Origin of the sequence: Ectobacillus panaciterrae DSM 19096, assembly GCF_000430785.1 — a bacterium.
Lineage (GTDB): Bacteria > Bacillota > Bacilli > Bacillales > Bacillaceae_G > Ectobacillus > Ectobacillus panaciterrae.
Genome location: NZ_AUMR01000043.1, coordinates 1 through 57,671 on the forward strand (window position 1 = coordinate 1; position 57,671 = coordinate 57,671).

Consider the following 57,671-nt stretch of genomic DNA (forward strand, 5'->3'; position numbering starts at 1 on the left):
TTCGAACAACCGATTCAGTCTGTTTTGAATCGTATGTGACATGGACCGGTACATCATCCATGGAGGTTTTTGTGAAAATTATTGCCGAAGACTTAAGAAGCGGCAAGCGTACAATTGCAGCGACTGCACTATTAACATTTGTCGCGCTTGATGAACATAAACGTCCAGCACCTGTTCCACAAGTCATTCCGGAAACGGAAGAAGAGAAAAAATTGCATGAAACCGCGCCAGAGCGAGCAAGAATGCGTAAAGAAAGAAAACAAAAAAGCAAAGAGTTAGCCGCATTTTTAACGACAAAGTATCCCTGGGGTCCATATATAGCTCATGATTAGTAGTATGCTTTCGCTTTAGCTACCGTTTGAGATCTTACCATGATAACTAAGATTAAAAGGGTTATAGAGGTATGGAGATAATATGAAAAGTTATATTAAAGAACTAATTCTTATTATGATAGGTTCTCTCATGTTTGCTATAAGTATTAACGATTTTGCTATTCCGAATGAATTGGCTGAAGGTGGCGTAACCGGTGTTTCTATGATTTTATATTACCTTTTTAAATGGTCTCCTGGATTAACTAACTTTGTATTAAACGGGGTTCTTCTGGTGATCGGTTATAAATTATTAAATAAGCGAGTTACTTTGTATACCATTGTTGCTATATCATTCACGTCATTGTTCTTACATGTAACAGAAGGGACAGGAACATCTTTAAAAGACACTATACTAGGTACTGTCTTTGCTGGAGTCTTTGCTGGAATCGGACTGGGAATAGTATTACGTGCAGGTGGAACAACTGGGGGATCAGCTATTTTAGCTCGGCTTACTCATCAGTATTTAGGTTGGAGCATTAGTAGATCCATGCTGCTATTCGATTTATTAGTGGTATGCAGTGCTTATTTTGTAATAGGTGCTGAAAAGACAATGTATACGGTTATTTCAATTTTTATCAGTACAAAGGTAATTGATTATATCATTGAAGGATTAGATTCAAGAAAAGCCGTTACGATCATTTCTCAGCGTGCTGCTCTTATCGCAACACGAATAAACGAAGATATGGATAGAGGAGTAACTGTTTTTTCTGCTCATGGCAGTTATACAAGGGAATCAAAAGAAATTTTATATGTAGTGATTAATAAACAAGAGTTATTTGAGTTAAAGAAGATTATTTATAGTATAGACAAAAAAGCATTTGTAGTTATACATGATGTACGTGATGTGTTTGGGGAAGGATTTACCTTGCCAAAATCTCAGGGGACATCAAACGCAGTCTAAGGTACAGTACATGTAAGAACCATCAGAAGCTACCAAAGAATATGCAGAAAAAACAGGAGCAAAAGGAATTAAACTGCAAACAGTTACGGATAACCATACTGCGAAACGTTTATATGAAGAAAATCGATATAAACATGATAGCGACTTTTTATATTATGTCCTGAATATAGAAATAAGGCTATGTGCTAAATACAAATCAAAAAGCTGACTATGTATAGTCAGCTTTTCTAATTAATTACCGATAAGTGATGTGTTAAGTATAGCTGGCATAAGCCGGCTTTTTATTTTGCTTAGATATATATAAATGCAACTAAAAAAATCGACATAAAACTTTTCTTTTAGGGGGAGAGAGCATCAGGTTAAGATAAGTTTGAATTATTTTATATTTTTTTATTTTCAATTAATTTATAATGCAAGTATCATGTCCTATTTCGCAAAATATTTTTGCTGATCGAAAAATGTTTAAATGGAAACGAGCAAAATATTTTTGCTAATCACAGAAGGTTTAGATGGTAATATGCAAACATTATTTGCAATTCATGAGTTAGAACAATAAAATAGAAAAAAAGAAAAATATAAGATGAAAAGGAGGCTTTTTATAATGGATACGAAAGATTTAAATATAGAAAGTTTAATTGAAATGAACGAATTACTTTTAAGTATTCTTGATGAAATAGATGTTGGAATTCATGTTGTTAACGAAAAGGGAGAAACTATTATTTATAACAAGAGGATGATGGAAATTGAGTCAATGGATAGTAAGGATGTATTACACAAAGACCTTCTAGATGTGTTTTCATTTGAAAAAAACCAAAGTAGTACTTTATTAGAAGCATTAAGGGCGGGAAAAGTGAGAAAGAATATAAAACAAACTTACTTTAATAATAAAGGTAAGGAAATTACTACGATCAATAATACATTTCCAATTAAGAAAAATGGAACAATTAACGGGGCTGTTGAAATTGTAGAGGATATTACTCAATTAAAAAAACACATACAAACAAGGGTTCTCCAAAAACAAAACAGCAGATATAACTTTGACAATATTATAGGAGACTCTGAAGCAATGTTATCTATAATTGAGGAGTCTAAAAAAGCAACAAGAACACCTTCTTCCATACTTATCGTGGGGGAAACCGGAACAGGAAAAGAAGTATTTGCGCAAAGTATTCATAATGAAAGTGGCAGAGCAAATAAGCCGTTCATATCCCAAAACTGTGCTGCCATACCTGAAAGTTTAATGGAAAGTATTTTGTTCGGTACTAAAAAAGGGGCTTTTACAGGCGCTATGGATAAACCAGGCCTATTTGAAGAGGCTAACGGCGGTACATTATTACTTGATGAGCTCAATTCTCTAAGCCCGGCTCTTCAGGCTAAGCTACTACGAGTAATACAAGAGAAAAAAATACGGAGAATTGGTGATATACGGGAAATAGAGATTGATGTACGGATTATAGCTACAACCAATGAAGACCCTATTGAAGCAATTGCAAATAACCGTTTGAGGAAAGACTTATACTATAGACTTAGTGTTGTTACTTTATTTCTCCCAACATTGCGGGAAAGAAGAGAAGATATTTTACTGTTGGCTTATCATTTCATTGGGAAATATAATAGATTATTTGATATGAGAGTAACAGATATGGACAACAGTGTAAAAGAAGTCCTTCACAACCATGATTGGCCTGGTAACGTTAGAGAACTGGAACATGCTATTGAAGGTGCCATGAATTTGATGGAAGATGAGAGAATCATGAGAGTGGATCATCTACCTGCGCTTCTATACAGGAAAGTAAAGCATAAAGCGGAACAAGTGCCTACTGCTGTTCATATGGATGAAGATATAAATCAAGAAGATACATCACATACATTGAAGCAGTTAAAGTATAAAATTAAAGAAACAGAGGAGTACTATATTAAGCAAGCATTAGAAGAAAGCAAAGGTAATATCGCACAAGCGGCAAAAGCATTAGGAATGAGTAGACAAAGTTTGCAATATCGTTTAAGGAAATATCAAATTTAATAGCCATGCTTTTATATAAATGCAACTAAAAAAATCGACATAAAAACTTTTCTTTTAGGGGAGAGAGAGCATCCGACTAAGCGTATATACAAGTGAATAAAAAAACCGTCTTTTGATAGTGAGGAGAGATCATCTAGCGACGTGCAGAAGCGGTCAAACCTTTGTAGTAGTTCATGCAAGGTAAACCAGAGAGAAGAAGCATACCATACTTCCTTTTGGTTGCACACAGCACATGGAAATGTTGAAATTACAATTCATTTATATATAGAAGCGGTCAAACCCTTTTCGCGGCCCACGCAGGGGTAAATCATAGAGAGGGAGCGAGCACAGTTTCCCTTTTGTTCTACGTGGCAAACGATAGATATGTCGGAAGAACAAAGTGGACTTATATAGTAATAAATATAAAACGTATAATAGTACAATGCTCATTTCAAATCAAAGTAAATTACTGGTAGATGAATAGTTGTGCAAAGAAGAGGGGGCATCTCGCTGCCTCCTCTTCTTTCGCTAATAAATAATATTCTTCATATTATTTCGAATAATATGAAGAGATTTCGCCACCGTCAAATAATTCTTCTCCTCAATCTCCTTCTTCCGCGGAATCGGCTTGTACATATCATCCGGATCTTCCCATTTCATCGCAATTGGAACAACTGCTTTATCCTTCCACTCCTCAATCCAGTCAAGAGGCAGCATACCCGATACATCACGGATGTTGTTCATCTCCAGCCAAATGAGTGACCACGCTCGCGGAACGACGCGCCATATGTCATAACCGCCGCCGCCGACTGCGATCCAGCGGCCGTTGCAATACTGATGAGCAATTTCATGAGCGATTTTCGGAATTTCCTTATAAATTTTGATGGTAGAGTAAAGATGCGTAAGCGGATCATAATAATGAGCATCGGCACCGTTTTGCGTCAAAATAACATCTGGTTTAAAATATGCAGCTATTTCATGCATTACGTTGCGATAGGCATACAAAAACGACTCATCCTCTGTAAACGCATCTAATGGAACGTTGAACGAATAACCGTAGCCCGCACCTTGTCCTCGCTCGTTTACTGCTCCTGTGCCGGGAAACAGATACCGTCCTGTTTCATGGATGGAAACGGTGCAAACCGTAGGATCGTCGTAAAAGGACCATTGCACCCCATCCCCATGGTGTGCATCTGTGTCTATGTACATGACGCGAAGGCCGTATTTTTGTTGCATGTATTTAATGGCGATAGAACTGTCATTGTAAATGCAAAAGCCGGAAGCCTTGCCTTTGAAGCTGTGATGAAGGCCGCCTCCCAAGTTTAGTGCGTGTTCCGCTTTTCCTTCTAATACGTAATCTACAGCCGTTAAGGTTCCTCCGACGAGAAGCGCACTTGCTTCGTGCATGTTTGCAAATATCGGTGTATCTTCTGTGCCGATACCGTACTGCAATGCTGATTGCTTGTCGAGCTTTCCTTCTCCCGCTTGTTTAATCGCATTGATGTATTCTTGATCGTGAATGAGTGCAATCTCTTCGTCCGTGGCCGTGCGAGGCGGACGAATTTGCGATTCACGAATGAATCCCCCTTTGTTCAATAAATCGAATGCGAGCTTGACGCGCAGTTGGTTGAAAGGATGGTCAGGACTAAAGTGATAGTCCTGAAACTCATCGGAGTAAATAAATACATTTTCCATTATGAAATCCCCGTTACATTCGGCCACAGTACATCGTAGCCTTCCTCGCGCAGCGTTTCAATGATTTTTAGGGGATTCATCGTTTGAATGCGGAAAACTAATACTTTGTGATGTTCATCTTTGTCTGGATAGACAAGGATGCTAACGATGTTTACGTTTCGTTTCGCAAATACCTCAACAACTCTACTTAAAATGCCGGGTCCATTTTTCACCTTTATTTCCACTTGAGAGCCAGGCTGATGTGCGCCGGTTAATTCAACAAGCGTATGCAGGACGTTTTTTTCCGTAATAATACCGACTAGCTTTCCTTTCTTTGTGACAGGAAGACATCCGATTTTATTATCGTAGAAAATGGTTGCAATTTCTTCGACAAAATCAAGCGGATGACATGTGATGACGCTTTTTGTCATAATTCGCTCGACAGGTTGCTTCAGTGCGTCCATGGATACGCTTTGGTCGAGAATGGAAGGACAGGCGTCGCGTACGTCGCGGTCGGAAATGATGCCTACTATTTCATGTTCTTTGTTCACAATCGGAATGTGCCGGATGCTTTTTGCTGCCAGTGTACGGAGTGCTGTTTCAATCGTGTCTGCAGGGCTTAGCGTTGTAGCGTTTGGATTCATGATTTCTTCGACAATCATTGGTATCACCCCCTTCTTAGTACATAAAACGATTTTGAAAACGCAGCCGGTCAAACTGTTGAATAGAGCCTTGGCCGACGCGTTTTCCGATGCGAACCATAAGGCAATTGGCAGGATGTGAGCAAATTTCCGGGTCGTCTGTTGCCATCCACTCGAGGCCGCCGGCATTCATCATCTTTTCCATTACTTTTCGATATTCCCAAACGTTGAGTCCTGTTCTCTTTAGGTCCCAGTGCCAGTAATATTCAGTTGTGATGACGATATAGTCCTCCATATTGTCATCCATCATGGAGACATGAAGCATGGTTTTTCCGACAGAGAAGTCGCGGAATTCAGGAATGACTTCAATAGCGCCGAGTTCGATTAAATTGTCCATATTTCCCTCTGACCAGCGTTCTAGCGGATCAGGATGTAAATACGTTACATATCCGATAATCATATGTTCAAGGCGTGCCACAATGATTCGCGCCTCCGGAAGCTTGGAAATCTCTATAATCGCTTTATGCTGCTGCTCGGGCGTCCTGAAAGCGACAAGGTCTTTGTGAAATTCGTAGAGTTCTAGGCTGCGGGTCGGCACCGGGCCTTCTATGATGAGGATTCCTTTTGAAGTTTTTACTGTTTTGGCGTTGTATACTTTTGCATGGATCAATCATTTTCACCACCTTTAAAAGGCTTTGTGAAGCTATTCTCACATCAATAGTAGCGTATAATGAGCGCGATGTGAATCGAAATTTGTCAGTAAATAATTGTATAAAAATAATGAAAAATACTGAAAATTTTAAAAAATATTATTATAATAGATGATAGATTCGCTAAGAGGAGGGAAAACATTACAATGAAAGTGGAAGCGCTTCCTGTAATTAAAGGAGAAAATAATCTATTTAGCTATGAAGAAACGTATAACAGCTTTGACTGGACAGCGGCGGAGAAAAACTTTTCATGGTATGAAACTGGACGAGTAAATATGGCATATGAAGCAATTGATAAGCATGCCAAATCCCACCTGAAGAACAAGGTCGCTCTATATTATCAAGATGGAGCGCGCAAGGAAAAATATACATTTAAAGAAATGATGGAATTGTCGAATCAAGCCGGAAATGTGTTGAAAACGTATGGGGATGTCGAAAAAGGAGACCGTGTATTCATCTTTATGCCGCGCTCTCCGGAGTTATACTTTGCGCTGCTTGGCGCATTAAAGCTTGGTGCGATTGTAGGTCCTTTATTTGAAGCATTCATGGAAGGAGCGGTCCGCGACCGTTTGGAGGACAGTGAGGCGAAGGTGCTTGTTACTACGCCGGAACTTTTATCCCGCGTTCCGTTTAACGATCTTCCTGCGTTGAAAACAGTATTCCTGGTAGGAGAGAACGTAGAGGAAGGCGGTAAAACCGTCGCTTTCAATCCGCTGTTTGAAAATGCGCCCAAAAAGCTTGATATTGAATGGCTTGGGCGTGAAGACGGCTTGATTCTTCACTATACATCCGGCTCTACTGGTAAACCGAAGGGTATTCTGCACGTACAAAACGCTATGATTCAACATTATCAAACAGCAAAATGGGTGCTGGATTTAAAAGAAGATGACGTATACTGGTGTACAGCTGACCCAGGCTGGGTAACAGGAACATCTTACGGTATTTTTGCGCCTTGGCTAACAGGAGCATCCAACGTAATTCTAGGCGGACGATTCAGCCCGGATGCATGGTATGAAACACTGCAAAACTACGGCGTAACAGTGTGGTACAGCGCGCCAACTGCATTCCGTATGCTGATGGGTGCCGGAGATGAAGCGTTGAAAAAATATGATCTTTCTTCTCTTCGCCATATTATGAGCGTAGGAGAACCGTTAAATCCTGAGGTTGTGCGCTGGGGCATGAAGGTGTTCAATCTGCGCATTCACGACACATGGTGGATGACAGAAACAGGTGCACAAGTAATCTGCAACTATCCATGCATGGAAATCCGTCCAGGCTCCATGGGTAAGCCTATCCCTGGCATCAAGGCTACAATCGTAGACAATGAAGGAAATGAAGTTCCTCCATACACAATGGGCAACCTGGCTATCAAAAAAGGGTGGCCGTCTATGATGCGCGCAGTTTGGAACAACTCTGCAAAGTATGAATCTTATTTCATGCCTGGAGATTGGTACGTATCCGGCGACTCAGCTTATATGGATGAAGACGGCTACTTCTGGTTCCAAGGACGCATTGACGATGTCATCATGACCGCGGGCGAGCGCGTTGGTCCTTTTGAAGTAGAAAGCAAGCTTGTTGAGCATCCGGCAGTTGCAGAAGCCGGCGTAATCGGCATCCCGGATCCGGTACGCGGCGAAATCATTAAAGCGTTCATCGCTCTTCGTGCAGGCCATGAGCCATCCGAAGAGTTGATTGAAGATATCCGTCTGTTTGTAAAGAAAGGTTTAGCTGCTCATGCGGCGCCGCGTCAAATTGAGTTCAGGGACAAGCTTCCGAAAACACGAAGCGGTAAAATCATGCGCCGTGTGCTTAAGGCTTGGGAATTAAACTTGCCTACTGGTGATCTTTCTACTATGGAAGATTAAGAGGAAAATTTTATGCCTGCTAGGCAGCGGTTTGAACAAGATATATATGAATGATTTATGATTTCGACATTTCAATGTGCTGTGTACAGCAAAACGGCATCGGCGCTTTCTTCCTATCTATGGTTTACCCTTGCATGGACCACTACAAGGGTTTGACCGCTTCCGCACGTCGCCGAATGCTCTCGCTCCACTGTAAAAAGACGTTTTTTTTATTCAGTTGTATATAGCTCGAACGTTATGTTCGAGCTTTTTCTATCGTTTCTATTTATATTTGAATACATCAACTTTTCATTTTACATCTATTTCTATCATTTTTCACTGCGTCTTCTGATAAAATGAGAGAAAAGGAGGAGTATTAATGAGAAGTGATGACAAGGAATCCTTAGTGGAAACGATGGATAAATATGAAAAAATCATGAAGCGGATTGCAACGCATCGTGCGCAGCCTGCCAAACGAGTTGAGTTAAAAATAGAAGGTACGCTTTACACTCATATGGGGCAGGAAGAATTTTTAAGAGAGTTTACGGAATGGCTGGAAAGAGAACAGCAAGACTCTCGTTTCATTGGACAAGTGCAGGAAAAGAAGTGATGAAAAGCAGCAGAGAGGCTGCTTTTTTATCATAAATTAGGTGAGAATACCCCCACTTCAAGGAGCGGAAGCGAGTAAGTGGGGGAGGTTCATTTAATTAGTTTTCCAGCCGTCCCTCCAATTTCTCTCGCCACACATCCGCAAGCTCTTCCACTTCAAGAATCCTCCGTATTCCATCCGCATCTTTTGGGCGCTGAAAATAAACTTCATTGGCGAATAAAACAGAAACCTGCTTCGGATGGCGTGCAAGAAGAGTGATTGGGGAATCCTTTCTCACATATCCTTCCTTCAGCACACGGCATAAATAGCCGGTGTATCCCGTTTCTACAATTTTGCCGAGTATTTCAGGAATGCCGACTCTTCTGGAAATCGTATTGCATGGAATGCGGCCTTGCGTAACTTGAATAATGGCCTCTCCAACTTGATATGTATTTCCTATGCAGACATCTTTCTCGAGCATGTGAGTGACTGTCAAGTTTTCTCCTAAAGCAGCGTCCGGGAACTGTACGCCAAATTCGTTTTCCCATAGAGTGTAATGTTCATGAGAGTATATGCAAACAGCCCGGTCCGGTCCGCCGTGAAACTGCTTGTGAGCGACGTCATCACCGTGAAATCCAGCCTTTGAAAGAAATACCTCTTCTACAGCTTCCTTGCATATGCCAGTCGTCATTTCTTGACCGCTGCCGTATTTCATGACTTTTGGCTTGCCTACGCTTAAATATACAAGCTGAATTGTACTCATTTTGAAAACACCTTCTTTCTGTTTTTCTATTGCTATTATAGAGGAAAATACCGCTTTTCTGTTGTATTTCTCTGTACATTTAAAAAATCCTGTCTGCAGAAAGAATTATGAGGTATCGCATACTCCGCTTGCGTTTTGCAGAATCTGTTTTCGTCAGGACATTGACACGTGTATGGAAATAATGTTATAAAAGGTAGTATATATGAATACCCGCGCGTTGAAAGGACAAAGTAGTGATCATTTCCCTGTTATAGAGAGCTGGTGGATGGTGCAAATCAGTACATAGGTGATCATGAATTACACCCTGGAGCATCTTTTTTCAATAGAGCATAAGCTTTGGAGGAAAAAGACGGTGAAGAGCCGTTATAGAAACGAAGTGGTGATCTTGTGTCACAACTAGGGTGGTACCGCGATGATTCAATCGTCCCTTTTTGGAGGGGCGATTTTTTATTTTTCTAAAGGAGTGAAAACAATGGATATTTTACAGGATTTAGAGTTCCGCGGACTTATTAATCAGCAAACAGACGCAGAAGGCTTACGCGAGCTTCTTTCAAAGGAAACAGTAAAATTATATTGCGGATTTGACCCAACTGCAGACAGCCTGCATATCGGACATATGCTGCCAATTTTAATTTTGCGCCGCTTCCAGCAAGCTGGGCATCAGCCGATCGCGCTTGTCGGCGGGGGAACTGGTTTAATCGGTGATCCGAGCGGTAAAAAAGCAGAGCGTCAGCTTAATGAAAAAGAAACAGTTGCGATGTTCAGCCAGCGCATTAAGGAGCAGCTTTCCAGCTTCCTTGATTTCGAAAAAGAGGAAAATCCTGCCATTATCGCAAACAACTATGATTGGATCGGTTCTTTAGATGTTATCACATTCTTGCGTGATATTGGAAAGAACTTTGGTTTAAATTACATGTTGGCGAAGGATTCTGTTGCATCCCGTTTGGAGTCCGGTATTTCCTTCACAGAGTTCAGCTACATGATTTTGCAATCGTACGACTTCTTAAATCTATACCAAACTTACGGCTGCAAGCTTCAGGTTGGCGGAAGTGACCAGTGGGGCAACATTACAGCCGGTATGGAATTAATTCGTAAATCGGAAGAAGATGCGAAGGCATTTGGATTAACAGTGCCGCTTGTAACAAAAGCAGACGGTACGAAATTCGGTAAAACAGAAGGCGGTGCAATTTGGCTGGATCCAGAAAAAACGACGCCTTATGAATTCTACCAATTCTGGATTAACACAGATGACCGTGATGTTTTGAAATACTTAAAGTTCTTTACATTCCTGTCTCACGAAGAAATTACAGAGCTGGAAAAGCAGACGCTAGAAGCACCAGAGAAGCGTGCAGCTCAAAAAGCGTTAGCGGAAGAAATGACGAAGCTTGTGCACGGCGCAGAAGCGTTGGAGCAGGCAATTAAAATTTCCCAGGCATTATTCAGTGGCTCTGTAGCGGAATTAACAGCGGCTGAAATCAAGCAAGGTTTTAAGGACGTGCCATCTTACGAGCATCAGGGAGAAGATATTGCGCTAATCGATTTGCTTGTAAACAGCAAAATTTCCCCGTCCAAGCGTCAAGCACGTGAAGATATTGCAAATGGCGCTGTTTATGTAAACGGTGAGCGTACGCAGGAACTGGATCGTGTATTAACAGGAGAAGACCGTATCGAAGGACAATTTACAATTATTCGCCGCGGCAAGAAGAAATATTTCTTAATTAAGTATTAAAAACTAAAAGCGTAAGCAGCCCTTACGCTTTTTTCTATTTTACTGAAAGGAGATTTCATCATGAATGCTGCAGAATGGTTCAATAAATATGTGATTAGTCCCGAAAAGCTCGTAGCTTTAGGAGGAGTACTTTTAAAAATTATATTTATCTTCATCATTGCGAGAATTGTGATTCATTTTGTGAAAATTGCAATCGAAAAAATATTCAAGCTCCGATCCAAGACACCGATGATGCGGCCCAGCGAGAGACGCGAAGCTACGCTGACAAAGCTCTGCCAAAATATTTCGGTATATGTGATTTATTTCATCGCGGCTGTAACGGCTTTAGACGCGTTGGGTATAAAAATCACAGCTCTTCTTGCTGGCGTGAGCGTAGTGGGTCTCGCTATTAGCTTCGGGGCACAAAACTTAGTGAAGGATGTTGTGACCGGATTTTTCATCATTTTCGAAGATCAGCTTTCTGTAGGAGATTTGGTAAAAATCAATGATATAGAAGGGATAGTAGAAGAAGTCGGGCTCCGAGTAACGAAGATAAAGGGAGTAGACGGAGAATTTTATTTTTTCGCAAACAGCTCCATTACAAAGGTGGCAAACTATACGCTTGGCGGAAAAACGGAATTTCCAGCTAAAGAATCCCAATAAGAAAAGCGGAACCGGCTCGCTCAGCTCCGGATACTGAGGTTCTCCAACCAAAAAGGCGCTCCTTTATCCGGGGAAGGTTATTTTGCAGGCGGGAGCAGGCTGTAGGGGCTAGACATCCCCAAAAATTTTATAAATTCTCATGCAAAAAAGCTTGGACAACATGTTGTCCAAGCTTTTTTGCATGAGAAAAGGCCGGCACGGGCCAGCCTTTTCTTGCTCATTAACGAGAGTAGAATTCTACGATTAGAGCTTCGTTGATTTCTGCTGGTAATTCAGAACGCTCAGGAAGGCGAGTGAATGTAGCAGAAAGCTTGTCAGCGTCGAAGTTTAGGTACTCAGGTACGAAGTTAGTTACTTCTACTGATTCCTTAACAACAGAAAGGTTAAGAGACTTTTCGCGAACGCTGATTGTTTGACCTGGCTTCACGCGGTAAGATGGGATATCTAAGCGGCTGCCGTCAACTAGAACGTGACCATGGTTTACTAATTGGCGAGCTGCACGGCGAGTGCGAGCAAGACCCATACGGTAAACTAGGTTGTCAAGACGAGATTCAAGAAGAATCATGAAGTTTTCACCGTGCTTACCAGACATTTTGCCAGCAGCATCGAATGTGCGGCGGAATTGACGCTCATTTACGCCGTACATGTGGCGAAGCTTTTGCTTCTCTTGTAATTGTAATCCGTATTCGGATAATTTCTTACGTTGGCCAGGACCGTGTGGACCCGGAGCGTAAGGGCGTTTTTCTAATTCTTTACCTGTGCCGCTTAGAGAGATACCAAGACGACGAGAAAGTTTCCAAGATGGACCAGTATAACGGGACATGTTGATTCCTCCAAATGTTTTTATTTTCGTAAAATAAAAACAGACGTGAGAGATTTGCTTACGTGTATTTTGTTTTCATGCATCCTCGCTCCAGCAGCAGGGAGTTACTCGATACACCTCACATGAGGAACAAAATACAAACATAAACGCCTTCCCAAAGGCTGCATATTTTACACAAAGGCTATTATATCCTGATATACAAACAGAGTCAAGATAATTTCCTTATGCATATATAAAGGGAAGTTTTGGGAGAAAAAACAAGAAGGAATTATGTTAGTTTATGTGGAATGTGTCGATGAACCATAAAGAAAACGCTTACATAAGATAAAGCGAACGGAGGATGTTGTATATGGAAAGGAGATTCACCGTAATGAAAAAGCACCATATGGAGACGATGCTGATTCACAACGCGTACGATACAAGAAGCTACGCCGGCAGTTTGACGCCGCCGCTGTTTCAAACGTCTACGTATACGTTTGAAACAGCGCAGCATGGGGAAAAAAGCTTCAGCGGAGAGGAAGACGGCTATATTTATTCCCGTCTCGGCAATCCGACGGTGCATATTTTGGAAGAACGCATGGCGGCTCTGGAGGGAGGAGAAGCTGCGCTTGCGTTCGGTTCGGGTATGGCTGCTGTGTCCACAACGCTGTTTTCACTTTTGAAAGCGGGAGATCATGTTATTTGTTCTAAGGGATTATACGGATGCACATACGGGCTGCTTGAAATGCTGGAAGAACGGTTCGGTATTACGCATACGCTCTGCGATATGGAGACAGAAGAAGATATTGTATTCGCAGCATGTGCAAATACAAAAGTCATATTTGTGGAAACACCGATCAATCCGACTATGAAGCTTATCGATCTTGAACTGGTTGCAAATATAGCAAAACAACAAGGCTGGCTTGTTGTGGTAGATAATACATTTTGCTCTCCATATTTACAAACACCTCTTGGGCTCGGGTGTGATATTGTACTGCATAGCGCAACGAAATACATTGGCGGCCACGGCGATGTTGTAGCAGGTGTGGTAGTATGCAAAACGAAAGAACTAGCGGAGCAGATGAAGCCTGTCCGCAAAGATACAGGAGGCATCATGTCACCGTTTGACGCATGGCTGCTTTTACGGGGATTGAAAACGTTAGCTGTGCGAGTGGAGCGCCATTCTGAAAATGCATGGAAAATAGCGCAGTTTCTAAAGAATCATCCTTCCGTAGAGAAAGTATATTATCCGTTTGATGAAAAAAATCCAGATTATCATATTGCCAAAAAGCAAATGACAAAGGGCGGCGGCGTGCTTTCTTTTACAGTGCGAGGAGGAAAGCAAGAAGCGCAGGAGATTATGAATCGCCTCAGCCTTATTACTATTGCAGTTAGTCTTGGAGATACAGAAACACTTATTCAGCATCCAGCTACTATGACACATGCAGTTGTGCCGGAAAACGTGCGGGAGCAAATGGGTATCACGGATAACTTGCTGCGTCTGTCTGTCGGACTAGAAGCTTGGGAGGATATAGCGGAAGATTTAGCTGCAGCGTTGTGCTAACTAAAGAACGAAAGAGTCCGAGGACAGCTCGGACTCTTTGTTCGAAGATAATTTATAAAATTCTGCGTTCTTTTTATAAAATCATATATGCTTCAGCAAAGTTTCTATAAATTTTTCTAAATATTTTTGATCGATTTCGTCAAAGCGTCCTTTGCTGGGACTGTCAATATCGAGAACGCCGATTATATTTCCATCCTTTATCATCGGTACAACAATTTCAGAGTTAGAAGCTGCATCACAAGCGATATGACCCGGGAACTGATGTACATCCTCTATAAGCTGCGTTGTTTTTGTCTGTGCCGCAGTGCCGCAAACTCCTCTTCCGAATGGAATTCGTACGCATGCAGGAAGTCCTTGAAATGGTCCAAGCACAAGCTGCGTGCCTTCTGTCAAATAGAACCCTACCCAATTGATGTCTTCTAAAAATTGATTTAAAAGTGCAGAAGCATTAGATAAATTCGCGATCATATTGGATTCTCCGGTAAGCAATGCATCCAATTGTTTAATGACCAATTCATAGTTTTGTTCGCGTGTACCGCCGTAAGATTGTGTTGAAAACATGGAAATGCCCCCTTTATATGTAAAATTGTAGAAGAAAACCGTAGAATTCCTACGACTTTGTCGATAGAAAGTTAAAGGAATTTGTCTTAAAAGTCAAGAAATTAGAATGAAGAGGCGGGAGACGCTTGGCGAAAGGGTGAGTAAAAATGACATGCACCAAACAAAAAATCATTGATGCTGCTGTGTTTTTGTTTAATACGCAAGGATATAACGGTACGTCGGTGCGGGACATTGCCAAAAAAGCCAATGTAAATGCTGCTAATATCTCGTATTATTTCTCGGGCAAGCAAGGATTACTGGAGCATTTGGTTACTGATTTTTTGGAAGGGTACATTGGGATTTTGGAGAGAGCGTTTGAAATGCAAGCCATTCTATCTCCAAAAGAGATGCTGCTTATGGTGGTGCGGGACATCTTGCGCTACCAGTCTGAAAACCGCCACCTCACTCGTTTTTTCTATCGTGAAATCTCCCTTGATAGTATGCTCATTCGCGAAATAATGACGACATATTTTATGCGGGAAAAATATTACTTCCAAACGATCATCCAAAACGGCATTGAGCAAGGCGAATTCCGCAAAGTGCTGTTCTCTGTGTTTATGTCTCAATTAAAGGGCATGCTTAGTGTTCCTTATTTATATCCGCAATATATTTCTGAGGTGCTTCACGTATTTCCTTCAGAAGAATATTTTACCCGATCTTATGCAAAAGAGTTAGAGTGCTGGCTTGAGCAAGCGCTGGAGCCGAAAAAGCAGGACCGCTATCCGACTCTTCTTCATTTATAAAGGACAAACTTAAGAGCCATATAACTTCTGCCGCTCTTAAAATGTGTAAAAGAATCCTTCATGACCGCGAAGGATTCTTTTTTGAAATAAACGGTATTACAAAAAAAATTCTAAAAAATTTAAGCCAAAAATATGGTATTACATGGTATCATAAATACATTGACCATAATTGCAAATATACGTTTATATAGATTACGCCTTCCATTTCAAAACGGAGCGGGGAAAAAACGAGAACGAGGAGGCTATTGAATGGATTCATTTTTAACGGTCATTATCATAGTAGTAAGCTCTATTTTGTTGTTTTTGATGATAGAGCTCGTGATAAGAAATCGTTCATATAAAGAATTGCAGCAATTAAAGAACTGGAAGCAAGAACTGAAGGACAAGCCTGTAGCAGATGAATTGAAAAAAGTAAAAGAACTTAATATGACAGGCCAAACGGAAGAACTTTTTGGAAAATGGCGAAATGAATGGGATGAAATGGTCGCGACTGTGATACCGCAAGCAGAAAAGCAGCTGCAGGATGCAGAAGGGGCAGTTGCAGGATTTTCATTTCGAAAAGCGCGCCTTGCCATGGAACAAGCGAGAGGTTCTCTGACAGAAGCAGATGAGCGTATCAGCGGTGTTTTAAACGAGCTGCAAAACTTATTGGACAGCCATGCGAAAAACACTTCTGAAATTGAGCTGGTTCGAGGTACATATCGTGAGATAAAGAAGAATATTTTGGCATATCGACATACCTTCAGTTTGGTTGAAAAAAAGCTGGAGGAACTGCTGGATGACGAGCACAAAAGGTTTCAGTTATTTGAAGAAGCAACAGCAAACGGAAACTACTTAGAAGCGCGTGATATTGTACAAAGTCTTGAACAAGGAATTGCCTACATGCAAACCTTGCTGCATGAAGTTCCTGATTTGCAGATGGAGTATCAAACAAACCTCCCTGCACAGCTGGAAGACTTGTTTCAAGGATATGAAGAGATGAGAAGGCAAGGCTATGTTCTGGATCATTTGGAAATAGAAAAGGAAATACGCGATATGTATGGACAAATACAGGAGGGCCTTGATGACATTCAAGCGCTTCGCGTAGATGAGGCAAAAGAGCGGGTCGAGCTGTTAAAAAACAAGCTGGATTTGTTGTACGACCAACTGGAAAAAGAGGTCACTTCAAAGTATTATGCCGAACAAGATGCAGTTATCCTGCATGAATCAATCACTCAGCTTCGGGAGCAAGCGCTGCAGACGAGGGAAGAGACCCAGTTCGTAAAGCAAAGCTACCAGCTTAGCGATGATGATGTAGAAGCGCAGAAATATGTGGAAAAGCAAGTGAATGTGCTCATTAAGAGGTTTGACGTTCTGCAGCTCCGCATAGCGGAACAAGATATTGCTTTTTCTGTTATTCGTGAGGAGCTTGAGGACATAAGACGTCAAATTGAAGCAGTAGAGCAGCTGCATGAGGAATATATAGATATGCTGCAGGCGTTGCGTAAAGAAGAATTTCAATCAAGGGAAACTTTAAAGGAAATGCGTAAAACGATGATAGAAACGAAGCGTATTATCCAAAAATCAAATTTGCCGGGTCTTCCTGAAGATATAATAAAAGGGTTGGGACAAGCGCAAATTTCCATGCAAAAGGTATACGAGCAGCTTGAGTATAAACCATTGAATATGGGCGCGGTAAATGCAGCTTTAGAGGAAGGGTATACACTTGTGGCCGGAATGTATGATGCGACAAAAGAGCTGATTGAGCAAGCGAATCTTGTGGAAAAAATTATTCAATACGGTAACCGCTATCGAAGCCAAAGCGGAAGGCTTGCCGAAGAAATGGAGCACGCAGAAAAGCTGTTTCGTCAGTACGAGTACGGGGCGGCATTGGAGCAGGCTGCTTCTGTTCTGGACCAAGTGGAGCCTGGCGTGATTCAGAAAATTGAGGAGTTTGTGAAGAGTGAGTAGACCCCTTTGATAAGGGGTTTGTTTTTCGTTTTTTAGCGTCTTTAGTATGGCGTTTGCGGAACGAACAAAAACTAACCGCATAAATAGCCCGTATTCCAACAGGAGGCAGTAAAAGATGATTTACTTTGATAATAGTGCAACAACAAAACCATATCCTGAGGTGCTGCAATCGTATATGACGGTTGCTGAAAAATATTTCGGAAATCCGTCCTCCATTCATGCTATTGGAGCCGAAGCAGAGCGTTTATTGTCACAATCACGCTCGGTTACAGCGCAGCTCCTCCGCGTGAAACCGACAGAAATTATTTTTACATCCGGGGGAACAGAAGGAAATAATCTTGCTATTAAAGGAACTGCGATTAAGCATCGCTCACGCGGACGGCATGTCATTACAACAGGCATTGAGCACGCATCTGTATCAGCAGCCTTTAAGCAGCTTGAAATGCTTGGATTTGAAGTAACGTATCTGTCTGTGGGCAAAGAGGGAATTGTGAGTGTCGAAGAGTTGAAACGCTCCCTCAGAGATGATACGATTTTAGTTTCTGTCATGCATGTCAATAATGAAATGGGAGCTATTCAGCCGATTGAAGAAATCGGACGGCTGCTGCAGCAATATCCAAAAGCTGTGTTTCATGTAGATTATGTACAAGGAATCGGGAAAGTGCCCCTTGATTTCAAAAAAGCCCATATTGATCTTTGTACGATGTCCGGACACAAATTCCATAGTGTCAAAGGAACCGGCATTCTGTATGTTCGAGAAGGGGTTGCTATTGATCCCATTCTGTCAGGCGGGCAGCAGGAAAAATATTACCGCTCTGGAACAGAGAATCTGCCGGGCATTGTAGCAATGACAAAAGCATTGCGGATGACATTAGAGAAACAAGAAGAGACAAGACAAAAGCTGCATAGGATGAAAGAAGAACTCGTATCCTTTTTCTCTATTGTGCCAAGGGCTGCAATCAATACGCCGAAAGCATCTGCTCCCCATATATTAAATGTATCATTTCTAGGTTTGAAGCCTGAGGTCTTAGTGCATGCTTTAGAAGAACGAGGTATATACGTATCCACAAAATCTGCTTGCTCGTCTAAAGCGAAAGAGTTGAGTCATGTTCTTCTTGAGATGGGGCTTGGACAAAAGGCAGCGGAGAGTGCCATCCGAATCAGCTTCTCTAATCAAAATACGATGGAAGAAATAGAGCAGTTTAAAGTCATTATACAAACAACAATATCAAAATTATATGAAGTAACGAGGTAAATACAATGAAATACGATCAGATTTTAATTCGCTACGGCGAAATGACTACAAAGGGCAAAAACCGTTCTAAGTTCGTGACTATTTTAAAGGACAATATTAAGCATCGTTTAAAGAAATTTCAGGCACTAGAGTTTGAGGCCACGAGAGACCGCATGTACATTAAGCTGAACGGAGAAGATCATGAGGCTGTGTCAGAGCGGATTCGCCACATTTTCGGCATTCATAGCTTCAGCCTGGCGATGAAGGTTCCTACAGAATTTGAGGACATGAAGCAAGGGGCACTTGCGGCATTTTTGCAAGTGAAAAAAGACGTAAATACTTTTAAGGTATCTGTTCACCGTGCCTATAAGCAATTTCCCATGGAGACAAACGAGCTGAATCGAGAACTGGGAGCACACATTTTACGCAATACAGAAAATATTACAGTAGATGTTCATCATCCGGATGTAAATGTACGGGTTGAGGTTCGTCCTGAATTTACATATATTATGTGTGAAGAGCGTGCCGGTGCAGGCGGATTGCCAGTTGGCGCCGGAGGCAAAGTAATGCTTCTGTTATCCGGCGGCATTGACAGTCCGGTAGCCGGATACTTAGCAATGAAGCGCGGTGTAACATTAGAAGCCATCCATTTTCATAGTCCGCCGTTTACAAGCGAGCGGGCAAAGCAAAAGGTAGTAGATTTGGCACAGCAGCTTACTCGTTACTGCAAGCGTATCACCTTGCATGTTGTGCCGTTTACAGAGATGCAAAAAGCGATTCATAAACAAATACCAGACAGCTATACGATGACGGTTATGCGCCGGATGATGCTGCGGATTGCAGAACGCATTGCGGCAGAGCGCGGTGTTTTGGCGCTTGCGACAGGAGAAAGTCTTGGTCAAGTAGCGAGCCAAACGCTCGACAGCATGCATACTATCAATGAGGCAACAAACTATCCGATTTTACGCCCGCTTATTACGATGGACAAATTGGAAATTATGAAGATTGCACGTGACATTGATACGTACGATATTTCCATTCTCCCTTATGAGGATTGCTGTACTATTTTCACGCCTCCAAATCCTTCAACAAAGCCGAAGCGTGAAAAGGCGAATCGGTTTGAAGCATTTTATGATTTTGAGCCGCTTATTCAAGAAGCAATCGCTAACGCGGAAAAGATGATTGTACAGGCAACAGATACAGAAGCAAAAGAAGAATTTCAAGATTTATTTTAACATAAATTACCATAAAAATTTTGAATGAAGTTATGTGTTTTTTCACACTCTATACTCACAAGGAGGTGAACACACATGGCAGGAAGAAACCAACTAGTTACACCTGGTTCTCAATCAGCTTTAGACCAAATGAAGTACGAAATCGCTTCTGAGTTCGGCGTAACCCTTGGACCAGACGCTACATCTCGCGCTAACGGTTCTGTAGGCGGCGAAATTACTAAGCGTCTTGTATCTATGGCTGAGTCACAATTAGGCGGATTCCAAAAGTAATTCGATATACATTGGCTAAGAGAGCGGGACTTCTCCCCGCTCTCTTTTTCGTATTGTTTTTGTCACAAATATGTAAATTATTAACTATTTTCGTGTCGTAATATATATATAATTATCTGGTTATTGTATATGTATGTAAAAAAACAAAGAAATTTGTCAATGAAATATTGTTCAAAATATACAGAATATTTCTTATGATGAAAAGGAGGGAGAAAGAAATAGAGGGGGATGAAAAATGGACCGTGAACAATTAATTGCACCGGAACAATATAACTTGGTCCGGGAATTTGAAAAGTATGCCCAAAATCCGCAAAACATAGCATTGCTTTGGCAAAGCGAACAAGGTGAAAAGAAGCAAGTTACATATTATGAATTGATGAGCGGTGCAAATAAAATTGGAAACGCTTTTATAAAGCAAGGACTGAAACAAGGAGATAAAGTTCTTGTGATGATGCCGCGTTTGATTGAAGCATATATGACATATATTGGTGCGATTAAAGCAGGTCTTGTTGTAATTCCAAGTTCTGAAATGCTTCGCAAAAAAGATATTGAATACCGGATTTCGCACGGTGAAGTGAAAGCAATTATAAGCTCTGAGCCTTATATCAGCCAGTTTGACGAAATTGAAGCGATGAACTCTTTACACAAATTCGTATTGAGCGATTGTTCAGTAGAGGGATGGATAAACCTTTCTGAAAAGCTGAAAACAGAGAGTGATTTGCTTGAAGCGGCTCCTACAAAGCGAGACGATATGGTGTTCTTATCGTATACGTCCGGAACGACTGGAAATCCGAAAGGCGTTGTTCATACGCATGGATGGGCTTATGCGCATTTGCGTACAAGCGCTCCTAATTGGCTCGGCATCCAAGAAGGAGATGTTGTATGGGCAACTGCAAGCCCAGGCTGGCAAAAGTGGATTTGGAGTCCGTTCCTTGCAACGTTAGGATCCGGTGCAACAGGCTTTGTATATCACGGCAAATTCGAGCCGAAAACCTATTTGCAGCTTTTAAGCGATAACAAAGTGAATGCCCTTTGCTGTACGCCGACAGAATACCGGCTCATGGCGAAAGTGGAAGGCTTGCAGCAATATGACTTGTCCGCTCTTCGAAGCGCTGTGTCTGCCGGTGAGCCGCTAAACCGCGGAGTGATTGATACATTCCGTAAGTACTTTAACGTGACAGTGCGCGACGGCTACGGTCAAACAGAAAACACACTTCTAGTAGGCGTGATGAACGGAATGGAAACACGCCCGGGTTCTATGGGCAAGCCTACGCCCGGAAATCGTGTAGAAATCGTCAATGAAAACGGTGAGCCTGTAGGTGCGGGGGAAGTGGGTGATATTGCTGTTCACGTGAGCACGCCTGCTCTCTTTAAGCATTATTACAAAGACAAAGAACGTACAGCAATGCAATTCCGAGGTGAATATTACATCACAGGAGACAAAGCAAAGATGGATGAAGACGGCTACTTCTGGTTTGAAGGCCGCAGCGATGATATTATTATCAGCTCCGGCTATACAATTGGACCTTTTGAAGTAGAAGATGCGCTTGTAAAGCATCCGTACGTAAAAGAATGCGCTGTTGTCGCAAGTCCTGATGAAATTAGAGGAAACATTGTAAAAGCATTCGTTGTTTTACAAGAGGAGATAGCGGAAAGCGAAGAAACGTTAATCCAGGTGCTGCAACAGCATGTAAAAGAGTTGACAGCGCCGTACAAATATCCGCGTAAAATTGAGTTTGTAAGCGAGCTGCCGAAAACCGCCTCCGGCAAAATCCGCCGGATTGAGCTTCGCCAACGCGAATTGGAGACAGCAAAAAATTAACGAGTTCAAGCAGACAGACTCTTTTGTCTGCTTTTCTCTTTGTATACTAGAGAAAAGAGGAGGAGGGCACATGGGAGAAATTTGGTACGGCGGTACGATTTACACAATGCGCCGCGAAGGGGAAACAATAGAAGCGGTATTTGTTCAGGACGGCATGATTGTGGATATGGGCACAAAGGAAGAATTGTATGACAGGCATACAATCGAACAAGAGCATGACTTGAAAGGAAGTGTGATGCTGCCTGGTTTAACAGACAGTCACATGCATCTCGTCGGTCATGGAGAACGGCTGCTGCGGCTTGATTTGTCTTCCTGCAGATCGTATGAGGAAATGCTTTCGCTTATACGAGAACGAGCTGCCGTAACGCCTGAAGGGGAATGGATTATTGGAGAGGGCTGGAATGAAAATGCATTTTCCGATAGGAAGGACGTTCATAAGAAGGAGCTGGATGACGTTTCTTCTGTACATCCGATTTTGTTAAAGCGCATGTGCCGTCATGTTATGCTTGTGAATTCATATGTTCTTGAAAATGCAGGGATATATGAGGAGATACAAGATCCAAAAGGAGGAAAAATCGGTCGGGATGCTGATGAACTGCTGAACGGTTTACTATATGAGCGGGCGCAGGAATTACTCGATGATATCATACCGCAGCAAACAGAGGAATACTTGCAAAAAGCATTGGAGATTGCAGTGGAGGATTGCTGGAAAAACGGCCTTGTCGGCTGTCATACAGAGGATTTAAACTATTACGGCGGTTTTGCGCGCGCTTATCAAGCCTTTGAAAAAGGATTGCAAAATAGAAGATTTAAAGCTCATTTGCTTGTACATCATGAAGTGATTGATGAGTTGGCACACTATGAAGACAAGCGCTACATAGAGTTTGGGGCGATGAAAATCTTTGCCGACGGATCGCTTGGGGGCAGAACCGCTTTGCTGAGTCAGCCGTATGCTGATATGCCGAGCACGCACGGAGTTGCCGTTTTTGAAAGAGACGAGCTTGCGAGGCTCGTGGAGAAAGCGCGGAGTATGGATTTGACGATAGCCATTCATACAATCGGCGATTTATCATTTGAATACGTAGTAGATGCAATTGAGCAGCATCCGCCAAAAGAAGGACAGCGCGATCGAATTATTCATTGTCAGGTGCTGCGCAAGGACTTGATTGATCGGGCAAAGCATCTATCAGTCGTATTGGATATTCAGCCGGCGTTTATCACATCTGATTTCCCGTCTGTTATTGAAAAATTGGGCAAGGGACGGCTTCGTTATGCGTATGCATGGAAAACGCTGCTGGATGAAGGGTTCGTATGTGCAGGCGGATCTGACGCGCCGATTGAAGCGATAAGCCCATTTTTAGGTATATATGGATCTGTCGCGCGCCGCAGTTTTTTTGACGGGGCATGCTATTTGCCAGAAGAAAAGCTCACGATGTTTGAGGCAATTTCATTGTTTACATCCGGCAGTGCATCGGCGATTTATAAAGAAAACAGCCGCGGGATCATCGCATCTGGATATGAGGCAGATTTTACGATTATAGATCGCGACTTATTTACAATACAGCCTGAAGGCATAATCTATACAGAAGTCATTATGACGGTTGTGGATGGCGAAATCGTATACAAAAAATAATGAGGCAGAAGCTGCCTCGTTATTTTTATAAAAATGTCCGCTGTACCTTCTCCCAGAAGGAATTGTTTTTTAATTTTACCGTTTTAATGCCCTTCTCGCTCAGCCTAATTACGATTTGATCTACATGTTTAATGCTGAGTGCCTCATTATCCATCCCCATTACAGGGTAATCGTTGTCATTTTGTACAATTTTTAACGTCAAAGCTCGATTGCCGCTTAAAAGAAACGGAGAACCAAGCGTTCGGTAGCTGTTATTATTTAAAGACGCGAGCTCGCTGACCTGATAGCAAGGAAGCATAGGATCTATTACAGCGCCGTGCAAGGATTTGTTATAAGCGGTACTGCCTGTTGGCGTAGATACGACAAGCCCGTCGCCGCGGAACGTTTCAAAATGCAAATCGTCAATGTACACATCAACCGCAAACGTTTTAATAAGGCTAGAACGAAGAGAAAATTCATTTAAGCAATAGAACGATGTATCGTGGTCGACTGTAACATGGATGAGTGGATATTTCCTTACTTCAATTTCTGTATTTGTGATTTCCTCTATTGCTTTTTCCGCTTGGTCAATGTGAAAATCACAATAGAAGGACGTTTCGTCTGTTATAGAAACACCAGCATATAAGCAGTCATCACGAAATCCCGTTTTTCGAAGCGCTTGCAAAAATGTGCCGTCTTCGCCGACGCTTATAATCGCATTTGCGTTTTTAGGCTCATTCAGGATTGTGAATCCTTTTTCTTCTAAAATACGATAAATAGGCTGCATCCGTTCAAGGAGTGCTTTGTTTTGTTCCTCATAAAAGAAATATAACTTTCGACGATCTGTCATGCTAAATCCCTCCACTGATGTCATAAAAATTGCATTCGTATACTATATTTCGATATTAAACAAAAATTCCCTCTTTAATTTTTAGAAAAATTAGTATTTTTATTCTGTTTATGCAGGGTTTATTTCTCTTTTAATCCGTCGATAATGGTTACGGAATGAAAGGATGAGCGTGTATGCAGTGGCTTATAATCATACCTGCGTTTTTTATATTGCTTTGTTTCATTATTTTTATAACAAAACTTTCCATTATAATAATGGCTTGCTATACGCCGGGAGAACAACGGGTGTTCGTACAGGTGCGTATATGGTTTATTCACTATACGTTTAATGTGCTTGAGATGTTAGAAAAAAAGAAACAGAAGAAAGAAACCAAAAAAGAACCTGTTCCTGATGAGAACGAGGAGGAAAAACAAACTCGTTTTTTTTCAGAATGGCTTGAAAAGTTACCTGAACTGATAAAAAGTATGGGGGACATCCATACTATCAGTAAGGATTTTCTTCGTAAAGTCAAAGTGAAGAAATTTCTGTGGCGATCGCACCTTGGTACAGGGGATGCCGCAAGTACCGGTATATTGGCGGGTTATGTATGGTCAGTAAAAGGCATGGTGACCGGTTTAATCAGTCATTATATGAAGCTGGTGAAAACGCCGGAGCTTGATGTGGTTCCTGTGTTTCAAGGAAAGATTACCACGACAGAGCTTGAGTGCATGATTTCTTTTCGCGTCGGACAAGCGTTGCTTGCGGGCCTCAAGCTGTTTCGTTACATTCGAAAACATCGCGCCGTTTTTGTAGATGAAGGGGCGACGGATATAAGGGGGTAAAATGATGGCAGAGCATCCGATTCAAGGGCTGATGACAACAGCCATGGAAAGCTTAAAGCAGATGATTGATGTAAATACCATCATCGGTGACCCCATTGAGTCACCGGATGGAAGTGTAATTCTCACTGTATCTAAAGTAGGATTCGGGTTTGCGGCCGGAGGGAGTGAATTCGGCAAGAGCGGAGCGGGCGGCAAGCATCCGTTTGGAGGCGGAAGCGGGGGCGGCGTTTCCATTACGCCGATTGCATTTCTTATCGTAAACAGCAGCGGCGTTAAAATGCTGCATCTTGATGAGAATACACATCTCATTGATAAAATCCTCGACTTGGCACCGCAAGCTGTAGAAAAAGTGCAGGAAATGTTTAAGCAAAATGGAGAAGGAACTGTAAGAGAACCGCGCACGGTTATGTAGATATAGAAAATAAGCCGCTGAAGAGGTCGGCTTATTTTCTGCGTTTTGGAATAGGAAATAAAACTCTACAGTAATACTTCCAACTCCTTCCCTATTTTGAACCACCTTTGGCGGTGTACGACACACAAAAAGGACAAAATGGCTTGTTTAGTCAAAAGACACAGGCAAGGACGTCTTAAAGGCTTTGACCGTTACTACACTTAACAGGTGCACTATGCCCATTTAAAAGAGATATTTTATTTGCATTCTTTCTTTGTTCCCTCTATCATTTACACTGTACATATTTTGTTTATTTTAAGGAGGATGTTGAAATGGCAACAGTTACATTCAAAGGAAACCCAATGACATTAATCGGCAGTGAAGTAAAGGTTGGCGATCAAGCACCGGATTTTACAGTATTGGCAAATGATTTATCTCCGGTAACATTAGATACTTACAAAGGTGCAGTAAAATTAATCAGCGTCGTTCCTTCTATCGATACAGGTGTATGTGATGCGCAAACACGCCGTTTCAATGAAGAAGCTTCTAAAGTGGAAAACGTAAAAGTATTAACGGTAAGTGTAGATCTTCCATTTGCACAAAAGCGCTGGTGCGCATCTAACGGTTTAGAAAACGTAGTAACGCTTTCTGACCACCGTGACCTTTCTTTCGGTGAAGCTTTCGGTGTTGCGATAAAAGAGCTTCGCTTATTGGCTCGCGCTGTATTTGTAGTAGACAGTGAAGATAAAGTAACTTACGTGGAATACGTGAGCGAAGCTACAAACCATCCGAACTACGAAGCAGCAATTGAAGCTGCTAAGGCTGCAAAGTAATTGTGCAATACGGAACACCCTCTTAAAGAGGGTGTTTTTTTGTTGGGAATGATCAGAAATTATACAATTTAAGATATGTCTAACTTCGCCGGCTAAGTGCTGTTTTTTCTCGGATGTATGCGCGAGCCGCATACTGGAGCAAGATGGAGAAGAGAGTTTTCTTTAGGAGTGCGTTTTGAATTATGATATGATGTAAGCTATGTGTATGGATTGAACAGGGAGGTTTTAAAGTGACAAAAGTGGAGACACTCTTTTCTATTTTGGATGAATCGGCTATTGTTTTACGCAAAGAGCTCGATATTACATATTTGGAAGCTTTAGTGGAAACAGGAGACAATGTATTTGAAGGAACTATTTTGCAGGAGGGCTTGCGTGATTCGGCAATTGAGAGATTAAACCGGGAATATGGAAAGTTTCCAGACAAACAATATAAAGGAGAAGAGATCCGCAAAGCATTTCAGCTTTGCTTATTAAAAGGGATGAAGGAAGGCGTACAAGCAAACCATGAGATGACACCGGATGCGGTCGGTTTGTTCTGCAGCTATTTGTTCCATAAATTCTTCGAGGGCCAAAATGAAATTTCCGTTTTGGATCCTGCCGTTGGTACGGGGAATTTGCTGACTGCTATTTTTAATAACTCACCGGAAGGAACGAATATGAGCGGCTATGGTGTAGAGGTCGATGATTTGCTGCTGCGCCTTGCGTTTGTAAATGCAAATTTGCAAAAGCACAGTATTGAATTGTTCAACCAAGACGCACTTGCCTCGTTGTATATTGATCCGGCAGATGCGGTTGTGTGTGATTTGCCGGTCGGCTATTATCCCAACGAGATACAGGCAAACGATTATGTATTAAAGGCGGAAACAGGGATGTCATACGCACATCATCTTTTCATAGAGCAAAGCGTCAAGTATACAAAAGAAGGCGGCTATCTCTTCTTCTTAATTCCGAACTTCTTGTTTGAAAGCGAGCAGGCACCGAAGCTGAATACGTTCCTGAAAGAGCAGTGCTATATTCAAGGACTGCTGCAGCTGCCGGTTTCCATGTTTAAAAACGAGAAAAATGCAAAAAGTATATTTGTTCTCCAAAAGAAAGGTACAAATGCAGCTGCTCCAAAGCAAGTCATGCTTGCAGAACTGCCGAAATTCTCCAATGTGCAAGCGATGGAAGGCATGATGGCACAAATTGGGCAATGGTTTGAAGAGAACAAATAAACGTGTATAACAGTACTTTTGTTAAATATAGTACAGTTTTTAAGTCGATATTGTATATACAGTGGTAATCTAACCCTTTTCATACATCTGTAACATAATTTTTTTGAGCGTGTTTCACTTTTTCTCTTGAAAAATACAGCGTACGGTGTTTAAATTAGTAAAGTGAAATATAAAACTTCGACACGATTTGTGGAATTTCTACAAATTTCACATAGCTAACAAGATCGAAAAAGGGGCGAAAGATTAAATGTCAAAGATTATTGCGATCAACGCCGGAAGTTCTTCCTTAAAGTTTCAATTGTTTGAAATGCCAAGCGAGGATGTACTAACAAAAGGCTTAGTAGAACGTATCGGCTTAAACGAAAGTGTTTTTGCAATTACAGTTAACGGTGAAAAGCAAACAGAAGTATTAGATATCCCGAACCATGCAGTAGCAGTGAAAATGCTTCTTGATAAATTAACAAGCACTGGCATCATCAAATCTCTTGATGAAATCAGCGGAGTCGGTCACCGCGTGGTACACGGCGGTGAAAAATTCGCGGATTCTGCAGTGATTACACCAGAAGTACTAAAAGATATTGAAAGCTTGAATGATTTGGCACCTCTTCATAACCCAGCGAACATCGTGGGTATTAAAGCATTCCAAGAGGCTCTTCCGAATGTACCAGCAGTTGCTGTGTTTGATACGGCATTTCACCAAACAATGCCGGAAGACTCCTTCTTATACAGCTTGCCTTACGAATATTATGAGAAATACGGCATCCGTAAGTACGGTTTCCATGGCACTTCTCATAAGTACGTAACAGAGCGTGCGGCAGAATTGCTTGGCCGTCCGATTGAGCAGCTTCGCCTGTTATCTTGCCACTTAGGAAACGGTGCAAGTATCGCAGCTGTAGAAGGCGGAAAATCCATTGATACATCCATGGGCTTCACGCCGCTTGCGGGTGTAACGATGGGTACTCGTTCCGGTAACCTTGACCCTGCGTTAATTCCATATATTATGGAAAAAACAGGTCAAACAGTAGAAGAGGTTGTTAACGTATTGAACAAAAAGAGCGGTATGTTAGGCATCACCGGATTCTCCAGCGACTTGCGCGACATTGAGCAGGCAGAAGAAGAAGGAAATGAGCGCGCGAAGGTTGCGATGGATATTTTCGTAAGCCGTATCCATAAATATGTCGGTTCTTATGCAGCACGCATGAAGGGTGTAGATGCAATCATCTTCACAGCTGGTATCGGTGAGAACAGCGCATTGATTCGTGAGCGTGTACTGGAAGGTCTTGAGTTCATGGGCGTATATTGGGATACAAAACGGAATCAAGTGCGCGGCGAAGAAGCATTCATCAACTATCCGCACTCTCCGGTAAAAGTTATTATAATTCCGACAAACGAAGAAGTAATGATTGCACGCGACGTTACTCGCTTAGCGCATGTGTAATAAGGAAGACGGGGCAAATATGCCTCGTCTTTTTTTGATAAGAAAATATAATTTTTGGGATATGTCCAGCTCCGCCGGCTAGGTGCTGCTTTTCTTATAGGAGAGAGGGATGTATGGTATAATATAGAAAATCTCGTATGACGAGGAGTGGATTCAATGGGGCTTTCGGAGCGTGAACAAAAGATTTGGAATGAAATTCAAAATTGGGAATACCAGCTGTCACAGCAGGAATCGACGGATTTTCAGAAAACGTATGATAAATGGCTGAACAGCTCATTTGCGCAGCTGCCGGGCAGAAAACAGAAGGAGTTTTTTGCGAAGGCGGACGAATGGCTGTTTCATCTTCATGCTTTTATTCAAAGCTCTCAATCGCAGCTTGACGCGCGAAACCGCATTTTATCAAGCGCACGGTTATTTGATGACACAGTGGAGCACATTGAAGATTTACGCAAGCTCACAATTGATCAGCTCATTTATATTGCGGAGCACCAAATCGCACGCCACCGCCTTTATTCCTTTGTACAGGGCGGGGCAACGGGAGCAGGAGGCTTTTTGCTGTTAACGGCGGATCTGCCTTTAATGGTTGCGATTAACTTGAAGGCCGTACAGCTCATTGCCACTACATATGGATATGACGTGAACAAACCTTATGAAATGATGCTGGCGTTAAAAGTGTTTCATGCGGCCATTATGCCGACGCGGCTGCAGCAATACGCATGGCAAGGGCTGCTGCAGGAGCTGGAGCAAACTGAGTATTCACCGTTTTTCTATGAGGGGGCGGATGAGGTCATCGACAGCGGCTCTCTTCAAGTTGTGTTGAAGCAGTTGTTAAAAACATTCGTCATCCATTCGGTGCGCCGTAAGCTCATTCAAGGCATTCCGATGCTGGGCATTGCCGTAGGCTCTGCCGTGAACTACAGACTGACAAGAAATGTAACGGAATTTACACACCGTTTTTATCAAATGAGATACATGTTGGAAAAGCAAAAATAAGAACAGGTTGCCCCGCACAGGGACAACCTTTTTTTATGATAAGTATGATAAGAAAGTATAAAATTTCGCAGCAATGCTTCCAATGATGTTCCTTCTTTTGAAACCCATAATACTCGCAGTATACGACAAACAAAAGAACAAACTTGCATGTTTAGTCAAAAAACACAAGAGAGGGCGCCTGAAAGACTTTAACCGTTACTATATTCAGCAGGTGCACTATGCTCCGCTTTTCTTGGTGTCCAGCTCCGCCGGCTATATATAAATGATTTATAATTTCGACATAGGAACTGCTATACAGAACAAAAGGCATCCTGCACTCGCTTCCTCTCTCTTACCCTTGTATGGGGCAGGAAAAGGGTTTGACCGCTTCTATGCTCCGCCAGATGCTCTTTCCCACTATAAAAAGACGTTTTTTTATTCAGTTGTATATAGGTGCTGCCACCAGAGAACCTCCGCCGCAAAAAAGGCAAAAAGCGCCTTTCTTGGACGGAGAGCCTCTGGTTCTGCACCTGAACGAGCCGGCTGCGCTTTTCTTATTTATGCATGTGTTTTTTCTGAGGATACATTTTGATTCGTCCGGTACCAAAGCCATAAATCGTTGATGATAGATGCTATATCAGCAATTTCACTATTTAATATGCAGGAGATTTGGAAGTTCTCTTCATGATCGAGCTGGTGTTGCTTTTCATTAATCATGGTTTCTAATTCTTTAATGCGGTCGGGAATTTTTCCTCGAATGGCTTCCCATTTCAATAAAATATGATGCTGTGCATGCTTGTCAATCTCTTCCCATTCCTGCTCTAAGTGCGGTATTTCAATACCGAGTCTCTCGTCCAGCGTAAAATATCGTTCCATTTTTTCTCCCCCTTGCTGCTTCTATATGAGTGAATGATAAATTTGACATGTCCATGTGCTATGTGCAACCAAAAGGGAGTATGGTATGCTTCTTCTCTCTGGTTTCCCCTTGCATGAACGACTACAAAGGTTTGACCGCTTCTGTACGTCGCCGGATGATCTCTCCCCACTATAAAAAGACGGTTTTTTTATTCACTTGTATATACTTTATCATAAATTAGGCGAGAATACCCCCACTTCAAGCGTGGGGATAATATCAAGGAGCGAAAGCGAGTAAGTGGAGAGGTTCATACGAAATGGAAGCAAACTTCGAAAAAATTGTTTGGAAACAAGAAAAATAATGGTTGCATGCCGTTTTGAAAGCTGATAAAGTATGGTTATGAATTTAAATAACATTTAATGAATATTTATTCTTTATATAGAGGGGGATTCAAAATGACAAACAAGAAACTTGTCTTAGCTTATTCCGGAGGGTTGGATACCTCCGTTGCGATTAAATGGTTACAGGAACAAGGATACGACGTTGTGGCAGTCGGTCTTGACGTTGGTGAAGGAAAAGATGTTGAATTTGTAAAACAGAAAGCTTTAACAGTTGGTGCGGTTGAGTCGTATTCCATTGATGCAAGAAAAGAATTTGCAGAAGAATATGTATTGCCAGTGCTGCAAAGCCATGCATTATATGAAGATAAATATCCGCTTGTATCTGCATTATCACGCCCTTTGATTTCTAAGAAGCTTGTTGAAATTGCGGAACAAGTAGGTGCCGTAGCCGTTGCACACGGCTGTACAGGAAAAGGAAATGATCAAGTTCGTTTTGAAGTTTCATTCCAGGCTTTAAACCCGGGTTTGGAAGTTGTTGCTCCTGTTCGTGAGTGGAGCTGGTCTCGTGAGGAAGAGATTGAATATGCAAAGAAACATAATATTCCAATCCCAATCGATTTAGACAATCCATATTCTATCGATGCCAACCTGTGGGGAAGAGCATGCGAGTGCGGTGTATTAGAAGATCCATGGGCAGCACCTCCAGAAGGAGCCTATGACTTAACGACACCTATTGAAGCAACACCAGACGTGGCGGATGTGGTTGAAATCGCGTTTGAGCAAGGTGTGCCGGTTTCTATTAACGGTAAGCAGTACCCGCTTCATGAACTAATTTTAGAGCTGAATACTCTTGCTGGAAAGCATGGAATCGGCCGTATTGACCATGTAGAAAATCGTCTTGTCGGCATTAAATCACGCGAAGTATATGAATGTCCTGCTGCGTTAACATTAATTAAAGCGCATAAAGAGCTGGAAGACTTAACGTTAACGAAGGATGTTGCACATTTCAAACCGATTATTGCACATAAATTAACTGAACTGATTTACAACGGACTTTGGTTTTCACCGCTGCAAAAAGCATTGCTGGCATTCTTGAAGGAAACGCAAAAAAATGTAACGGGTGTAGTACGCGTGAAATTGTTTAAAGGGCATGCAATTGTTGAAGGAAGAAAATCCGAGAACTCTTTATATAACGAAAAGCTTGCAACGTATACAAAAGAAGACGAATTTAACCATGAAGCGGCAGTTGGATTTATTGAGCTGTTTGGATTACCGACAAAGGTATACAACCAAGTAAACGGCAAGAAGAAGGTGAAAGCGTGAAAAAGCTGTGGGGAGGACGTTTCACCGAAGCGGCGGAAGCATGGGTGGAGGAGTTCGGCGCCTCCATCTCCTTCGATCAGGAGCTAGTGTTAGAAGACATTGAGGGAAGCTTGGCTCATGTAACGATGCTTGGGAAATGCGGCATTTTGCCGGCGGAAGACGTTGCGAAAATTAAAGAAGGCTTACAGGCTCTATTAGAAAAAGCGCAAAAGGATGAGCTGACGTTCGCGATTGAAAATGAAGACGTTCATTTGAACCTTGAAAAGATGCTGATTGAAGAAATCGGCGAAGTTGGCGGCAAGCTTCATACGGCACGCAGCCGTAATGATCAGGTTGCAACAGATATGCATTTGTACTTGCGCAAAGAAGTAAAGGATATGATCCAGAAGGTAAAGCAAGTACAAAAAGCGCTTGTGGAGCAGGCTGAGCAAAACGTAGAAACAATTATGCCTGGCTATACGCATCTGCAGCGCGCGCAGCCGGTTTCATTTGCCCATCATCTTCTGGCATATTTTTGGATGCTTGAAAGAGACGCAGAGCGTTATGAAGATTCTTTAAAGCGCATTAATATTTCTCCTCTTGGAGCGGGAGCGCTGGCAGGGACGACATTCCCGATCGATCGCAGCTACAGCGCTTCTCTTCTCGGCTTTGACGGCATTTACGAGAACAGTATGGATGCGGTAAGCGATCGTGATTTTATTCTGGAGTTTTTAAGCAATTCCTCTATTTTAATGATGCACCTTTCCCGCTTTTGTGAGGAATTGATTATGTGGAGCAGCCAGGAGTTTCAATTTATTGAAATGAGCGATAAATACTCGACTGGAAGCAGCATCATGCCGCAAAAGAAAAACCCGGACATGGCTGAGCTCATCCGCGGCAAAACAGGACGAGTGTACGGCAATTTGTTCAGCCTGCTGACGGTTATGAAGGGACTGCCCCTTGCTTATAATAAAGATTTGCAAGAGGATAAAGAAGGCATGTTTGATACGGTAAAAACAATCAAAACAAGCTTGCTCGTTATGGCGGGCATGATTGAAACGATGAAAGTGAATAAAGATAAGATGGGGCAGGCGGTAAAGCAGGATTTCTCCAATGCGACTGAAATTGCGGATTATTTGGCGGCTAAAGGATTGCCGTTCCGCCAAGCTCATGAAATCGTCGGACGTCTTGTATTGCTTTGCATTGAAAAAGGCATTTATTTGCTGGATCTGCCGCTTGAGACATATCAAGAAATTTGTCCGTTGTTTGAGGAAGATTTATATGCGGTGCTGTCGCCATACGCGGCGGTACAGCGCAGAAACAGCGCAGGCGGTACAGGGTTTGCGCAAGTAGAGGCAGCTTTGCAGAAAGCGAATGCCGTTTTAAAACAAAATGTGTAAAAAAGAGCCTGGTGCGACTGCATCAGGTTTTTATTTTGCTTGCTCGTTTCAATGATGTTGCGAAAAAGTAGTTGCAAGGATAACTATATATGAGTGAATGATAAATTCGACATGTCCATGTGCTATGTGCAACCAAAAGGGAGTATGGTATGCTTTTTCTCTCTGGTTTACCCTTGCATGAACCACTATAAAGGTTTAACCGCTTCTGCACGTCGCCGGATGATCTCCCCCCACTATAAAAAGACGGTTTTTTTATTCACTTGTATATAGTTCTTAATAGCCTTATGGTTTTCAGTGGTTTAATATTGTAAGTTTTTAGTTGGAGGAACTCTTTTTATCATTTCCTTATATCAATATGTATTCATGAATAGAATATATAAAAAACGAAGGCACAAGACCTTCGTTTTTTATACTTCCATTCTTACACTTCACCCTGCTCTTCTTCTCCGCGAACAACCAGAACGTCGCATTGCGCGTAGCGAATGATATGCTCGGATACGCTGCCGATTAAGAAGCGCTCTACTGCATTTAAACCAGTAGCCCCGCAAACAATAAGATCAATGTCATACTTAGGAGCTACGTCTTTAGAAATTTTGGATTTCGGATTTCCAAAAGCTAATGCAGTTTCCACAGCCGGCAAGCCTGCCTCGAGGGCGGTCTTTTTATAATCTTCGAGTAAATCTTCTGCAAATAGATTTGCACGTTCCGCAATTGCGCGGCTGTATGCTTCTACGGCAGAATATGCTTTTATGTCTACGATGTGAGTGATAACCAATTTCGCGTTGTTGCGCTGCGCTACTTGAATCGCTTTCTTGAAAGCTTTTTCCGCTTCTTTAGAGCCGTCTACTGCGACAAGAATATTTTGATAAGTAGTTTTCATGAAGGAATCCCTCCTATATAGATAGAAATAACTCTCTACACTTTTATTATACATCTAAACCCATTTCATAGTTTTAACAGAAATGTTACAGAATTTAGAAAAAATATGCGAGTCATCTTATTTGTAATTCTATCCGCAAATTTGTTACATATGAAGTAGAGGTTTTCATAGGAGGAGGACTATGTGTGAGACATGCGCTCATTACAGCCGGTTCAAAAGGATTGGGCAGGAAGGTTACGGAAGAGCTGCTGAACCGTGGTTATTCTACAACCATCACATACAGAAGCGATGAAAAAGCCGTAGAAGCGTTAAAAGAAAAATATGCATATGCGGAAGATAGACTGCAGTTCATTCAGGCAGATGTAACGAAGAGGGAAGATTTATATAGAGTAACGGAGGAAACGATGAAGCGGTTCGGCCGCATCGACTTTTTAATTAACAATGCCGGTCCGTACGTATTCGAAAGAAAGCGGCTCGTTGATTATGAAGAGGCAGAGTGGCATAACATTGTAGACGGTAATCTCAATGCCGTATTCTATTTACTGAAACAGATTGTGCCAATTATGCGCAGACAAGGATTCGGCCGCATTGTGAATTATGGATTTCAAGGGGCAGACAGCGCTCCGGGCTGGATTTATCGCTCCGCATTTGCAGCGGCAAAGGTCGGGCTTGTTTCGTTGACGAAAACAATTGCATATGAAGAAGCAGAGTATGGCATTACGTCCAATATGGTGTGCCCGGGAGATATTGTGGGTGTGATGAAGGAAGCATCCATTAGCGAGGCGCGGATGCAGCCGGACTTTCGGACGCCAATCGGCCGCTCAGGGACGGGAGAAGATATCGCAAAGGCTATTTTGTTTTTATGCGACGAAAATTCTGATATGATTACCGGAACCTGTATTGAAGTAACCGGAGGTATAGATGTGATACACCGCCACAGATGAAAATAGGAATATTCGAGATAAAAGTGTTTTCATTTCAGTGCCAATACATGTAACACTATGCTGAAATTACAATATAGTACAAATAGAATATCCATGATAGGGCATCAAACGCTATGGCTGGTGAAGGGATATTTAGGGGATCATAGGGAATTCTATTTACAGATGCACTTTCAGTTAAAGGTAACCTACATACAAGGGGGAGGATTACATTGCGTATTGGTGTACCAAAAGAAATTAAAAACAATGAAAATCGTGTTGCTATGACACCGGCAGGAGTCGTTCATCTGGTAAGAAGCGGACATGAGGTTTATATCGAAAAAGGAGCAGGTATTGGCTCCGGGTTCACAGACGAAGAATATACACAAGCAGGAGCTGCTCTTGTAGAGACAGCTGCTGAAGCATGGTCCATGGACATGGTTATGAAGGTAAAAGAACCGATTCCAAGCGAATACGGCTATTTCCGCGAAGGTTTAATTTTGTTCACATACTTGCATCTTGCTCCGGAACCAGAACTGACAAAGGCTTTAATTGAAAAGAAAGTAATCGGTATCGCATATGAAACGGTACAGCTTGCAAACAACTCATTGCCGTTATTAACGCCAATGAGCGAAGTAGCAGGCCGTATGTCAGCGCAAATCGGCGCCCAATTCCTTGAAAAGCAAGAAGGCGGTAAAGGAATCCTGCTTGGCGGCGTTCCTGGCGTAAAACGCGGCAAAGTAACGATTATCGGCGGCGGTGTAGCGGGAACAAACGCCGCGAAGGTAGCGGTTGGTCTAGGCGCTGACGTAACGATCATCGACTTGAACCCGGATCGTCTTCGTCAATTGGACGATATTTTTAGCTATCAAATCACAACGTTGATCTCTAATCCTTACAACATCGCACAAGCGGTAAAGGAATCTGATTTAGTAATCGGTGCTGTTTTAATCCCGGGTGCAAAAGCGCCTAAGCTTGTAACAGAAGAAATGATTCAATCTATGGAACCGGGTTCTGTTGTAGTGGACATCGCGATCGACCAAGGCGGTATTTTTGAAACAACAGACCGCATCACGACGCATAGTGAGCCGACATATGTAAAACACGGCGTTGTGCACTATGCGGTAGCGAACATGCCTGGTGCGGTTCCGCGTACGTCTACTATCGCGCTGACAAACGTAACAGTGCCGTATGCAGTGCAAATCGCAAACAAGGGCTACAAAAAGGCTTGTCAAGAAAACCCTGCATTATTAAAGGGCATCAATACATTAAACGGCTATGTAACATACAAAGCTGTTGCAGAAGCGCAAGGCTTAGACTATGCTGATGCAGTAACTGCGCTTGAAAAAATGCCTACGTTATCATAATGGAAAAGCCGCTCGTTACATGGAGCGGCTTTTTTTTTGGTTATTTAATAATTTGTAATTCCTTTGGATACTTCGTCAAAATTTCCACGCCGTTCTCCGTAACGTATATATCATCTTCAATACGTACGCCGCCGACATTCGGCACATACACACCAGGTTCAATTGTGAATACCATGCCTGTGCGAAGCGGTGATGTATTTGCATCTGTTAAAGACGGATATTCATGGACGCTGATGCCAAGACCGTGGCCAAGGCGGTGCGGGAAGTATTCGCCGTAACCCGCGTTTTCAATGTAAGAACGAGCGGCACGGTCAACTGTGTCGATCGCTGCACCCGGCTTACTTGCTTCAATTGCTTTCAGCTGCGCAGCGAGAACTGTATCATAAATATGCTTCTGTTCTTCAGATACATCCCAAAAAGCTACTGTGCGCGTGATATCGGAGCAATAGCCATCAATGACAACACCTAGGTCGAACAGCACGAAGTCTCCGCGCTGAATGCGATTTGTACCGGGCTCGCCGTGCGGAAGCGCAGAGTTTGCACCTGTAAGGACCATCGTATCAAAGGACATTTTGCTTATGCCTTTTTTCTTCAGCTCATACTCGATTGTGCCGAGAATTTCCATCTCTGACTTGCCTTCTGCGATTTGGCTGACGCCAAGCTCCACAGCCCAGTCTGCCATATGTGCTGCTTGGCGAAGAATCGCAAGCTCTTTTTCATCTTTAACAAGGCGTAATTCATGAAGCTTTGCTTCCGCTGCCGCGAAGGAAGCGGAAGGGAACAGCGCGACCAGATTTTCATAACGTTCTACATTCAAATGCTCTTTCTCTACTGCAATCGTGCGGACGTTAATGCCGCGAGCTTTAATAGATTCTGATACAAGCGTCCAAGGACTATCCGTATCGCTGTAGCCGATAATTTCATAGCCCCAGCCCGCGCTTCTTGCTTGTCCTTCTTCCATTTTTGGACAAATTAAAATCGGTTCTTTTTCTTGGAACACAAACAAGCCAAGCAAGCGTTCATGCGGATCGCACTGAAAGCCCGTCAGATAAAATACGTTCGGCGTGGAAGTAAGAAAAGCAGCTTCTATGTCTTGCGCTTGTAACCAACTCATGAGGTTTTCCAAACGATGTTTCATAGGTATCGCCTCCAATCATTCTCTTTATAACTTTACCTCTTTTTATGTGGATATGACAAGCAACAGCGGCAAACGAGACAGGAATCGCAAACTTTGTATAGAATAAAGGATGAGGACACAAAGGAGGAGGAAAAATATGAGAGTTTCATATCATGGTCATTCTGTAGTAAAAATCGAAGCGAACGGTAAAACGATTTTAATTGATCCATTTCTTACCGGTAACCCAAAAACCGATTTAAAAGCCGAGGATGTAAAGGTTGACGCTATTTTATTGACGCACGGTCATGGCGATCATGTCGGCGATACAGTGGAATTGGCAAAACGAAATGATGCGATAGTTGTCGCGCCGTTCGAATTGGCTACTTTTCTTGGTTGGAAGGGTGTTAAAACACATCCGATGCACATTGGCGGCTCTCACGCATTTGATTTCGGAACAGTAAAGTTCACGCAGGCATTTCATGGTTCGAGCTATATAGACGAAGAAGCGAAAACTATTACATACACAGGCATGCCGGCGGGAATCGTGTTTACGGCAGAAAATAAAACAATTTATCATGCAGGCGATACTGCTTTATTTTCTGACATGAAGCTTATCGGTTCTCGCAACAGCATTGACGTAGCGTTTTTACCAATCGGCGATAACTTCACAATGGGACCGGAGGATGCGGTGCTGGCAGCGGAATGGCTTGGTGCGAAAATAGTGGTGCCGATGCATTATAACACATTCCCGGTTATCAAACAAAATCCGCATAAATTTGTTTCGCAGCTGAAAGGATGCATCGGAAAAATATTAGAAGCAGGCGAAGGGATTGAGCTATAGCAGAGAGGGCAGGGATACCTGCTCTTTTTTGTTGTAAGAAAACATAGAATTGGCGACCTGTCTAGCTCCGCCGGCTAGGTGCTGCCACCGGAGAACCTGAACGAGCAGGCTGCGCTTTTCTTTGTTATAAAAAAATGAATACAGTTTTCCTGATTTCGAGTGTAACAGTTTAGGGATTATAGTATACTGAAAACAGGAGCGGTAGGAAAATACAGGGGAAAGAAAGAATGGTGAAGCTACTTGGCTACGAAGCACAATCAAATATTAGACCACATCAACAGCTTGCCGGTAGGGCACAAAATTTCGGTGCGGCAGATCGCAAAGGAATTGAACGTTAGTGAAGGCACAGCGTACCGAGCGATTAAAGACGCGGAGAACAAGGGATATGTAAGTACAATCGAACGTGTAGGAACGATTCGAATCGAGAAAAAGAAAAAGGAAAATATCGAAAAGCTTACATATGCGGAAGTCGTTAATATCGTAGACGGACAAGTGCTTGGAGGCCGGGAAGGTTTACATAAAACATTGAATAAATTCGTAATCGGCGCAATGAAGCTTGAGGCGATGATGCGCTATACAGGTGCAGGAAACCTATTGATTATCGGAAACCGTATACCGGCGCACCAGCTTGCGCTAGAGGCCGGTGCTGCGGTTTTAATTACAGGGGGCTTCGATACAGAGGAGCACGTAAAAAGATTGGCGGATGAGCTGAAGCTGCCCGTTATTTCAAGCAGCTACGACACATTTACTGTTGCGACATTGATTAATCGGGCTATTTATGATCAGTTGATTAAAAAAGAAATCGTACTGGTTGAGGACATTTTAACGCCGCTCGAAGAAACGATTTTCTTAAAGCCAGATGATACAATCGAGGAATGGCATCGCTATAACGAACAAACGATGCACGGGCGTTATCCAATCGTTGACGATAATATGAAGGTGCTTGGCATTATTACATCCAAGGATGTAATTGGTGTTCCAGCTGAGACACAGATGGAAAAAGTGATGACAAAAAGCCCGATTACCGTAAGCGGCAAAATTTCCGTCGCTTCCGCAGCGCGAATGATGGTATGGGAGGGCATTGAATTGCTTCCGGTTGTGGACGAGGGTAATCGTTTGCAAGGCATCATCAGCCGTCAGGATGTACTGCAGGCCCTGCAAATGATTCAGCGTCAGCCGCAAGTCGGAGAAACGATTGAAGATATCGTGACGAATCAGTTTATTAATACGAAAGAGGCAAAGACGGAGAATGTGTACCGCTTCTCGGTGACGCCGCAAATGACAAATTCTATCGGAACCCTTTCATACGGTGTGTTCACAACCATCGTGACAGAAGCAACAAATCGGGTGCTGCGTGCCCATAAAAAAGGCGATCTTGTGGTGGAAAACTTAACGATTTATTTCGTTAAGCCTATTCAAATTGAAACAGTGATTGAAGTATCGCCGAAGGTAATGGAAATCGGCCGCAAATTCGGTAAGGTGGACGTAGAGGTATATCAAGAAGGGGAAGTTGTGGGAAAAGCGCTTCTTATGGTGCAGTTGATAGACAGGTAAAGTGAAACGTTCATCAGTGGGGGCCTACTGCTTATTAATGCGGGATAAAACGGGAGTGTGCGAACACTCCCGTTTTAGTTGAGCTCTTCTGCTTCTTTGATCGCAAGAGGCAGGAAATGCTTATATTGACGAAGCCCGTTGTATGCAACAAGAGCGCCGTACACGAGAAACAAGGCTCCGATTATGCGGCTGACTGTCGTGTTCCAAAGGAAAAATTGATTTAGTCCAAAAAGCGCGACAAACAAGCCGAGAGCGATACCGGATTTTCCGGAAAGCCAGCGCTTCTCCATCGGGCGCTGTGTACGAAAGTACTTTGTTTTATAGAATAGATAGAACATGAACGAAATAATGATGAAAAAAGCTAGAATTGGCATGAACGAATCCCCCATTTGCTGTTAATCTACTTTTTCACGCATTAACGGGTAGTAACCCCACTTCAAAACCTAGCGCATTCAAAGAAGTTTACGTGAGGGATAACTGCCCATAAAAGCCTGATTGGTTCAACTAACCATCAGTGGGAGAGAAAGAGCCTCCCACTGATGGAAGCTTCACTTTATATTTTAGCGAAAATTGTCTGATACATGAAGTCTTTTCGTATATAATGAAAAGAAACTAGAAAAAGGAGAATCGAAGATGAAGGAACAAATTTTAGAAGCGATTCAGCAATTCGATACGATTATCATTCATCGTCACGTTCGTCCAGATCCCGATGCTTTAGGTTCACAATGCGGACTTGGCACCATGCTGCAGGATTCTTTTCCAGAGAAACAAATTTATATGGTGGGGGCAGACGAAGAGACGCTGTCATATTTGCGACTCATGGATCAAATTGACGACAGTACATATGAAAATGCGCTTGTCATTGTATGTGATACAGCGAATGAAGAGCGGGTGTGCGACCAGCGCTATACAAAAGGAAAAAAACTCATTAAAATTGACCACCATCCGAACAAAAATCCGTATGGCGATTTCGTATGGGTAGATACGACAGCGAGCTCCTGCAGTGAAATGATTTATGAGTTTTATTTATTCGGAAAGGATAACGGACTTGTGCTGACGAAAGAGGCGGCGCGCTTTATATTTGCCGGCATTACGGGAGACACGGGACGTTTCTTATATCCGAGCACATCCCCTAAAACGTTCCGATATGCGGCGCAGCTTGTGGAAATGGGCGTGGAGTTCTCGACGCTGTATAATGAAATGTACAAAACGAGCGTGCGCCTTGCGAAGCTGCACGGATATATTCTGCAAAATTTTGAAGTTACAGAAGAAGGCGCTGCGTACATAAAAATTACGCAGGATACCCTTAAGGAATTTGATGTAACATTGCCTGAAGCTTCCGGTATTGTCGGAGTGCTGGGCAATATTGAAGGGATTAAAGCGTGGGTGCTGTTTCTTGAAGAGAGCGAATCTATTCGCGTGCGCCTTCGTTCAAAGGGACTGATTATTAATACATTGGCAATGAAGTATAACGGCGGCGGTCATCCGCTCGCATCCGGTGCAACTGTTTATTCGTGGGAAGAGGCGGAGCGTGTTGTGGAAGATTTGCGAGAACTTTGCCGACAAGCATAAAAAACGAGCTTAGGGAGACCTAAGTTCGTTTTTTTTATCTTGTCGTTTTCACATTAATGGAGACTTCGTGAATTCACAATGCCTTCTTTTTTATTTGCTTTAGCGGCGAGAGGAGAAGCAAGCTGTGACAGCAGGAGAACCGTTGTCAGCGTCATACAGAACAAGCCCTTTTTCAAACGAATACCTCCTCATATGTAATGTAAGAAACGAAGATAGTATTCGTATGATGAAAGAAGAATATAACAAAAAAGCAGCAGGGAGGCCCCTGCCGTTCATCATTCTCGTTTTATCTTTAATGAGATTTCCAGTACTGTATCAAAATACATGGTTCGCACTTCAAAACGGTACGATCTATCAGCTCTTTTATATACTTTGTTTTCAATTGCTCTTTGAAGCAGTTCTTTATTAGTAGCAACGCTTTGCACGCTTTTGGTAAGCAGACTTTGCAAATCGCTTTTTACATCGGTCATTAAACCGTGAACGGCCAGCGAGTCCAGATCGTACTGTTCGTGGTTTAAAATTTCGATTTTGATGTCTTGTATAGTAAGAATTCGTTTATTCTCCTCATTTAGCTTTTGCTTATCCTCCATAAGCAAGTGATAGGCTTTCTCCAACCTGTCTATTTCGTTTTGCTGTGTGAAGATAAGCTTTCGCTGTTCTTCTTGGAATTCCCCGTATATATACAAAAAAATAATCCAGCTAATGATTCCGCCGACAGCCATGCCCCCGAAAATGGCTTGCCAAAATCTCGATTTATACAGAGGAGGAATTCTCATACATGCTCCTCTGTAATCCATTTGATAATAATGAGCCCGGTTTGCATTCCGCCTGTAGCGAATACAATGAGCAAACCTTGCTTAATGATGTCTTTTATCTCTCCTTGGAAAATACCGCGCTCTAAACTGTAAAATGTATCAAATGTACCGCCGATTGCGGCGACAAGCGCCCAAATGCGCAAGCTGTCCGCGAATCGTTTAATCATCGTCAGAGGAGGCTGTCCTACTAAAAATGAACCGATTCCTCCAATTAACGATCCGCCGAGCATAACGCCGAATGCGATAAAATAGCTCGTAATAAGGAGTGAAAAAAAGGTTTGCTTAACTTCCACGATCATCCTCCTCTCTCACCTCTATATATATGGACAAAGAGAAGGCAGTATGTTTTGATTTACGTCGTCATCATCTAATATAATCAAATTAAAGATGAAAAAAGGTGAGGGTATACAAGTGAAGTTTGTACATTTGCAATGTCAAACCGTCTATAGTCTGTTAAAAAGCACGTGTACAATAGAAGAGCTTGTACGCCGTGCGAAAGAATTGGGAATGGAAGCGCTGGCGATTACAGATGAAAATGTCATGTACGGCGCAGTTCCGTTTTATAAGGCGTGCAAAAAGTCGGGAATTAAGCCGATTCTCGGTTTAACCGCTTCAATTTTGCATGAAGAAGGCATAGCCTACCCGCTTGTGCTGCTGGCGGAAAACGAGACGGGATACCGCAACTTAATTAAAATCTCAAGCAGTATTATGACAAAGGCAAAAGACGGCATTCCGAAGAAATGGCTGTCTCGTTATGCAGAAGGCCTGATTGCCATTTCTCCCGGTCAGCATGGAGAAGTCGAGCAGTACTTGCTGCAGCGAGAAGAGGAAAAAGCGAGAGAAGCTGTTCATCTGTATCAAACTATGTTTCCGACATTTTACCTTAGTCTGCAAAATCATGACTTGGCGCAGGAGCAATGGCTGAACACGAAAATCGTGCAGCTTCATGAAGAAATGGGTGTCCCGTTAGTCGTAACAAATGATGTTCGTTACATATACAAAGATGATGCGCCTGTTCATGAATGCTTGCTATCCATCGACAGCGGCACGAAGCTGACAGATGAGACCCGGCCTCGTATGGAAACAAACGAATATGAACTGAAGGCACAGGAAGAGATAACTGCATTGTTTTCTCACATCCCGTCGGCTCTTGCAAATACAGCAGCTGTTGCAGATCGTTGTCATGTAGAAATTTCTTTCCATGCAAATCGTTTGCCGAAGTTTCCGGTCTCTTCCGGTGAAACATCAGATGAATACTTACGGCGCATTTGTGAGGAAAGACTGTATAAGCGGTATGAGAGTGTAGAGGAACGCCATATAGAACGCTTGAATCACGAACTGGATGTGATTTCAAGAATGGGATTCAGCGATTATTTTTTAATCGTGTGGGACTTTATGAAGCATGCGCACAGCCGCCGCATTTTAACGGGACCAGGGCGCGGCTCTGCTGCTGGTTCGATTGTTGCTTATGTGCTGAGCATTACAGACATTGACCCGATTGCTTATGATTTGCTCTTTGAACGTTTTTTGAATCCAGAGCGCATTACACTTCCAGATATTGATATAGACTTTCCGGATATCCGTCGCGATGAAATCATTCGCTATGTGGCAGAGAAGTACGGGCAACTCCATGTGGCACAAATCGTTACGTTTGGGACCATGGCTGCCAAAGCAGCAGTGCGCGATGTAGCGAGGGCGCACGGTCTTGCACCGAAGGAGATTGATCGGTTTTCTAAGCTTATTCCATCCAAAATCGGCATCACGCTTAAAATGGCGTACGCTGAATCTGCCGCACTTCGTGAACATATCCACAGCCAGCCTCTTTACGAGCGGGTCTATGAGATTGCACAAAAAGCAGAGGGCTTGCCGCGCCATACATCTGTTCATGCTGCCGGTGTTATTATGAGCGATACACCTCTTACGGACAGCGTGGCAATTCAAGAGGGCCATAATGAAGTGTACATTACGCAATACCCGGCAGATATTTTGGAGGAATTGGGTATGCTTAAAATGGACTTCCTCGGCCTTCGGAATTTAACTTTGCTGGAAAATATCCGCAGTCTTATTCGAGAAACAAAAGGAACATCCGTTGATTTACGATCGTTTCCTTTAAATGACCCGGCAACCTTTGCGTTGCTGGGAGAAGGAGATACAACAGGGATTTTTCAGCTTGAATCAGAGGGAATGAGAAAAGTCCTGTCTTCGCTGAAGCCTACAGAATTTGAAGATATTGTTGCGGTAAATGCACTCTATCGTCCAGGGCCAATGGAACAAATTCCGGTATTCATTGAATCTAAACACGGAAAACGAACGATTCATTATCTGCATCCCGACCTGGAGCCGATTTTAAAAAGAACATACGGCGTTATCGTATATCAGGAGCAGATTATGCAAATCGCGTCTCGGATGGCCGGATTCTCACTCGGCGAGGCGGATTTGCTGCGCAGGGCTGTAAGCAAAAAGAATCGAGATATTTTAGATAAAGAACGCGAGCATTTTGTAAAGGGCTGCTTGCAAAAAGGCTATGATGAACAAACGGCTCATGATGTATACGATCTTATTGTCCGTTTTGCCAATTACGGATTTAACCGAAGCCACGCAGCCGCTTACAGTATGATTGCTTATCAGTTGGCGTACTTAAAGGCGAATTATCCGCTGGAATTTATGGCATCTTTATTGTCAAGCGCGATTGGGAATGAGGACAAAATTATTCAGTACGTGCGAGAAGCCCAGCGCCGCGGCATCTCGATTCTGCCGCCGTCTATTCGAAAGAGCGGCTATCGATTCAGAGCGGAGGAAACAAGCATTCGATACAGTTTGCTTGCGATAAGGAATATCGGTATGGCGACCGTTAAAGAAATCATCCAAGAACGAGATAAGAGGCCGTTTGCCGATTTGTTTGATTTTTGTGTGCGTTTGCCGGCGCGGATTGTAACGAGACGCAACCTAGAAGCAATGATTTGCGCGGGCTGCTTTGACGATTTCTGTCCAGAGCGTGCATCTTTGCTGGCGAGTATAGAAACGGCACTTGAGTATAGAGAGCTTGTAAGGCCGGATGAGGGGAGTATGTTCTTAGACGAAGACCTCGTTCCAAAGCCGCAGTATACGGAAGCAGAGCCGCTGCCTGCTATGGAAAAGCTGAAGCTGGAAAAGGAAATGCTTGGCTTCTACTTATCAGAATCTCCTACTTCTGTCTATAAGCAGCTTATTGAAGAGCTGAATCTGTTGACGCTGAGGCAGGCTTTAGAAAGCGAGCAGAAGGTGATTCGGTCTATTGGATTTATAACAGGAGCGAAGGTCATTCGCACGAAAAAGCTGCAAAAGATGGCGTTTTTAACCATTTGCGATGAAGGAGAAGAGCTGGAGGCGGTGATGTTTCCCGAAACGTATCTCTATTTTTCGTCTCTCGTTCAAGAAGACCGGATGCTGCTTATAGAAGGCTCTGTTAGCATGCGAAACAATAAAAGACAGTGGGTTATAACAGGACTGTATGCGCTTGATGAAATAGAACAATATGAAAAATATAAAAACAGCACTGTTTATATTAAAGTGCCTTCCCAATATGAGAAAGCGCTGCTAGGAAACATCACCGCTGCAGCCTTTCATCACCCGGGTTACGCAAAAACATTAATTTATTATGAAAAAGAGCATAAAATGGTACAATTATCACGTATGTTTTCCGTTCATCCTAATGAGGGGTGCTTACAAGCGCTTCGCAACGTTGCGGGACAGGAAAATGTTGTATGCAAAATATAATGGATTTTTCCTGTATTATCCCTTATAGTAAAAATAGCGTTTGTGGTCAGACCACTAGGACGAGCAACAACATACGGCAGGAACAGTATGAGGAGAGTGAATAGTTTGTCAACACTTCGGGAAGAAGCACTTCACATGCATAGAGTGCATCAAGGAAAATTAGAAACAGTATCAAAGGTGAAAGTGGAAAACGCAAAGGATTTAAGTCTGGCTTATTCTCCTGGGGTAGCAGAGCCATGTAAGGCTATTTACGACGACAAAAGCAAGGTATATGAATATACGATGAAGGGCAATATGGTAGCAGTTGTGACGGATGGAACGGCTGTATTGGGACTTGGCAATATCGGCCCGGAAGCATCGCTGCCGGTTATGGAAGGAAAAGCTGTATTATTCAAGAGCTTTGCTGGTGTAGATGCTTTTCCTCTCGCTTTAAATACAAACGATGTAGATAAAATCGTTGAAACGGTCAAATTGCTTGAACCGACATTCGGCGGTGTAAATTTGGAAGATATTGCGGCGCCAAGCTGCTTTATTATTGAAGAGCGCTTGAAAAAGGAAACAAACATCCCTGTGTTCCATGATGATCAGCACGGTACAGCAATTGTAACAGTGGCTGGACTCGTAAATGCTTTAAAATTGGTCGGCAAGAAAATGTCTGAAATTAAAGTTGTTGCAAACGGTGCGGGTGCGGCAGGCATTGCGATTATGAAACTTTTGTATCACTATGGTGTGCGCGATATCATTATGTGCGATACGAAAGGTGCGATTTATGAAGGTCGTCCGCACGGCATGAATGCAGTAAAAGACGAAATAGCGAAATATACAAACCGCGACCGCGTTCAAGGCTCTTTGACAGATGTAATTAAAGGTTCAGACGTATTCGTCGGCGTATCAGCAGAGGGTGCTCTTACAAAAGAGATGGTACATACCATGAACGAAAATGCCATTATTTTTGCAATGGCAAACCCGAATCCGGAAATTATGCCTGCAGAAGCTAAAGAAGCGGGCGCAGCTGTGGTGGGAACAGGGCGTTCCGACTTTCCGAATCAGGTAAACAATGTATTGGCCTTCCCGGGTATTTTCCGCGGAGCGCTCGATACTCATGCCACACAAATTAACGAAGATATGAAGATTGCAGCTGTACGAGCTATCGCAGAATTAGTATCCGATGAAGAACTGAATGCTGACTATATTATACCTGGTCCATTCGATCCGCGTGTAGCGCCGCAAGTAGCGGCATACGTGGCAAAGGCCGCAATGGAAACAGGAGTGGCGCGCCGCAAAGTAGATCCAAGTGAAGTGGCGGAGAAAACGAAGCTACTAGCGACTATAGGAAAACAATAAGCGAGGAATGAGCATTGACAGTACAGTCGAAAGTGTATCTCGAAATTGTCCAAAAGATTCGTTCCATCATCGAAGAAGACGAATTGAGGGCGGGAGATCGCCTTCCGTCTGAAAGAGAGCTGAGCGCGCGTTTGCATGTCGGGCGGTCCTCTGTCCGAGAGGCATTGCGTGCATTGGAGCTTGTCGGCTTAATTGAAACGAGGCGAGGCGAGGGAACGTTCGTAAAAAATTTTTATGAGCATGGTCTCGTTCAATTAATTGCTACGTTTTTGCTGCAGGATGAAAAAACGAAGCAGGGTTTGCTGCAGGTGAAAACGCTGCTTGAGAAAGACGCGATTCGTCTGCTTTGCCAAGACGGGGCTTTATGGCAGGCTCTGTCTTCTGAAGAAACTTCTCTGCCCGCTTCTCAACATACGTTTTGGAAGGAAGCAATGGAGAAAACGAACAACTATTTGTTATATCGTATTTGGCTCATTGTGAGCGATTATACTTCTACGCTTTCTTTCGATGTGCAGCTTGAGGATAGAGAGTTGTATTTGAAAATCTATAGAGCGATAAAAAATAGGGACGAAGCAGAGGCTTTGCGCTTGTATGATGCTTTCATAAAAGAGTAAAGTTCTAAATTTGTCGAGATGACCTTGACACGTTCTGACAAACATTCTCTTGCATAACAGGTAAAGTAAGGAAAAGGTTAGCTTGTTTCAAGAACACGGGTGCATGATGTAGTTCCCGTGTTCTTTACAAGGCAGCGTTCCTAAAGGAGGGGTCAACATGCTAAGAGATCTATTCTTAAAGAAAAAGAAATACGTGGCAGTTCCTTCGGAGCAAATACGCAGAGACGTACCGGACGGCTTGATGACAAAATGTCCGAGCTGCAAGAAAATCATGTACACGAAGGAACTTCTCAAAAACTTAAAAGTGTGTATGAACTGCGGCCATCATCATCAAATGAATGCCTACGAAAGACTGGAAAGCTTATTGGATGATAGTACGTTTCGCGAATATGACAAGGACATGATTTCAGTGAATCCTCTTGATTTTCCGGATTATGAGGAAAAACTGGAAGGCGACCGGAAAAAAACAAAGCTAAATGAAGCTATTGTGACAGGAGAAGGAACGGTTGACGACATGCTTGTTGTAGTGGCGGTAATGGATGCACGTTTCCGTATGGGCAGCATGGGCTCGGTAGTAGGAGAGAAAATTGCAAGAGCAGTGGAGAAGGCCCGCGAACTGCGAGTGCCGTTTCTGATTTTTACAGCATCAGGCGGAGCGCGTATGCAAGAAGGCATACTCAGCTTAATGCAAATGGCCAAAACAAGCGTAGCGCTTAAGCGTTATAGCGAAGAAGGCGGTCTTATTATTTCTGTGATGACTCATCCGACTACAGGAGGCGTTTCGGCAAGCTTTGCATCCCTGGGAGACTATAATTTGGCAGAGCCGGGAGCATTAATTGGATTTGCAGGAAGACGCGTAATTGAACAGACAGTGCGTGAGGAGCTTCCGGAGGATTTTCAAACAGCGGAATTTTTGCTGCAGCACGGTCAGCTTGATGCGGTTGTAAAGCGATTAGAGATGCGAGATACATTACGCACGATTTTAGAGCTTCACCAAGGAGGGGAAACGGCGGTATGGCAGAGTTAGAGTTTGAAAAGCCTATTATAGAGCTGCGCAGCAAAATACAAGAGCTGAAGGAATATACGAAAAACAGCAGTATGGATTTTAGCGGAGAAATTCGTATTTTGGAAGCGAAACTGGAAAACTTGGAAACCGAAGTTTATAGCAATATGAGAGTGTGGGATCGAGTGCAACTCGCTCGCCATCCAGAACGGCCGACCACCCTTGACTATATTGAACATTTATTTCCGGACTTTTTTGAATGCCATGGCGACCGGGTATACGGCGACGATGCAGCGATTGTAGGCGGCATTGCTAAATACAACGGAATTCCAGTGACCGTAATTGGACATCAGCGCGGAAAAGATACGAAGGAAAACATTCGTCGTAACTTCGGCATGCCTCATCCGGAGGGATACAGAAAAGCGCTGCGTCTAATGAAGCAGGCTGAAAAGTTCAACCGTCCCATCATCTGTTTTATTGATACGAAGGGAGCCTATCCAGGGAAAGCGGGAGAAGAGCGCGGACAAAGCGAAGCGATTGCCCGAAACTTGTTTGAAATGGCTGGACTCACGGTGCCGGTGGTCTGCATCGTAATCGGAGAAGGCGGCAGCGGCGGCGCATTAGGATTAGGAGTAGGCAATTATATTTACATGTTGGAAAATTCAACCTATTCTGTGATTTCTCCTGAAGGAGCGGCGGCGATTCTTTGGAAAGACGCAAGCAAAGCGAAAGAAGCTGCCGAGGCGATGGGCATTACAGCGGCAGATTTGAAAAGATTGGGTGTTATCGATGAAATCATCCCGGAAGTTCGCGGCGGTGCTCATCGGGATATATTGGAGCAGGCTGAGAAAATCAACGCGGTGCTTGAAACCGCGCTCAAGCAATTGAGCGCGATGACAAAGGAGCAGCTTGTCGAGCAGCGCTATAACAAATATATGAAAATCGGTCAAATTGCATTTTCTGCAAATTCTATCGTGAACTAAAAAAAGCGTGTATCCTTAAGGATGCACGCTTTTTTTAACACACCAGAAAGTATAAAATATCGAAATAGAATTGTAATTCTTTTAAAAATTTACATATTCTCCATTGTATTTTTCAGTATTTTCGTGTATTTTAAGTTGTGGAATGAAGTCTTACCTTTCTGTAAATCGGAAATAGAAGATAAATTGCATAACAGTGAAATGTAATGATAAAATATGATGAGGGCCATGCCTTCAATATGAATCATGTCATTAAGATACTTGTATTTCGACAAAACTGTAAGTAGTTCATAAAAAGGCGAATATTCTTTTGAGGTGAGAGCGAATGAAACGAATAGGGGTTTTAACAAGCGGCGGAGATTCACCTGGTATGAATGCTGCCATTCGTGCAGTTGTTCGGAAAGCCATATACCATGACCTGGAAGTGTACGGGATTTATCATGGCTATGCAGGGTTAATTTCTGGTCATATTGAAAAATTGGAACTAGGATCTGTAGGCGATATTATTCATCGCGGCGGAACTAAGCTATATACGGCAAGATGCCCTGAATTTAAAACATTAGAAGGGCAAATGAAGGGAATCGAGCAGTTGAACAAGTTCGGTATCGAAGGGCTTGTTGTAATTGGCGGAGACGGATCTTATCAAGGTGCGAAAAAACTGACGGAGCACGGCTTCCCATGCGTAGGCGTACCGGGAACAATTGATAACGATATTCCGGGAACGGACTTTACGATCGGCTTTGATACAGCGCTGAATACAGTTATTGATGCAATTGATAAAATTCGTGATACAGCTACTTCTCATGAACGTACATATGTAATTGAGGTAATGGGACGCCATGCAGGCGACATCGCGTTATGGGCTGGCTTGGCAGGCGGTGCGGAAACGATTCTTGTTCCGGAAGCAGACTACGATATGGATGATGTAATCGCACGTTTGCAGCGCGGTCATGAGCGCGGCAAAAAGCATAGTATCATTATAGTGGCAGAAGGCGTAGGCAGCGCAATTGAGTTTGGCAAAAAGATTCAAGAAGTAACAAGTTTGGATACGCGCGTAACAGTATTAGGACATGTGCAGCGCGGCGGGTCGCCAAGCGCAGCTGACCGTGTGCTGGCAGGCCGACTCGGTGCGAGAGCTGTAGAACTTCTGATTGAAGGAAAAGGCGGACGCTGCGTAGGCATTCAAAACAATAAGATTATCGATCACGACATCATGGAAGCGTTAGCGCAGAAGCATACAATTGATTCAGATATGTATAGGTTATCAAAAGAATTGTCTATTTAAAAAACAGATATACAATCAGGGCAGTCCAAGAGAAATGGGAACGTTTTCAGAAACGAGCGGAGGTATTTTATGCGTAAAACAAAAATCGTATGTACTATAGGTCCTGCAAGCGAAAGCATTGAGCAATTAACACAATTAATGGAGGCGGGCATGAACGTAGCCCGTTTAAACTTTTCACATGGAAGCCACGAAGAGCATGGAGCCCGCATCCAAAACATTCGCGAAGCAGCGAAGCAAGCAGGCAAAACAGTAGCGGTTCTTTTAGATACAAAAGGTCCAGAAATTCGCACGCATGATTTTGAGAACGGACAAGCCGAATTAAAAATGGGTGCAGAAGTAATCATTTCTACAGAGCAAGTACTGGGAACAGCTGAGAAATTTTCTGTTTCTTATGCAGGTTTGTATGATGATGTGGATCTAGGCTCCCGCATCTTAATTGACGATGGTCTGATTGAATTAGAAGTGCTTGAAAAAGCAAACGGAGAAATCCGCACAAAAGTGTTGAACAGCGGTCTTGTGAAAAACAAAAAAGGCGTAAACGTTCCGAACGTAAGCATCAAGCTGCCGGGCATTACAGAAAAAGACGTACAGGATATCATTTTTGGTATTGAGCAAGGTGTGGATTTCATTGCTGCTTCTTTTGTACGTAAAGCATCTGATGTATTAGAAATCCGAGAATTACTAGAAGAGAATGGCGCAAAGAACATTCAAATCATTCCAAAAATCGAAAACCAAGAAGGTATCGACAACATCGATTCTATTTTAGAAGTGTCTGACGGCTTAATGGTAGCACGCGGCGATATGGGTGTAGAGATTCCGCCGGAAGAAGTGCCTCTTGTGCAAAAACGTTTAATCAAGAAGTGCAATCTTTTAGGAAAACCTGTTATTACAGCTACGCAAATGCTGGACTCTATGCAGCGCAATCCTCGTCCGACGCGTGCGGAAGCAAGTGATGTGGCAAATGCAATTTTTGACGGAACGGATGCAATCATGCTTTCTGGTGAAACAGCAGCAGGTTTATATCCTGTTGAATCCGTAAAAATGATGGCAACAATCGCTTCTCGCGTTGAGCGTTCCTTGCAGTATCAAGACTTGTTCCGTAAGCGCATGAAGGAAGCGAAGCCTACGATTACAGATGCAATCAGCCAATCTGTAGCGCATACAGCGATTTCATTAGATGTAGCTGCTATCGTAACACCGACAGAGAGCGGCTATACGGCAAAAATGATTTCTAAATATCGTCCGAAATCTCCGATTGTGGCAGTTACGTTTGATGAAAGAGTATGCCGTAAACTCGCTCTTGTATGGGGTGTGCAGGCTTATCTTGCGAAGGAAAAGGTATACTCTACAGACGAAATGCTGGAAACTGCAATTGATACAGGCATGGATGCAGGAATTATCGGCTTTGGTGATACTGTTGTAATTACAGCAGGCGTCCCTGTCGGCGAAACAGGCACTACAAACTTAATGAAAGTGCACGTTGTCGGCGAGCAGCTTGTAAAAGGACAAGGCATCGGCCGTAAATCTGCAAAAGGAAAAACAGTAGTGGCAAAAAATGCAGAAGAAGCGTTAGCTAAAATGGCAGAAGGAGATATCCTTGTTACAATCAGCACAGACAAGGATATGATGCCGGCGATTGAAAAAGCGTCTGCTCTTGTCATTGAAGAAGGCGGCTTAACAAGCCATGCTGCAGTAGTAGGCGTGTCTATCGGCATTCCGGTTATTGTAGGCGTACCAAACGCGACTGCTGTTCTAAAAGACGGCCAAGAAGTAACGGTTGATGCAGCACGCGGAATTGTTTATAATGGACATGCGGTAGTGCTATAAGCATAAAATAAAGAGAAGGACTCGGATCCTTCTCTTTTTTATAAGGTGAAACTTCATCAGCCGGCGTTTTTCCGGGTGATGTTAGCTGAACCAATCAGGCTCTTAGCGTCCGTTCTCTTCGTTGAAATGCAAAAGGAATTACGGACGGTTAGAGCGTGATAAGGTGAAACTTCATCAGCCGGCGTTTTTCCGGGTGATGTTAGCTGAACCAATCAGGCTCTTAGCGTCCGTTCTCTTCGTTGAGATGCAAAAGGAATTACGGACGGTTAGAGCGTGACAACATGAAACTGGTACGGGGGAGATATACGTTGAAGCTTCTCGTCTTTTTATTCATTTTAGTGCCGGCAATTGAGGTTTCGCTACTGGTGGCCTCCAGTCATTGGATTGGTATCTTTCCCACCTTTCTCGTGATACTTGCAACCGGAATGATTGGAGCTTACTTAGCAAAGAAGCAAGGATTAGCGGTATTACGGGAAATTCGCTACCGCTTCAGCCGAGGACAAGTGCCAGGTGATTCTCTTCTTGACGGAGTTTGCATACTAGCCGGAGGTATGCTTTTGCTGACACCAGGATACGCAACAGATATTTTAGGATTCATTCTTCTCTTTCCTATTACACGCAAGCCTGTTAAATATGCGATAGTCAAATGGATGGAGAAAAAGTTTCGGACAAATACTACAGTTATTCGGAAATAATAAACACCGCCAGCATGAGCTGGCGGTGTTTTTGTATGCGCTCTGCACCTCGAAGGTTGCGCTTTTCGTGGTGTCTAGCTGCGCCTCCTAGGTGCTGCCACCAGAGAACCCTTCCCATACAAAGGCAAAAAGCGCCTTTGAGGGTAAGGAACCTCTGGTTCTGCACCTGAACAGTCGGCTTCGCTTTTCTTATATTCTCTTTCCTTTAATGAAAATCCATAAGTCGCGGAACACGTGCGCGTTATATAGCGTTTTTAGCAGGACGAGTGTTACAGGACCGATAATTAAACCTAAAAAGCCGTATAGCTGGAAGCCTACAAACAATGCAATCAGTGTCGGAAGCGGGTCAAGTCCTATGTTGGAAGATAATACCTTCGGCTCCATGAGTTGTCTTTGTACAATTACCACAATATAGAGAATAAGAAGGCCGACAGCGAAGGTTGTGTCGCCGGTAAGCCATACATAAATAATCCATGGCACAAATACCGTGCCGGTTCCGAGATACGGCAGCAAATCTACAAGGCCTGTAATCAAAGCGATGGTAATCGCGTATGGAACGCGCAGGACAAGCAATCCAATCAATACAATTACAGTTGTCATGGAGATAAGGGTGAATTGTGCTTTTATAAAGCCGAATAATGCTTTTTGTAAATCTTCAAAAATAGTTTGACCGTATCCGTGCAGCCTTTTTGGCAGCAGGCGTTTCAGTCCTCCGCCAATTCGATACCAGTCATTGCTGATAAAGAATGTAGCAAGGAGGATAAAGATCAGCACTGTAACTGTAGTCGGAAGAACGCCTAAAAAGTTTGTTAATCCGGCAATGATGCCGGTCAAAAGCGATTTTGCTTTATTGGTAAGATCTATCCCTAAATTTTGTATATTCGTTGTAATCGTATGCTGCTGGGATTCGCCTAACCGATTGAATTTAGTAGCCAAATCGTTATACAGCGGCATGACGTTATGTACGAGGACGTCTTGTAAGTACGCTACAAGCTTTGGAAATTTATCAGGCAAAATCTCAAGCAAGTAGTTAAGCGCCGCAATTGTTTCAATAACAAGCAATGTAACAAGCCCGACAATGGCGCCGAATACAAGTACTAAGGTAACGAATACGGCAAGCGCCCTTGGAAACCGGAGCTTCCGATCCAAAAAGTTTACAATCGGGTTAATCATGTAAGCAATAATCAGTGCAATAATGAACGGATAGACGAGTCCTGATACATAAAATAATAGGTAAAGCCCGAGAAACGTCAATCCAAGAACAAAAAGCAAGCGGAGTCCTATATATAATACATTCCGGTTCAACTGGCCTTCCCTCCTATTCAAAATATATTTATGCTATAGTAAAAGGATAAACTTTCCTGTTGTTTATTTTACATGTTTAGAGCATGAAAAGAAAGGTATGTCCGCTGTTTCGGGCATCTCTGCTATTGCTGTAAGGGATTATTATTTTTGTATGAAAGGATAGCTCAGCTATGATTAGTCAATCTACTTTATTTTTATTCATCTTGCTTCTCATCGGTTATATCGCAAAAAACCAATCATTAACAATTGCCATAATAGTTTTGCTAGTATTAAAGTGGACATTTCTAGGAGAGAAGATGTTTCCATACCTGCACCAAAAAGGAATTAATCTTGGCGTAACCGTTATTACAATCGCCGTTCTTGTTCCGATCGCTACGGGAGAGATAGGCTTTAAACAGCTTACGGATGCAATGAAGTCATACTATGCTTGGATTGCGCTTGCTTCAGGAATTGCGGTCGCCCTTATTGCTAAAGGAGGAGTTGAGCTTCTGGCAAGCGATCCGCACATCACAGCGGCACTTGTTTTTGGCACGGTTCTCGCAGTTGCTCTTTTCAACGGCGTGGCTGTCGGTCCTCTTATTGGAGCTGGAATTGCATACGCTGTTATGCATCTCATACAGCTGATAAAGTGAGAGAATTTTATTGTAATATAAATTTAATTAATTCTTTTCATTCACAAAAGTCTGATAATTGTTTATAATAGTTAATAGAGAAGTGCCCAATTTATGTAGAGATGCAAATTGCAGCGGGAAAAATAACAAATACATAAAATAATGCCTGCGTATTGTTTTATGTTCTGTTATTTTTCTCTAAGCACCTCGCGGGGTTGGGGAGAAATTTTTGAGGAAAAGGAGAGATCATTATGACAGGTATTAGAGGTCTTGAAGGGGTAGTAGCAACAACATCGTCTATTAGCTCTATTATTGATGATACTTTAACATACGTAGGCTATGAAATTGATGATTTGGCTGAAAATGCTTCTTTTGAAGAAGTAGTATATCTTTTATGGCACCGCAAACTTCCAAACAAAGCGCAGCTGCAAGAATTAAAAGCGCAGCTGGCAGAGAATGCAGAAGTTCCGGCAGAAATCCTTGAATATTTAAAAGCAACGAAATTAGATAAAGCACATCCAATGTCCGTTTTGCGTACAGCAGTATCTATGCTAGCATTATATGATGAGGATGCTGAAGCAATGGATGAGAAAGCAAATTACTTAAAAGCGGTTAAACTACAGGCGGAAATTTCTACTCTTGTAGCTGCCTATTCAAGAATTCGAAGAGGCCTTGAGCCTGTAGCTCCGCATAAAGAATTGTGTTTTGCTGCAAACTTCTTGTACATGCTCAATGACAGAGAACCAAATACTATTGAAATTGAAGCATTTGATAAGGCGCTTGTGCTTCATGCAGACCATGAATTGAATGCGTCAACGTTTACAGCTCGCGTATGTGTGGCGACACTTTCTGATGTATACTCCGGTATCGCGGCTGCGATTGGTGCTTTAAAAGGTCCTCTTCACGGCGGTGCAAATGAAAATGTAATGAAGATGCTTACGGAAATCGGCGAAACAGAAAACGTAGAGCCTTATATCACAAATGCTTTGAATAACAAGGTTAAAGTCATGGGATTTGGCCACCGCGTATATCGCAACGGCGATCCTCGCGCGAAGCATTTAAAAGAAAT

Annotated in this window: 52 protein-coding genes, 1 pseudogene and 1 other annotated feature (1 of these 54 running past the window's edge); of the genes and pseudogenes, 38 read left to right on the top strand and 15 right to left on the bottom strand. The window is 42.8% G+C overall.

Features of this window, described 5'->3' with window-relative positions:
• From H540_RS0111510 to H540_RS0111520, 3 genes and pseudogenes are all read left to right on the top strand, one after another.
• Positions 1-332, top strand: a pseudogene (locus H540_RS0111510) (acyl-CoA thioesterase); the annotation flags it as partial.
• 82 nt (positions 333-414) lie between these two features.
• Complete coding sequence (locus H540_RS0111515) at positions 415-1,272, top strand: YitT family protein (RefSeq protein WP_028400775.1); 858 nt, start codon at positions 415-417, stop codon at positions 1,270-1,272.
• 601 nt (positions 1,273-1,873) lie between these two features.
• Entirely contained in the window at positions 1,874-3,295 is a 1,422-nt protein-coding gene (locus H540_RS0111520) for a sigma-54 interaction domain-containing protein (protein WP_028400776.1), read from the top strand.
• Between the two features lie 507 nt (positions 3,296-3,802).
• Here the strand turns inward: H540_RS0111520 and H540_RS0111525 are convergent.
• The 3 genes from H540_RS0111525 to H540_RS0111535 are packed head-to-tail and all read right to left on the bottom strand — an operon-like array spanning position 3,803 to position 6,259.
• On the bottom strand, positions 3,803-4,996 hold the full coding sequence (locus H540_RS0111525; RefSeq protein WP_028400777.1) for an acetoin utilization protein AcuC: 1,194 nt from the start codon (positions 4,994-4,996) through the stop codon (positions 3,803-3,805).
• Entirely contained in the window at positions 4,969-5,610 is a 642-nt protein-coding gene (locus H540_RS0111530; RefSeq protein WP_028400778.1) for an acetoin utilization AcuB family protein, read from the bottom strand. Before H540_RS0111530 ends, H540_RS0111525 begins: the two co-directional genes overlap by 28 nt.
• Positions 5,611-5,626: 16 nt before the next feature.
• Entirely contained in the window at positions 5,627-6,259 is a 633-nt protein-coding gene (locus H540_RS0111535; RefSeq protein ID WP_028400779.1) for a hypothetical protein, read from the bottom strand.
• Between the two features lie 186 nt (positions 6,260-6,445).
• On the opposite strand from H540_RS0111535, the gene acsA reads away from it, so the two are divergent.
• Together acsA and H540_RS0111545 are read left to right on the top strand one after the other, a co-directional pair.
• The gene (gene acsA, locus H540_RS0111540) at positions 6,446-8,164 is read left to right on the top strand and encodes an acetate--CoA ligase (RefSeq protein WP_028400780.1); all 1,719 of its coding nucleotides are present in this window, start codon (positions 6,446-6,448) and stop codon (positions 8,162-8,164) included.
• 358 nt (positions 8,165-8,522) lie between these two features.
• A complete protein-coding gene (locus tag H540_RS0111545; RefSeq protein ID WP_028400781.1) occupies positions 8,523-8,753 on the top strand; it encodes a hypothetical protein in 231 nt (76 codons plus the stop codon).
• 97 nt (positions 8,754-8,850) lie between these two features.
• Here H540_RS0111545 and H540_RS0111550 read toward each other — a convergent pair whose 3' ends face one another.
• A complete protein-coding gene (locus H540_RS0111550; protein WP_028400782.1) occupies positions 8,851-9,495 on the bottom strand; it encodes an MOSC domain-containing protein in 645 nt (214 codons plus the stop codon).
• Positions 9,496-9,703: 208 nt separating this feature from the next.
• Positions 9,704-9,927, top strand: a binding site (T-box leader).
• Positions 9,928-9,967: 40 nt separating this feature from the next.
• On the opposite strand from H540_RS0111550, the gene tyrS reads away from it, so the two are divergent.
• A complete protein-coding gene (gene tyrS, locus H540_RS0111555; protein ID WP_028400783.1) occupies positions 9,968-11,224 on the top strand; it encodes a tyrosine--tRNA ligase in 1,257 nt (418 codons plus the stop codon).
• Positions 11,225-11,284: 60 nt separating this feature from the next.
• Entirely contained in the window at positions 11,285-11,866 is a 582-nt protein-coding gene (locus tag H540_RS0111560) for a mechanosensitive ion channel family protein (protein WP_028400784.1), read from the top strand.
• Between the two features lie 220 nt (positions 11,867-12,086).
• Here the strand turns inward: H540_RS0111560 and rpsD are convergent, their stop codons facing one another.
• Entirely contained in the window at positions 12,087-12,689 is a 603-nt protein-coding gene (gene rpsD, locus H540_RS0111565) for a 30S ribosomal protein S4 (protein WP_028400785.1), read from the bottom strand.
• A 370-nt stretch (positions 12,690-13,059) separates the two neighbouring features.
• On the opposite strand from rpsD, the gene megL reads away from it, so the two are divergent.
• Positions 13,060-14,232 (top strand): methionine gamma-lyase, encoded by a 1,173-nt coding sequence (gene megL / locus H540_RS0111570; protein ID WP_028400786.1) that lies wholly within the window; start codon positions 13,060-13,062, stop codon positions 14,230-14,232.
• A gap of 81 nt (positions 14,233-14,313) precedes the next feature.
• Here megL and H540_RS0111575 read toward each other — a convergent pair whose 3' ends face one another.
• Positions 14,314-14,793 carry a GAF domain-containing protein gene (locus H540_RS0111575; RefSeq protein ID WP_028400787.1) on the bottom strand — a complete coding sequence of 160 codons (480 nt, stop codon included), beginning with the start codon at positions 14,791-14,793 and terminating at the stop codon, positions 14,314-14,316.
• Between the two features lie 146 nt (positions 14,794-14,939).
• On the opposite strand from H540_RS0111575, the gene refZ reads away from it, so the two are divergent.
• The 7 genes from refZ (at position 14,940) to H540_RS0111610 (ending at position 23,719) form a co-directional block, all read left to right on the top strand.
• Positions 14,940-15,575 (top strand): forespore capture DNA-binding protein RefZ, encoded by a 636-nt coding sequence (refZ, locus tag H540_RS29570; protein WP_051317081.1) that lies wholly within the window; start codon positions 14,940-14,942, stop codon positions 15,573-15,575.
• A 249-nt stretch (positions 15,576-15,824) separates the two neighbouring features.
• Complete coding sequence (gene ezrA, locus H540_RS0111585) at positions 15,825-17,525, top strand: septation ring formation regulator EzrA (protein WP_028400788.1); 1,701 nt, start codon at positions 15,825-15,827, stop codon at positions 17,523-17,525.
• A gap of 115 nt (positions 17,526-17,640) precedes the next feature.
• Positions 17,641-18,780: a cysteine desulfurase family protein gene (locus H540_RS0111590; RefSeq protein ID WP_028400789.1), complete on the top strand. Its 1,140-nt coding sequence runs from the start codon at positions 17,641-17,643 to the stop codon at positions 18,778-18,780.
• Positions 18,781-18,785: 5 nt separating this feature from the next.
• Complete coding sequence (gene thiI, locus H540_RS0111595) at positions 18,786-19,994, top strand: tRNA uracil 4-sulfurtransferase ThiI (RefSeq protein ID WP_028400790.1); 1,209 nt, start codon at positions 18,786-18,788, stop codon at positions 19,992-19,994.
• 75 nt (positions 19,995-20,069) lie between these two features.
• On the top strand, positions 20,070-20,264 hold the full coding sequence (locus H540_RS0111600; protein WP_028400791.1) for an alpha/beta-type small acid-soluble spore protein: 195 nt from the start codon (positions 20,070-20,072) through the stop codon (positions 20,262-20,264).
• A gap of 235 nt (positions 20,265-20,499) precedes the next feature.
• Positions 20,500-22,086 (top strand): acyl-CoA synthetase MbcS, encoded by a 1,587-nt coding sequence (mbcS, locus tag H540_RS0111605; protein WP_028400792.1) that lies wholly within the window; start codon positions 20,500-20,502, stop codon positions 22,084-22,086.
• A gap of 70 nt (positions 22,087-22,156) precedes the next feature.
• On the top strand, positions 22,157-23,719 hold the full coding sequence (locus tag H540_RS0111610) for an amidohydrolase (protein ID WP_028400793.1): 1,563 nt from the start codon (positions 22,157-22,159) through the stop codon (positions 23,717-23,719).
• Between the two features lie 25 nt (positions 23,720-23,744).
• On the opposite strand, the gene H540_RS0111615 is transcribed toward H540_RS0111610, so the two are convergent.
• On the bottom strand, positions 23,745-24,548 hold the full coding sequence (locus tag H540_RS0111615; protein WP_028400794.1) for an NAD kinase: 804 nt from the start codon (positions 24,546-24,548) through the stop codon (positions 23,745-23,747).
• A gap of 173 nt (positions 24,549-24,721) precedes the next feature.
• Between H540_RS0111615 and H540_RS0111620 the strand changes: the two genes are divergently transcribed.
• The 6 genes from H540_RS0111620 to H540_RS0111645 all read left to right on the top strand — a co-directional run bounded on the left by H540_RS0111620 (position 24,722) and on the right by H540_RS0111645 (position 30,238).
• Positions 24,722-25,369, top strand: coding sequence for a DUF2953 domain-containing protein (locus H540_RS0111620; RefSeq protein WP_028400795.1), 648 nt, complete (start codon positions 24,722-24,724; stop codon positions 25,367-25,369).
• Positions 25,370-25,373: 4 nt separating this feature from the next.
• Complete coding sequence (gene ytfJ / locus H540_RS0111625) at positions 25,374-25,781, top strand: GerW family sporulation protein (protein ID WP_028400796.1); 408 nt, start codon at positions 25,374-25,376, stop codon at positions 25,779-25,781.
• A gap of 311 nt (positions 25,782-26,092) precedes the next feature.
• Positions 26,093-26,593 carry a thiol peroxidase gene (gene tpx, locus H540_RS0111630; protein ID WP_028400797.1) on the top strand — a complete coding sequence of 167 codons (501 nt, stop codon included), beginning with the start codon at positions 26,093-26,095 and terminating at the stop codon, positions 26,591-26,593.
• Positions 26,594-26,832: 239 nt separating this feature from the next.
• Positions 26,833-27,807: a class I SAM-dependent methyltransferase gene (locus tag H540_RS0111635; RefSeq protein WP_028400798.1), complete on the top strand. Its 975-nt coding sequence runs from the start codon at positions 26,833-26,835 to the stop codon at positions 27,805-27,807.
• A gap of 247 nt (positions 27,808-28,054) precedes the next feature.
• Positions 28,055-29,245 (top strand): acetate kinase, encoded by a 1,191-nt coding sequence (locus H540_RS0111640; protein WP_028400799.1) that lies wholly within the window; start codon positions 28,055-28,057, stop codon positions 29,243-29,245.
• A 156-nt stretch (positions 29,246-29,401) separates the two neighbouring features.
• On the top strand, positions 29,402-30,238 hold the full coding sequence (locus H540_RS0111645) for an EcsC family protein (RefSeq protein WP_034670883.1): 837 nt from the start codon (positions 29,402-29,404) through the stop codon (positions 30,236-30,238).
• 537 nt (positions 30,239-30,775) lie between these two features.
• Here the strand turns inward: H540_RS0111645 and H540_RS0111655 are convergent.
• Positions 30,776-31,093: a hypothetical protein gene (locus H540_RS0111655; RefSeq protein ID WP_028400801.1), complete on the bottom strand. Its 318-nt coding sequence runs from the start codon at positions 31,091-31,093 to the stop codon at positions 30,776-30,778.
• A 435-nt stretch (positions 31,094-31,528) separates the two neighbouring features.
• On the opposite strand from H540_RS0111655, the gene H540_RS0111660 reads away from it, so the two are divergent.
• Together H540_RS0111660 and argH are read left to right on the top strand one after the other, a co-directional pair.
• Entirely contained in the window at positions 31,529-32,737 is a 1,209-nt protein-coding gene (locus H540_RS0111660) for an argininosuccinate synthase (protein WP_028400802.1), read from the top strand.
• The gene (gene argH / locus H540_RS0111665) at positions 32,734-34,116 is read left to right on the top strand and encodes an argininosuccinate lyase (protein ID WP_028400803.1); all 1,383 of its coding nucleotides are present in this window, start codon (positions 32,734-32,736) and stop codon (positions 34,114-34,116) included. Before H540_RS0111660 ends, argH begins: the two co-directional genes overlap by 4 nt.
• Before the next feature lie 421 nt (positions 34,117-34,537).
• On the opposite strand, the gene H540_RS0111670 is transcribed toward argH, so the two are convergent.
• The gene (locus H540_RS0111670; protein WP_028400804.1) at positions 34,538-34,996 is read right to left on the bottom strand and encodes a universal stress protein; all 459 of its coding nucleotides are present in this window, start codon (positions 34,994-34,996) and stop codon (positions 34,538-34,540) included.
• A 167-nt stretch (positions 34,997-35,163) separates the two neighbouring features.
• Between H540_RS0111670 and H540_RS0111675 the strand changes: the two genes are divergently transcribed.
• Together H540_RS0111675 and ald are read left to right on the top strand one after the other, a co-directional pair.
• Positions 35,164-35,940 carry an SDR family oxidoreductase gene (locus H540_RS0111675; RefSeq protein ID WP_081415112.1) on the top strand — a complete coding sequence of 259 codons (777 nt, stop codon included), beginning with the start codon at positions 35,164-35,166 and terminating at the stop codon, positions 35,938-35,940.
• 209 nt (positions 35,941-36,149) lie between these two features.
• Positions 36,150-37,283 (top strand): alanine dehydrogenase, encoded by a 1,134-nt coding sequence (gene ald, locus H540_RS0111680; protein WP_028400806.1) that lies wholly within the window; start codon positions 36,150-36,152, stop codon positions 37,281-37,283.
• 40 nt (positions 37,284-37,323) lie between these two features.
• Here ald and H540_RS0111685 read toward each other — a convergent pair whose 3' ends face one another.
• Entirely contained in the window at positions 37,324-38,421 is a 1,098-nt protein-coding gene (locus H540_RS0111685; RefSeq protein WP_028400807.1) for a M24 family metallopeptidase, read from the bottom strand.
• Between the two features lie 136 nt (positions 38,422-38,557).
• On the opposite strand from H540_RS0111685, the gene H540_RS0111690 reads away from it, so the two are divergent.
• Entirely contained in the window at positions 38,558-39,241 is a 684-nt protein-coding gene (locus H540_RS0111690) for a metal-dependent hydrolase (RefSeq protein ID WP_028400808.1), read from the top strand.
• A gap of 240 nt (positions 39,242-39,481) precedes the next feature.
• Positions 39,482-40,795, top strand: a complete 1,314-nt coding sequence (locus H540_RS0111695) for a DRTGG domain-containing protein (RefSeq protein ID WP_028400809.1) — start codon at positions 39,482-39,484, stop codon at positions 40,793-40,795.
• A gap of 74 nt (positions 40,796-40,869) precedes the next feature.
• Here H540_RS0111695 and H540_RS0111700 read toward each other — a convergent pair whose 3' ends face one another.
• Entirely contained in the window at positions 40,870-41,169 is a 300-nt protein-coding gene (locus tag H540_RS0111700; RefSeq protein WP_028400810.1) for a YtpI family protein, read from the bottom strand.
• Positions 41,170-41,428: 259 nt separating this feature from the next.
• Between H540_RS0111700 and H540_RS0111705 the strand changes: the two genes are divergently transcribed.
• Positions 41,429-42,367: a DHH family phosphoesterase gene (locus tag H540_RS0111705; RefSeq protein WP_028400811.1), complete on the top strand. Its 939-nt coding sequence runs from the start codon at positions 41,429-41,431 to the stop codon at positions 42,365-42,367.
• 53 nt (positions 42,368-42,420) lie between these two features.
• Here H540_RS0111705 and H540_RS35175 read toward each other — a convergent pair whose 3' ends face one another.
• The 3 genes from H540_RS35175 to ytrH form a co-directional block, all read right to left on the bottom strand.
• Entirely contained in the window at positions 42,421-42,543 is a 123-nt protein-coding gene (locus H540_RS35175; protein ID WP_281172491.1) for a hypothetical protein, read from the bottom strand.
• A 99-nt stretch (positions 42,544-42,642) separates the two neighbouring features.
• Positions 42,643-43,143: a sporulation membrane protein YtrI gene (ytrI, locus tag H540_RS0111715; protein WP_028400812.1), complete on the bottom strand. Its 501-nt coding sequence runs from the start codon at positions 43,141-43,143 to the stop codon at positions 42,643-42,645.
• Positions 43,140-43,475, bottom strand: a complete 336-nt coding sequence (ytrH, locus tag H540_RS0111720; RefSeq protein WP_028400813.1) for a sporulation membrane protein YtrH — start codon at positions 43,473-43,475, stop codon at positions 43,140-43,142. The genes ytrI and ytrH overlap by 4 nt, the downstream gene beginning before the upstream one ends.
• Before the next feature lie 118 nt (positions 43,476-43,593).
• Between ytrH and dnaE the strand changes: the two genes are divergently transcribed.
• The 8 genes from dnaE (at position 43,594) to H540_RS0111760 (ending at position 54,686) form a co-directional block, all read left to right on the top strand.
• On the top strand, positions 43,594-46,938 hold the full coding sequence (gene dnaE / locus H540_RS0111725) for a DNA polymerase III subunit alpha (RefSeq protein WP_028400814.1): 3,345 nt from the start codon (positions 43,594-43,596) through the stop codon (positions 46,936-46,938).
• Between the two features lie 105 nt (positions 46,939-47,043).
• On the top strand, positions 47,044-48,282 hold the full coding sequence (gene ystJ / locus H540_RS0111730) for an NADP-dependent malic enzyme (protein WP_028400815.1): 1,239 nt from the start codon (positions 47,044-47,046) through the stop codon (positions 48,280-48,282).
• Positions 48,283-48,296: 14 nt separating this feature from the next.
• Positions 48,297-48,896 carry a FadR/GntR family transcriptional regulator gene (locus H540_RS0111735; RefSeq protein WP_034670889.1) on the top strand — a complete coding sequence of 200 codons (600 nt, stop codon included), beginning with the start codon at positions 48,297-48,299 and terminating at the stop codon, positions 48,894-48,896.
• A gap of 157 nt (positions 48,897-49,053) precedes the next feature.
• Positions 49,054-49,923: an acetyl-CoA carboxylase, carboxyltransferase subunit beta gene (gene accD, locus H540_RS0111740; protein WP_028400817.1), complete on the top strand. Its 870-nt coding sequence runs from the start codon at positions 49,054-49,056 to the stop codon at positions 49,921-49,923.
• On the top strand, positions 49,911-50,882 hold the full coding sequence (gene accA, locus H540_RS0111745; RefSeq protein WP_028400818.1) for an acetyl-CoA carboxylase carboxyl transferase subunit alpha: 972 nt from the start codon (positions 49,911-49,913) through the stop codon (positions 50,880-50,882). Before accD ends, accA begins: the two co-directional genes overlap by 13 nt.
• Positions 50,883-51,204: 322 nt before the next feature.
• The gene (pfkA, locus tag H540_RS0111750) at positions 51,205-52,164 is read left to right on the top strand and encodes a 6-phosphofructokinase (protein WP_028400819.1); all 960 of its coding nucleotides are present in this window, start codon (positions 51,205-51,207) and stop codon (positions 52,162-52,164) included.
• 69 nt (positions 52,165-52,233) lie between these two features.
• Entirely contained in the window at positions 52,234-53,991 is a 1,758-nt protein-coding gene (pyk, locus tag H540_RS0111755; RefSeq protein ID WP_028400820.1) for a pyruvate kinase, read from the top strand.
• Between the two features lie 308 nt (positions 53,992-54,299).
• Entirely contained in the window at positions 54,300-54,686 is a 387-nt protein-coding gene (locus H540_RS0111760) for an FxsA family protein (RefSeq protein ID WP_028400821.1), read from the top strand.
• A gap of 189 nt (positions 54,687-54,875) precedes the next feature.
• Here the strand turns inward: H540_RS0111760 and ytvI are convergent, their stop codons facing one another.
• A complete protein-coding gene (ytvI, locus tag H540_RS0111765; RefSeq protein ID WP_028400822.1) occupies positions 54,876-55,991 on the bottom strand; it encodes a sporulation integral membrane protein YtvI in 1,116 nt (371 codons plus the stop codon).
• Positions 55,992-56,161: 170 nt separating this feature from the next.
• Here ytvI and H540_RS0111770 point away from each other — a divergent pair, with 170 nt between their 5' ends.
• Positions 56,162-56,623: a DUF441 domain-containing protein gene (locus tag H540_RS0111770; RefSeq protein ID WP_028400823.1), complete on the top strand. Its 462-nt coding sequence runs from the start codon at positions 56,162-56,164 to the stop codon at positions 56,621-56,623.
• A 230-nt stretch (positions 56,624-56,853) separates the two neighbouring features.
• Positions 56,854-57,671, top strand: the 5' portion of a protein-coding gene (gene citZ / locus H540_RS0111775) for a citrate synthase (protein ID WP_028400824.1). 301 nt of this gene lie beyond the right edge of the window; only the first 818 of its 1,119 coding nucleotides appear in the window; its start codon is at positions 56,854-56,856; the stop codon falls past the right edge of the window.

Bases quoted from the DNA above. Each gene is read 5' to 3' on its own strand.
- H540_RS0111515 (WP_028400775.1), top strand. From the start codon at position 415: ATGAAAAGTTATATTAAAGAACTAATTCTTATTATGATAGGTTCTCTC.
- H540_RS0111520 (WP_028400776.1), top strand. From the start codon at position 1,874: ATGGATACGAAAGATTTAAATATAGAAAGTTTAATTGAAATGAACGAA.
- H540_RS0111530 (WP_028400778.1), bottom strand. From the start codon at position 5,610: ATGATTGTCGAAGAAATCATGAATCCAAACGCTACAACGCTAAGCCCT.
- acsA (WP_028400780.1), top strand. From the start codon at position 6,446: ATGAAAGTGGAAGCGCTTCCTGTAATTAAAGGAGAAAATAATCTATTT.
- H540_RS0111545 (WP_028400781.1), top strand. From the start codon at position 8,523: ATGAGAAGTGATGACAAGGAATCCTTAGTGGAAACGATGGATAAATAT.
- H540_RS0111550 (WP_028400782.1), bottom strand. From the start codon at position 9,495: ATGAGTACAATTCAGCTTGTATATTTAAGCGTAGGCAAGCCAAAAGTC.
- tyrS (WP_028400783.1), top strand. From the start codon at position 9,968: ATGGATATTTTACAGGATTTAGAGTTCCGCGGACTTATTAATCAGCAA.
- H540_RS0111560 (WP_028400784.1), top strand. From the start codon at position 11,285: ATGAATGCTGCAGAATGGTTCAATAAATATGTGATTAGTCCCGAAAAG.
- rpsD (WP_028400785.1), bottom strand. From the start codon at position 12,689: ATGTCCCGTTATACTGGTCCATCTTGGAAACTTTCTCGTCGTCTTGGT.
- megL (WP_028400786.1), top strand. From the start codon at position 13,060: ATGAAAAAGCACCATATGGAGACGATGCTGATTCACAACGCGTACGAT.
- H540_RS0111575 (WP_028400787.1), bottom strand. From the start codon at position 14,793: ATGTTTTCAACACAATCTTACGGCGGTACACGCGAACAAAACTATGAA.
- refZ (WP_051317081.1), top strand. From the start codon at position 14,940: ATGACATGCACCAAACAAAAAATCATTGATGCTGCTGTGTTTTTGTTT.
- ezrA (WP_028400788.1), top strand. From the start codon at position 15,825: ATGGATTCATTTTTAACGGTCATTATCATAGTAGTAAGCTCTATTTTG.
- H540_RS0111590 (WP_028400789.1), top strand. From the start codon at position 17,641: ATGATTTACTTTGATAATAGTGCAACAACAAAACCATATCCTGAGGTG.
- thiI (WP_028400790.1), top strand. From the start codon at position 18,786: ATGAAATACGATCAGATTTTAATTCGCTACGGCGAAATGACTACAAAG.
- H540_RS0111600 (WP_028400791.1), top strand. From the start codon at position 20,070: ATGGCAGGAAGAAACCAACTAGTTACACCTGGTTCTCAATCAGCTTTA.
- mbcS (WP_028400792.1), top strand. From the start codon at position 20,500: ATGGACCGTGAACAATTAATTGCACCGGAACAATATAACTTGGTCCGG.
- H540_RS0111610 (WP_028400793.1), top strand. From the start codon at position 22,157: ATGGGAGAAATTTGGTACGGCGGTACGATTTACACAATGCGCCGCGAA.
- H540_RS0111615 (WP_028400794.1), bottom strand. From the start codon at position 24,548: ATGACAGATCGTCGAAAGTTATATTTCTTTTATGAGGAACAAAACAAA.
- H540_RS0111620 (WP_028400795.1), top strand. From the start codon at position 24,722: ATGCAGTGGCTTATAATCATACCTGCGTTTTTTATATTGCTTTGTTTC.
- ytfJ (WP_028400796.1), top strand. From the start codon at position 25,374: ATGGCAGAGCATCCGATTCAAGGGCTGATGACAACAGCCATGGAAAGC.
- tpx (WP_028400797.1), top strand. From the start codon at position 26,093: ATGGCAACAGTTACATTCAAAGGAAACCCAATGACATTAATCGGCAGT.
- H540_RS0111640 (WP_028400799.1), top strand. From the start codon at position 28,055: ATGTCAAAGATTATTGCGATCAACGCCGGAAGTTCTTCCTTAAAGTTT.
- H540_RS0111645 (WP_034670883.1), top strand. From the start codon at position 29,402: ATGGGGCTTTCGGAGCGTGAACAAAAGATTTGGAATGAAATTCAAAAT.
- H540_RS0111655 (WP_028400801.1), bottom strand. From the start codon at position 31,093: ATGGAACGATATTTTACGCTGGACGAGAGACTCGGTATTGAAATACCG.
- H540_RS0111660 (WP_028400802.1), top strand. From the start codon at position 31,529: ATGACAAACAAGAAACTTGTCTTAGCTTATTCCGGAGGGTTGGATACC.
- H540_RS0111670 (WP_028400804.1), bottom strand. From the start codon at position 34,996: ATGAAAACTACTTATCAAAATATTCTTGTCGCAGTAGACGGCTCTAAA.
- H540_RS0111685 (WP_028400807.1), bottom strand. From the start codon at position 38,421: ATGAAACATCGTTTGGAAAACCTCATGAGTTGGTTACAAGCGCAAGAC.
- H540_RS0111690 (WP_028400808.1), top strand. From the start codon at position 38,558: ATGAGAGTTTCATATCATGGTCATTCTGTAGTAAAAATCGAAGCGAAC.
- H540_RS0111700 (WP_028400810.1), bottom strand. From the start codon at position 41,169: ATGCCAATTCTAGCTTTTTTCATCATTATTTCGTTCATGTTCTATCTA.
- H540_RS0111705 (WP_028400811.1), top strand. From the start codon at position 41,429: ATGAAGGAACAAATTTTAGAAGCGATTCAGCAATTCGATACGATTATC.
- ytrI (WP_028400812.1), bottom strand. From the start codon at position 43,143: ATGAGAATTCCTCCTCTGTATAAATCGAGATTTTGGCAAGCCATTTTC.
- accD (WP_028400817.1), top strand. From the start codon at position 49,054: ATGCTAAGAGATCTATTCTTAAAGAAAAAGAAATACGTGGCAGTTCCT.
- accA (WP_028400818.1), top strand. From the start codon at position 49,911: ATGGCAGAGTTAGAGTTTGAAAAGCCTATTATAGAGCTGCGCAGCAAA.
- pfkA (WP_028400819.1), top strand. From the start codon at position 51,205: ATGAAACGAATAGGGGTTTTAACAAGCGGCGGAGATTCACCTGGTATG.
- pyk (WP_028400820.1), top strand. From the start codon at position 52,234: ATGCGTAAAACAAAAATCGTATGTACTATAGGTCCTGCAAGCGAAAGC.
- H540_RS0111770 (WP_028400823.1), top strand. From the start codon at position 56,162: ATGATTAGTCAATCTACTTTATTTTTATTCATCTTGCTTCTCATCGGT.